Source organism: Andreprevotia sp. IGB-42 (assembly GCF_009848685.1).
Classification (GTDB): domain Bacteria; phylum Pseudomonadota; class Gammaproteobacteria; order Burkholderiales; family Chitinibacteraceae; genus Andreprevotia.
In genome coordinates, this window is sequence record NZ_WXTX01000005.1 from 110,590 (window position 1) to 164,639 (window position 54,050).

The 54,050-nt window shown below is 60.4% G+C and carries 64 protein-coding genes and 1 pseudogene (2 of these 65 only partly in view); 41 read left to right on the forward strand and 24 right to left on the reverse strand.

The features are described 5' to 3' along the window. Both IGB42_RS09420 and IGB42_RS09425 read left to right on the forward strand, forming a co-directional pair. Positions 1 to 564, forward strand: partial view of a cation-translocating P-type ATPase gene (locus tag IGB42_RS09420; RefSeq protein WP_159670496.1) — the 3' end only. It extends 1,860 nt beyond the left edge of the window; the window shows 564 of its 2,424 coding nt (coding positions 1,861-2,424); its start codon lies beyond the left edge, outside the window; the stop codon is at positions 562 to 564. 56 nt (positions 565 to 620) lie between these two features. Next, complete coding sequence (locus tag IGB42_RS09425) at positions 621 to 959, forward strand: peptidyl-tRNA hydrolase (protein WP_159670499.1); 339 nt, start codon at positions 621 to 623, stop codon at positions 957 to 959. Positions 960 to 1,036: 77 nt separating this feature from the next. Here IGB42_RS09425 and IGB42_RS09430 read toward each other — a convergent pair whose 3' ends face one another. Further along, positions 1,037 to 3,502: a PAS domain-containing sensor histidine kinase gene (locus IGB42_RS09430; RefSeq protein ID WP_159670502.1), complete on the reverse strand. Its 2,466-nt coding sequence runs from the start codon at positions 3,500 to 3,502 to the stop codon at positions 1,037 to 1,039. A gap of 212 nt (positions 3,503 to 3,714) precedes the next feature. Here IGB42_RS09430 and IGB42_RS09435 point away from each other — a divergent pair, with 212 nt between their 5' ends. Further along, on the forward strand, positions 3,715 to 4,374 hold the full coding sequence (locus IGB42_RS09435) for a hypothetical protein (RefSeq protein ID WP_159670505.1): 660 nt from the start codon (positions 3,715 to 3,717) through the stop codon (positions 4,372 to 4,374). Positions 4,375 to 4,406: 32 nt separating this feature from the next. After that, positions 4,407 to 4,802 carry a hypothetical protein gene (locus IGB42_RS09440; RefSeq protein WP_159670508.1) on the forward strand — a complete coding sequence of 132 codons (396 nt, stop codon included), beginning with the start codon at positions 4,407 to 4,409 and terminating at the stop codon, positions 4,800 to 4,802. A gap of 24 nt (positions 4,803 to 4,826) precedes the next feature. Here IGB42_RS09440 and IGB42_RS09445 read toward each other — a convergent pair whose 3' ends face one another. Then, positions 4,827 to 5,003 (reverse strand): hypothetical protein, encoded by a 177-nt coding sequence (locus IGB42_RS09445; protein WP_159670511.1) that lies wholly within the window; start codon positions 5,001 to 5,003, stop codon positions 4,827 to 4,829. Between IGB42_RS09445 and IGB42_RS09450 the strand changes: the two genes are divergently transcribed. Then, positions 4,986 to 5,186 (forward strand): hypothetical protein, encoded by a 201-nt coding sequence (locus IGB42_RS09450; protein WP_159670514.1) that lies wholly within the window; start codon positions 4,986 to 4,988, stop codon positions 5,184 to 5,186. The genes IGB42_RS09445 and IGB42_RS09450 overlap by 18 nt on opposite strands. Positions 5,187 to 5,356: 170 nt before the next feature. Here IGB42_RS09450 and IGB42_RS09455 read toward each other — a convergent pair whose 3' ends face one another. From IGB42_RS09455 to IGB42_RS09470, 4 genes are all read right to left on the reverse strand, one after another. Then, positions 5,357 to 5,500, reverse strand: coding sequence for a hypothetical protein (locus tag IGB42_RS09455; protein ID WP_159670517.1), 144 nt, complete (start codon positions 5,498 to 5,500; stop codon positions 5,357 to 5,359). A 127-nt stretch (positions 5,501 to 5,627) separates the two neighbouring features. After that, positions 5,628 to 5,891 (reverse strand): hypothetical protein, encoded by a 264-nt coding sequence (locus IGB42_RS09460; RefSeq protein WP_159670520.1) that lies wholly within the window; start codon positions 5,889 to 5,891, stop codon positions 5,628 to 5,630. Positions 5,892 to 5,901: 10 nt separating this feature from the next. Further along, positions 5,902 to 7,212, reverse strand: coding sequence for a hypothetical protein (locus IGB42_RS09465; RefSeq protein ID WP_159670523.1), 1,311 nt, complete (start codon positions 7,210 to 7,212; stop codon positions 5,902 to 5,904). A gap of 123 nt (positions 7,213 to 7,335) precedes the next feature. Then, positions 7,336 to 7,728, reverse strand: a complete 393-nt coding sequence (locus IGB42_RS09470; RefSeq protein WP_159670526.1) for a hypothetical protein — start codon at positions 7,726 to 7,728, stop codon at positions 7,336 to 7,338. 317 nt (positions 7,729 to 8,045) lie between these two features. Here IGB42_RS09470 and IGB42_RS09475 point away from each other — a divergent pair, with 317 nt between their 5' ends. Continuing rightward, positions 8,046 to 8,297, forward strand: a complete 252-nt coding sequence (locus IGB42_RS09475; RefSeq protein ID WP_159670529.1) for a hypothetical protein — start codon at positions 8,046 to 8,048, stop codon at positions 8,295 to 8,297. Here IGB42_RS09475 and IGB42_RS09480 read toward each other — a convergent pair. The 4 genes from IGB42_RS09480 to IGB42_RS09495 all read right to left on the reverse strand — a co-directional run bounded on the left by IGB42_RS09480 (position 8,294) and on the right by IGB42_RS09495 (position 10,470). Then, the gene (locus IGB42_RS09480) at positions 8,294 to 8,854 is read right to left on the reverse strand and encodes a hypothetical protein (protein WP_159670533.1); all 561 of its coding nucleotides are present in this window, start codon (positions 8,852 to 8,854) and stop codon (positions 8,294 to 8,296) included. The two genes, IGB42_RS09475 and IGB42_RS09480, sit on opposite strands and share 4 nt — an antisense overlap. Positions 8,855 to 9,201: 347 nt before the next feature. Further along, positions 9,202 to 9,570, reverse strand: coding sequence for a hypothetical protein (locus IGB42_RS09485; RefSeq protein WP_159670536.1), 369 nt, complete (start codon positions 9,568 to 9,570; stop codon positions 9,202 to 9,204). Between the two features lie 76 nt (positions 9,571 to 9,646). Further along, positions 9,647 to 10,096 carry a hypothetical protein gene (locus IGB42_RS09490; protein ID WP_159670539.1) on the reverse strand — a complete coding sequence of 150 codons (450 nt, stop codon included), beginning with the start codon at positions 10,094 to 10,096 and terminating at the stop codon, positions 9,647 to 9,649. A 26-nt stretch (positions 10,097 to 10,122) separates the two neighbouring features. Then, complete coding sequence (locus IGB42_RS09495) at positions 10,123 to 10,470, reverse strand: hypothetical protein (protein ID WP_159670542.1); 348 nt, start codon at positions 10,468 to 10,470, stop codon at positions 10,123 to 10,125. Between the two features lie 86 nt (positions 10,471 to 10,556). Here IGB42_RS09495 and IGB42_RS09500 point away from each other — a divergent pair, with 86 nt between their 5' ends. Both IGB42_RS09500 and IGB42_RS09505 read left to right on the forward strand, forming a co-directional pair. Beyond that, positions 10,557 to 10,844, forward strand: a complete 288-nt coding sequence (locus tag IGB42_RS09500) for a hypothetical protein (protein WP_159670545.1) — start codon at positions 10,557 to 10,559, stop codon at positions 10,842 to 10,844. A 123-nt stretch (positions 10,845 to 10,967) separates the two neighbouring features. Then, entirely contained in the window at positions 10,968 to 11,519 is a 552-nt protein-coding gene (locus tag IGB42_RS09505) for an SMI1/KNR4 family protein (protein WP_159670548.1), read from the forward strand. Between the two features lie 30 nt (positions 11,520 to 11,549). On the opposite strand, the gene IGB42_RS09510 is transcribed toward IGB42_RS09505, so the two are convergent. After that, positions 11,550 to 12,425, reverse strand: a complete 876-nt coding sequence (locus IGB42_RS09510; RefSeq protein ID WP_201799886.1) for a GyrI-like domain-containing protein — start codon at positions 12,423 to 12,425, stop codon at positions 11,550 to 11,552. Positions 12,426 to 12,737: 312 nt separating this feature from the next. On the opposite strand from IGB42_RS09510, the gene IGB42_RS09515 reads away from it, so the two are divergent. From IGB42_RS09515 to IGB42_RS09525, 3 genes are all read left to right on the forward strand, one after another. Continuing rightward, on the forward strand, positions 12,738 to 13,166 hold the full coding sequence (locus IGB42_RS09515; RefSeq protein WP_159670554.1) for a hypothetical protein: 429 nt from the start codon (positions 12,738 to 12,740) through the stop codon (positions 13,164 to 13,166). Positions 13,167 to 13,224: 58 nt separating this feature from the next. Further along, positions 13,225 to 13,677 (forward strand): DUF4124 domain-containing protein, encoded by a 453-nt coding sequence (locus IGB42_RS09520; protein WP_159670557.1) that lies wholly within the window; start codon positions 13,225 to 13,227, stop codon positions 13,675 to 13,677. A 157-nt stretch (positions 13,678 to 13,834) separates the two neighbouring features. After that, entirely contained in the window at positions 13,835 to 14,173 is a 339-nt protein-coding gene (locus tag IGB42_RS09525) for a hypothetical protein (protein WP_159670560.1), read from the forward strand. An 18-nt stretch (positions 14,174 to 14,191) separates the two neighbouring features. Here IGB42_RS09525 and IGB42_RS09530 read toward each other — a convergent pair whose 3' ends face one another. Continuing rightward, on the reverse strand, positions 14,192 to 14,521 hold the full coding sequence (locus IGB42_RS09530; protein ID WP_159670563.1) for a TfoX/Sxy family protein: 330 nt from the start codon (positions 14,519 to 14,521) through the stop codon (positions 14,192 to 14,194). Between the two features lie 258 nt (positions 14,522 to 14,779). On the opposite strand from IGB42_RS09530, the gene IGB42_RS22545 reads away from it, so the two are divergent. After that, positions 14,780 to 15,874: a DUF2278 family protein gene (locus tag IGB42_RS22545; RefSeq protein WP_159670566.1), complete on the forward strand. Its 1,095-nt coding sequence runs from the start codon at positions 14,780 to 14,782 to the stop codon at positions 15,872 to 15,874. A gap of 57 nt (positions 15,875 to 15,931) precedes the next feature. After that, entirely contained in the window at positions 15,932 to 17,662 is a 1,731-nt protein-coding gene (locus tag IGB42_RS09540; RefSeq protein WP_159670569.1) for a phospholipase D-like domain-containing protein, read from the forward strand. A 106-nt stretch (positions 17,663 to 17,768) separates the two neighbouring features. Here the strand turns inward: IGB42_RS09540 and IGB42_RS09545 are convergent, their stop codons facing one another. Then, positions 17,769 to 17,996, reverse strand: coding sequence for a hypothetical protein (locus IGB42_RS09545; protein ID WP_159670572.1), 228 nt, complete (start codon positions 17,994 to 17,996; stop codon positions 17,769 to 17,771). A gap of 111 nt (positions 17,997 to 18,107) precedes the next feature. Next, positions 18,108 to 19,262, reverse strand: coding sequence for a hypothetical protein (locus IGB42_RS09550; RefSeq protein ID WP_159670575.1), 1,155 nt, complete (start codon positions 19,260 to 19,262; stop codon positions 18,108 to 18,110). Between the two features lie 336 nt (positions 19,263 to 19,598). On the opposite strand from IGB42_RS09550, the gene IGB42_RS09555 reads away from it, so the two are divergent. After that, the gene (locus IGB42_RS09555; RefSeq protein WP_159670578.1) at positions 19,599 to 20,006 is read left to right on the forward strand and encodes a low affinity iron permease family protein; all 408 of its coding nucleotides are present in this window, start codon (positions 19,599 to 19,601) and stop codon (positions 20,004 to 20,006) included. Positions 20,007 to 20,130: 124 nt separating this feature from the next. Continuing rightward, a complete protein-coding gene (locus IGB42_RS09560; RefSeq protein ID WP_159670582.1) occupies positions 20,131 to 20,379 on the forward strand; it encodes a hypothetical protein in 249 nt (82 codons plus the stop codon). 14 nt (positions 20,380 to 20,393) lie between these two features. On the opposite strand, the gene IGB42_RS09565 is transcribed toward IGB42_RS09560, so the two are convergent. Together IGB42_RS09565 and IGB42_RS09570 are read right to left on the reverse strand one after the other, a co-directional pair. Beyond that, positions 20,394 to 20,870 (reverse strand): SMI1/KNR4 family protein, encoded by a 477-nt coding sequence (locus IGB42_RS09565; protein ID WP_159670585.1) that lies wholly within the window; start codon positions 20,868 to 20,870, stop codon positions 20,394 to 20,396. Positions 20,871 to 21,204: 334 nt separating this feature from the next. Beyond that, positions 21,205 to 22,380 carry a formylglycine-generating enzyme family protein gene (locus IGB42_RS09570; protein WP_201799887.1) on the reverse strand — a complete coding sequence of 392 codons (1,176 nt, stop codon included), beginning with the start codon at positions 22,378 to 22,380 and terminating at the stop codon, positions 21,205 to 21,207. A 723-nt stretch (positions 22,381 to 23,103) separates the two neighbouring features. Between IGB42_RS09570 and IGB42_RS09575 the strand changes: the two genes are divergently transcribed. Beyond that, positions 23,104 to 23,661 (forward strand): hypothetical protein, encoded by a 558-nt coding sequence (locus IGB42_RS09575; RefSeq protein ID WP_159670588.1) that lies wholly within the window; start codon positions 23,104 to 23,106, stop codon positions 23,659 to 23,661. A 90-nt stretch (positions 23,662 to 23,751) separates the two neighbouring features. Here IGB42_RS09575 and IGB42_RS09580 read toward each other — a convergent pair whose 3' ends face one another. The 3 genes from IGB42_RS09580 to IGB42_RS09590 all read right to left on the reverse strand — a co-directional run bounded on the left by IGB42_RS09580 (position 23,752) and on the right by IGB42_RS09590 (position 26,079). Continuing rightward, positions 23,752 to 24,252 carry a hypothetical protein gene (locus IGB42_RS09580; RefSeq protein ID WP_159670591.1) on the reverse strand — a complete coding sequence of 167 codons (501 nt, stop codon included), beginning with the start codon at positions 24,250 to 24,252 and terminating at the stop codon, positions 23,752 to 23,754. A gap of 355 nt (positions 24,253 to 24,607) precedes the next feature. Continuing rightward, positions 24,608 to 25,363, reverse strand: coding sequence for a sulfite exporter TauE/SafE family protein (locus tag IGB42_RS09585; protein WP_159670594.1), 756 nt, complete (start codon positions 25,361 to 25,363; stop codon positions 24,608 to 24,610). Between the two features lie 374 nt (positions 25,364 to 25,737). After that, a complete protein-coding gene (locus IGB42_RS09590; RefSeq protein ID WP_159670597.1) occupies positions 25,738 to 26,079 on the reverse strand; it encodes a hypothetical protein in 342 nt (113 codons plus the stop codon). Between the two features lie 125 nt (positions 26,080 to 26,204). On the opposite strand from IGB42_RS09590, the gene IGB42_RS09595 reads away from it, so the two are divergent. From IGB42_RS09595 to IGB42_RS09620, 6 genes are all read left to right on the forward strand, one after another. Then, entirely contained in the window at positions 26,205 to 27,089 is an 885-nt protein-coding gene (locus IGB42_RS09595; protein ID WP_159670600.1) for a helix-turn-helix domain-containing protein, read from the forward strand. Between the two features lie 11 nt (positions 27,090 to 27,100). After that, entirely contained in the window at positions 27,101 to 28,204 is a 1,104-nt protein-coding gene (locus tag IGB42_RS09600; RefSeq protein ID WP_159670603.1) for a PQQ-binding-like beta-propeller repeat protein, read from the forward strand. A 354-nt stretch (positions 28,205 to 28,558) separates the two neighbouring features. Continuing rightward, positions 28,559 to 29,977 carry a HAMP domain-containing sensor histidine kinase gene (locus IGB42_RS09605; protein ID WP_159670606.1) on the forward strand — a complete coding sequence of 473 codons (1,419 nt, stop codon included), beginning with the start codon at positions 28,559 to 28,561 and terminating at the stop codon, positions 29,975 to 29,977. 6 nt (positions 29,978 to 29,983) lie between these two features. Further along, a complete protein-coding gene (locus IGB42_RS09610) occupies positions 29,984 to 30,529 on the forward strand; it encodes a hypothetical protein (RefSeq protein ID WP_159670609.1) in 546 nt (181 codons plus the stop codon). Beyond that, on the forward strand, positions 30,526 to 31,920 hold the full coding sequence (locus IGB42_RS09615; RefSeq protein WP_159670612.1) for a sigma 54-interacting transcriptional regulator: 1,395 nt from the start codon (positions 30,526 to 30,528) through the stop codon (positions 31,918 to 31,920). Before IGB42_RS09610 ends, IGB42_RS09615 begins: the two co-directional genes overlap by 4 nt. A gap of 227 nt (positions 31,921 to 32,147) precedes the next feature. Further along, a complete protein-coding gene (locus IGB42_RS09620) occupies positions 32,148 to 32,480 on the forward strand; it encodes a BON domain-containing protein (protein ID WP_159670615.1) in 333 nt (110 codons plus the stop codon). 221 nt (positions 32,481 to 32,701) lie between these two features. Here IGB42_RS09620 and IGB42_RS09625 read toward each other — a convergent pair whose 3' ends face one another. Beyond that, complete coding sequence (locus IGB42_RS09625) at positions 32,702 to 34,786, reverse strand: tetratricopeptide repeat protein (protein ID WP_159670618.1); 2,085 nt, start codon at positions 34,784 to 34,786, stop codon at positions 32,702 to 32,704. 766 nt (positions 34,787 to 35,552) lie between these two features. Between IGB42_RS09625 and IGB42_RS09630 the strand changes: the two genes are divergently transcribed. The 18 genes from IGB42_RS09630 to IGB42_RS09715 all read left to right on the forward strand — a co-directional run bounded on the left by IGB42_RS09630 (position 35,553) and on the right by IGB42_RS09715 (position 50,980). Beyond that, positions 35,553 to 37,610 carry a hypothetical protein gene (locus tag IGB42_RS09630; protein ID WP_159670621.1) on the forward strand — a complete coding sequence of 686 codons (2,058 nt, stop codon included), beginning with the start codon at positions 35,553 to 35,555 and terminating at the stop codon, positions 37,608 to 37,610. A gap of 267 nt (positions 37,611 to 37,877) precedes the next feature. Further along, a complete protein-coding gene (locus IGB42_RS09635) occupies positions 37,878 to 38,717 on the forward strand; it encodes a hypothetical protein (RefSeq protein WP_159670624.1) in 840 nt (279 codons plus the stop codon). Between the two features lie 24 nt (positions 38,718 to 38,741). After that, positions 38,742 to 39,737 carry a N4-gp56 family major capsid protein gene (locus IGB42_RS09640; RefSeq protein WP_159670628.1) on the forward strand — a complete coding sequence of 332 codons (996 nt, stop codon included), beginning with the start codon at positions 38,742 to 38,744 and terminating at the stop codon, positions 39,735 to 39,737. A gap of 78 nt (positions 39,738 to 39,815) precedes the next feature. Continuing rightward, positions 39,816 to 40,091: a hypothetical protein gene (locus tag IGB42_RS09645; RefSeq protein WP_159670631.1), complete on the forward strand. Its 276-nt coding sequence runs from the start codon at positions 39,816 to 39,818 to the stop codon at positions 40,089 to 40,091. A gap of 113 nt (positions 40,092 to 40,204) precedes the next feature. Next, complete coding sequence (locus tag IGB42_RS09650; RefSeq protein WP_159670634.1) at positions 40,205 to 40,846, forward strand: hypothetical protein; 642 nt, start codon at positions 40,205 to 40,207, stop codon at positions 40,844 to 40,846. After that, positions 40,843 to 42,579: a hypothetical protein gene (locus tag IGB42_RS09655; RefSeq protein WP_159670637.1), complete on the forward strand. Its 1,737-nt coding sequence runs from the start codon at positions 40,843 to 40,845 to the stop codon at positions 42,577 to 42,579. The genes IGB42_RS09650 and IGB42_RS09655 overlap by 4 nt, the downstream gene beginning before the upstream one ends. Continuing rightward, positions 42,576 to 42,923 carry a hypothetical protein gene (locus IGB42_RS09660; protein ID WP_159670640.1) on the forward strand — a complete coding sequence of 116 codons (348 nt, stop codon included), beginning with the start codon at positions 42,576 to 42,578 and terminating at the stop codon, positions 42,921 to 42,923. The genes IGB42_RS09655 and IGB42_RS09660 overlap by 4 nt, the downstream gene beginning before the upstream one ends. A 10-nt stretch (positions 42,924 to 42,933) precedes the next feature. Continuing rightward, the gene (locus tag IGB42_RS09665; RefSeq protein ID WP_159670643.1) at positions 42,934 to 43,617 is read left to right on the forward strand and encodes a hypothetical protein; all 684 of its coding nucleotides are present in this window, start codon (positions 42,934 to 42,936) and stop codon (positions 43,615 to 43,617) included. 9 nt (positions 43,618 to 43,626) lie between these two features. Continuing rightward, entirely contained in the window at positions 43,627 to 44,799 is a 1,173-nt protein-coding gene (locus tag IGB42_RS09670; protein ID WP_159670646.1) for a hypothetical protein, read from the forward strand. Next, positions 44,796 to 45,137 (forward strand): hypothetical protein, encoded by a 342-nt coding sequence (locus tag IGB42_RS09675; protein WP_159670649.1) that lies wholly within the window; start codon positions 44,796 to 44,798, stop codon positions 45,135 to 45,137. Before IGB42_RS09670 ends, IGB42_RS09675 begins: the two co-directional genes overlap by 4 nt. 43 nt (positions 45,138 to 45,180) lie before the next feature. Beyond that, positions 45,181 to 46,212, forward strand: coding sequence for a hypothetical protein (locus tag IGB42_RS09680; protein WP_159670652.1), 1,032 nt, complete (start codon positions 45,181 to 45,183; stop codon positions 46,210 to 46,212). A gap of 260 nt (positions 46,213 to 46,472) precedes the next feature. Continuing rightward, positions 46,473 to 47,273 carry a hypothetical protein gene (locus IGB42_RS09685; RefSeq protein WP_159670654.1) on the forward strand — a complete coding sequence of 267 codons (801 nt, stop codon included), beginning with the start codon at positions 46,473 to 46,475 and terminating at the stop codon, positions 47,271 to 47,273. Between the two features lie 3 nt (positions 47,274 to 47,276). Beyond that, the gene (locus IGB42_RS09690; RefSeq protein ID WP_159670657.1) at positions 47,277 to 47,744 is read left to right on the forward strand and encodes a hypothetical protein; all 468 of its coding nucleotides are present in this window, start codon (positions 47,277 to 47,279) and stop codon (positions 47,742 to 47,744) included. A 1-nt stretch (position 47,745) separates the two neighbouring features. After that, positions 47,746 to 48,255: a hypothetical protein gene (locus IGB42_RS09695; protein WP_159670660.1), complete on the forward strand. Its 510-nt coding sequence runs from the start codon at positions 47,746 to 47,748 to the stop codon at positions 48,253 to 48,255. Further along, positions 48,255 to 48,839: a hypothetical protein gene (locus IGB42_RS09700; RefSeq protein WP_159670663.1), complete on the forward strand. Its 585-nt coding sequence runs from the start codon at positions 48,255 to 48,257 to the stop codon at positions 48,837 to 48,839. Before IGB42_RS09695 ends, IGB42_RS09700 begins: the two co-directional genes overlap by 1 nt. A 361-nt stretch (positions 48,840 to 49,200) precedes the next feature. Continuing rightward, a complete protein-coding gene (locus IGB42_RS09705) occupies positions 49,201 to 49,656 on the forward strand; it encodes a hypothetical protein (RefSeq protein ID WP_159670666.1) in 456 nt (151 codons plus the stop codon). Then, entirely contained in the window at positions 49,653 to 50,381 is a 729-nt protein-coding gene (locus tag IGB42_RS09710) for a lysozyme (protein ID WP_159670669.1), read from the forward strand. Before IGB42_RS09705 ends, IGB42_RS09710 begins: the two co-directional genes overlap by 4 nt. Positions 50,382 to 50,398: 17 nt before the next feature. Next, positions 50,399 to 50,980 carry a hypothetical protein gene (locus IGB42_RS09715; protein ID WP_159670672.1) on the forward strand — a complete coding sequence of 194 codons (582 nt, stop codon included), beginning with the start codon at positions 50,399 to 50,401 and terminating at the stop codon, positions 50,978 to 50,980. Between the two features lie 10 nt (positions 50,981 to 50,990). Here IGB42_RS09715 and IGB42_RS09720 read toward each other — a convergent pair whose 3' ends face one another. Together IGB42_RS09720 and IGB42_RS09725 are read right to left on the reverse strand one after the other, a co-directional pair. Beyond that, entirely contained in the window at positions 50,991 to 51,548 is a 558-nt protein-coding gene (locus tag IGB42_RS09720) for a hypothetical protein (RefSeq protein ID WP_159670675.1), read from the reverse strand. A 119-nt stretch (positions 51,549 to 51,667) separates the two neighbouring features. Then, positions 51,668 to 52,024 carry a YciI family protein gene (locus tag IGB42_RS09725; protein ID WP_159670678.1) on the reverse strand — a complete coding sequence of 119 codons (357 nt, stop codon included), beginning with the start codon at positions 52,022 to 52,024 and terminating at the stop codon, positions 51,668 to 51,670. Between the two features lie 170 nt (positions 52,025 to 52,194). Between IGB42_RS09725 and IGB42_RS09730 the strand changes: the two are divergent. After that, positions 52,195 to 52,953: pseudogene (locus IGB42_RS09730) on the forward strand (IS5 family transposase). Between the two features lie 17 nt (positions 52,954 to 52,970). Here the strand turns inward: IGB42_RS09730 and IGB42_RS09735 are convergent. Together IGB42_RS09735 and IGB42_RS09740 are read right to left on the reverse strand one after the other, a co-directional pair. Continuing rightward, complete coding sequence (locus IGB42_RS09735) at positions 52,971 to 53,498, reverse strand: hypothetical protein (protein WP_159670681.1); 528 nt, start codon at positions 53,496 to 53,498, stop codon at positions 52,971 to 52,973. A 400-nt stretch (positions 53,499 to 53,898) separates the two neighbouring features. Continuing rightward, a protein-coding gene (locus IGB42_RS09740) for an antibiotic biosynthesis monooxygenase (protein ID WP_159670684.1) crosses the window boundary here: on the reverse strand, positions 53,899 to 54,050 show its 3' portion. It continues 187 nt past the right edge of the window; the window shows 152 of its 339 coding nt (coding positions 188-339); its start codon lies off the right edge, out of view; the stop codon is at positions 53,899 to 53,901.

Sequence of the window (54,050 nt, forward strand, 5' to 3'; positions counted from 1 at the left end):
GATGCGCAGCAGGTGCTGGCGCTGTTTGCAGTGGCAGATACCGTGAAAGACAGCAGCCGCGCGGCGCTGGCCGAGCTGCATGCGCTGGGTGTGAAAACCGTGATGCTCACCGGTGATAACCCGCACACCGCGCAAGTGATTGCACAGCAGGTGGGTATTACCGAGGCGCGCGGCGATCAGTTGCCGGACGACAAGCGCCGCGCCATCGAAACGCTGGCTTTTGAGGGCACGGTGGGTATGGTGGGCGATGGTATCAACGATGCCCCGGCGCTGGCGCAGGCCGACATCGGCTTTGCCATGGGCGCGATGGGCACCGATACCGCCATCGAAACCGCCGATGTGGCCCTGATGGACGACGACCTGCGCAAGGTAGCAGGCTTTGTGCGGCTATCCCGCGCCACGCATGCGGTGCTGGTGCAGAACATCGTGCTGGCGCTGGGCATCAAGGCGGTATTCCTGGCGCTGACGCTGATGGGGCTCGGCACCATGTGGATGGCGGTGTTTGCCGATGTGGGCGCCAGCTTGCTGGTGGTGGGGAACGGGCTGCGGCTGTTGCGGAAATGAGCGGCCTGGCAGATGCTGGCTATGTGTAGTGATTCAGGGGTTGGAGCCAACCAAGCATGAAGATGTACATTCTGGTTCGGGATGACGTGCCACTAGGTTTTGCCATGGTGGCCGTTGCCCATGCCTCTCTGGCGGCATACCTGCAATTTCAGGATCGACCTGAAGTAAAAGCGTGGCTTGCCGGCCCGTTCTTCAAGGCAGTATGCGTGGTCAATGCAAAGGAGTTTGCCAATGCCAAGCAAGTGCCCGATCACGTGGTGCTGACGGAATCGGCATTGAATCATCAGGAAGTGGCGATTGCATTCTGCCCGAGAGCAGAATGGCCAAAGATGTTCAGATTTCTGAAACTGTATCGTGAGGCACCGGTATCCAAGAATGTATTGCCTATTGATTGAGCTGGCGGGCACCGCTGCCGCGACTTCTGCCGCTACGCTAGCCGACAAGTCAGAATAATGGGTCTACAGATCAATTCTCAACCCGCCACCAGCTCCTTGATACGTGCCGCCAGCGTTTCCAGCACGAACGGTTTGGTGAGCACCTGCATGCCGGGGGCGAGGCGGCCTTCGCCCAGTACGCTGGCTTCGGCGTAGCCGGTGATGAACAGCACTTTCAGCCCCGGGCGGGAGGTTCTGCCAGCGTCGGCCATCTGGCGGCCGTTCATGCCGCCGGGCAGGCCCACGTCGCTGATCAGCAAGTCGATGCGCACATCCGATTGCAGCACTTTCAGCCCGGCCACGCTGTCTGCGGCTTCGATGGCGGTGTAGCCCAAGTCTTCCAGTACCTCGGTCACCAGCAGGCGCACGCTGGGTTCATCGTCCACCACCAGTACGGTTTCGCCCTGGATGGCCCGGGCTGCCACGGGCCTGAGCAGGTTGATATCGTCATCCTCCAGGTCGCCATCATGGCGCGGCAGGTAGATGCTGACGGTGGTGCCCTGGCCCTCGAACGAATCGATCCTGACTTGTCCGCCAGACTGGCGCGCAAAGCCATAAATCATCGATAGGCCGAGCCCGGTGCCTTCGCCCAGCGGTTTGGTGGTAAAGAAAGGTTCGAAAGCACGGGCCACGGTTTGCGCGGCCATGCCGGTGCCGCTATCGGTCACGGACAGCATCAGATAGTCACCCGTGGCGATGTCCAGCACGCGCGCTGTGCGTTCGTCCAGTTGCCGATTGGCTGTAGCAATCGCGATATTGCCCCCATCCGGCATGGCATCACGGGCATTGATGCACAGGTTGAGCAGCGCATTTTCCAGCTGGTGGGGATCGACCAGTGCATGCCACAGACCGGCCGCAGGAGTAATGGCCAGCGTGATGGCCGGGCCGACGGTGCGCCGGATCAGTTCTTCCATCCCCAGGATCAGCCGGTTGGCATTGGTCGGCATCGGATCCAGCGTTTGCCGACGTGAGAAAGCCAGCAAGCGGTGGGTGAGGGCGGCGGCACGCTTGGTTGCCGTAAAGGCGGTACTGACATAACGATCCAGCTCGTTCACGCGGCCCTGGCTCATGCGGAGCTGCATCAGCTGCAGGCTGCCAGAAATGCCTGCCAGCAGATTGTTGAAGTCGTGCGCCAGGCCACCGGTGAGCTGGCCGACGGCTTCCATTTTCTGGGATTGGCGCAACGCTTCTTCGGCGCGGCGTTGCTCGGTCACTTCAAAGAACAGCACGGCAAACCGCCCCGGCTCCGGACGGAAGATATGCAGGTGATACCAGCGATCCAGCGATTTGACGTGACGGGTAAATGCCGTTGCCTCGCCGGTTTCCACCACGTGCGCATACCGCGCCAGCCATTCTGGCTCTTGGTCGGGCACCACATTATTGCCCAGTTGGCCCAGCGCTTGCTCGCGCGGGATGCCCACCAGTTTTTCCCAAGCCGGGTTGATTTCCAGGTAGCGGAAATCCTTTGCCTTGCCGTTGTGGTCATGCACCAGTTCGGCCAGCACGAACCCTTCCTGCAGTTGCTCGAAAATGCTGCGCCAGTGGGCTTCACTGGCAATCAGTTCGGCGGTGCGGATGTGCACTTGGCTTTCCAGTGACTGATTGAGTTGCTGCAAGCGCTCTTCCGCCACCTTGCGGGCACTGATGTCGAAACTGACCCCGGGAAAATGCAGTGGCGTGCCATCCGCGGCCATGGAGCAGCGGCCTTGCGCAGCCACCCATTGCACGCTGCCATCCGGATGTAGCAGCCGGTATTCCACTGCGAATACATCGCCGGTTGCCAGCGCATTGTCGATGGCCACGCGCAGCATGGGGGCGTCATCCGGGTGCACGGCGGTAAAGAAGTCGGCAATCGGGGCACCTGCCACGGCGCGTTGCGGGTCCACGCCGTACAGGCCGGCAAAGCGCGCATCGGCCTGCACGCGGTCGTTGGCGACGTCCCAATCCCAGGTACCGATGCTGTTGCCGGCGGACAGCGCCATCTGCAGACGTTCGTCATTCTGGCGGCGCGCGCGCTCGGCTTCCACCAGCCGCGTTGTTTCCGTGCACAGCACCAGTACGCCGCCCACGCCATTGGGGGCAGATTCGTCGTCGATGGGACTGTAGCTGTAGGTCCAGTACACGTCTTCGCGCCGGCCATTACGCGTGATGGGGACCAGTTGGTTCTCGTGCCAGGTGGCGCCATCACCACGCATTACCTGCTCGAATTGCGGGCCGATAGCCCCCCAGATTTCTTCCCATACCGCCCGCGCTGGTTGGCCGAGCGAACAGGGATGCCGTTCGGGCCCGATGGACAGGCGGTATGCATCGTTATACAGGCAGGTGCCCTCCGCACCCCAGAAGATATACATGGGGTGGCGGGTATTGAGCATCAGCCGTACCACGGTACGCAGGCTTTGCGGCCATTGGGCGGGCGAACCGAGCGTATTGCCGGCCCAGTCGTGGGCGCGGATCAGTTCGCCCATTTCGCCGCCGTCGCTCAAAAAATCCAGGGTATTGGGCATGCGGGGATCACGGGTTGATTTATCGGCATTGTACTGGCTGCCGCTTTAACTATATCCGCTCCGTTGCGCGTTGCCGCGCGCAGCACAGGTGAATCTTGCCATTTGCATCTGCAATGGGGCGCGCTTGGCGCATGTGGCGCGGCAATACTCAGTGCCACCAATTATGGCTATCATCGCAACGATGTCGCCTTGGGTGCCCCGGGGCCAACTCGATGAGCCAACCCGTGAACAATGACCTGACTGTGCTGTGCGTGCGCTCCCATGATGTGGAAGTGGAACTGATGGAAATCCTGGCGGATTGCGATTTCCCGGATGATCCGCGCAGCGCGGTGGTGATGGCGATGAGCAATATCGCACTGGAGCATGCACGCTCGATGCGCGATCTGGTGCCTGCCGGGCGGCCCACATCGGCGCTGGCCTTGTTCCGCTTGCAGTATGAGGCACTGGTGCGTGCAGCCTGGGCGTTGTATGCAGCGCCGGATGCCGCTATTGCCAGGCTGCTGGCGCCGCTGGAGCCGGCAGCGGTGCAGGTTGCCAGTAACGCCCACGCCACCGTGAACGAGATGCTCAAGGACCTGGAAGCCCGCGGGCCGGATGGCCCGTACCGGCATCTGGCCAGCTTCAAGGATTACTCGTGGCGCTCGCTCAATTCCTTTGTGCATAGCGGCCTGCACGCGGTGCGGCGCGTGCAGGAAGGCTACCCCTTGCCCTTGTTGATGCAGGCGATACGGCAATCGAACAACCTCAACAACATGACCGGGCTGGTGCTGGCCGGGCTATGCCACGATGACCGCTTTTCGTTGGCGATTGCCCACCTGCCGGAGCGTTACCCGGATTGCTTCCAGTTTGAACCTGCTCAACAGGGTGGGTGATGCGCAGCGAGGCAACGGGATTGCGAACCGGTATGGACAGGCAAAGCAGGCGCAAGCCATGGTTGTCTGCCATCGCACTGGCGGCGCTGATCGCGTGCTCACCGCAGGTGCCCGATAGCGCGCAGCAGGGCGGTGCATCAGCGGCGGCTGTGGTGGCCAGTGATGTCGCGTTACCGGCCGCCACTGTTGCATCGCCAACCCGGTCTGCGGGTATTCCACTTGCCATCACCAAACTGGTAAACCGCTACACGCAATGCATGCATTTTGCCGGCGAGATCAATGGCGACCAGAGCGAAGCCGATCGCATGGTGAAGGCCACCATGGATGAGCTCGGATGCGGCACGGTAGAGGATGAAATGGCCAGGGCCAAAGCACGCTACCAGGATCAACCGGCGATTTTGCATGTGTTGAAGGCGGTGGAAGAATAGGTTGCGCTTTGCACACGCCGCTGATCAGAAGCCTGTTTGCATGGCCCAATCAAAAGGCGCGGCATCCCGCAATTTGCCTGCAACCAGCTCACGGCGCACCGTTGCGAACAGGCGCTGTGGCTTGTTCGCACCCTCATCGACAAACAGTGTGGTTTTTCCGGCGGCAGATGATGGACTGATCGCATGATTTTTTCTGATCATGGTTCAGAAGGCATTCGCCGAGAAATCGACACCGGTGCAGCAATCAACGAAGGTGGCTCATTGTTCCGGCTCGCCTCGTTACTGCGGCGCATGACGGGGACGGATGGATTTTCCGGTGTGCGCAGCATGGAAAGTCAGCAACAGGCGATTATCTGGTCTGGTAGCGTGATTGATTTCCTGTGATGCAAATCTGCAATGCGATTCCGGGGGGAATGCCATTTTTTGCTTGAGCAACGACGCTGCAGGCTCAAAGGCATTCATCCGGCGTTCGCGATTATTCACGCGTTAACCGCCAGAACGGCGGTGTGATCACGGTGATTCGCGTTTGCAGCCCGATCACCTGCTCCGCTGCATCAGCTTGCGGGCAAGTTGGAAATGTAAGAGTTGATGCCCGCTGTAATCAGCCTTTTCTGCAGCATGAGCAACATCTGGCTGGCCCCCGCTTCGCCCGTCAGCGCAAGCCGGGTTTCTTCGGCTATCAGTTTGTCTTCGCGCATCGCGGTCTGATGTGCGCCCGCATCATAGTGGGCAAAAAACGATCATCACGTTGCCAGATTTGCAGATCGCTGAACTCGAACAGTTTCTTGGTCATGTTGCATCTGATCTGGAAAAGAAGCGCTGCGCTTACGAGGCAACGCCCCTGTCTGCGCCCGGTTCGTGCAGCAGCAGGTCGTCTGCTTCACGCTTGCGGCAACGCTCCACGAATTGCAGTGCCGCCACGGGGTCGCGCAAAAACAGATCATATGAAGCCTGATCGATTGCATAGTATTCCAGATAATCGACCATGCGATTGCTGACCGGGATCGACACGTAGTGCTGCCCGCTACCCGTTTCGGTACCGATCGCAAAGCGCTCTTGCCGGTTTACAAAAACATCTTCGTAGTTCATGACCTGCTTCCTAATCGATGGGTGTTGTTACCCATTTTCCTGCCGGCACGCCACCGAGATCGACAATCGCTTCATTGGCGCCGGTGGGTAATTTGCCACCCGGTATCCAGAACTCGTTGGCGCCTGCTTCATTGCCTGACGGTACCCGCAAATTCAGTTCGCGCGGTTTGGGGATATCCACCCGGACCAGCTTGTCTGTATCGAAGAAGTCTTTCTTGAGCCCCAGCGCCTCGGTCATCACGGTTTTGTCACCGGCCGCTCTTGTCAGCAATGCATCGGCTTCAGCCTTGGGCATGACGAACGACGTACCATCTCTCTGAGCTGGGCCATACTGCTTCAGATTGGCCTCGCTCATGAAACGGGATGCGCCATCGTCGAACTGGGCGAGGTGCTCATCCAGATACTGCTTGGGCAGATAGTCGCTGGGTGGTGGTCGCTTGCCTTTCTCGATTGCGACGATCTCGGCCTTCTTGGTCTGGCTCAGTGCGCCCGCACCCAACTGCGCCGGTGATTTCGCACTGCTGACGGCTTTGGGCGCCCTGGCCAGCGCCGCTGCTGCTTCGGCCTCTGCGGTGGCTGCCGTGCGTGTCACCAAGCGCTGCAAGCGCCCCACCATGGCGAGCATGCGCGGGCTGGATGCGGCCAATTTGGCGATGCCGGTCACGCCGCCGATGATGGACAGGATATCCAGCAGCACGTGGCCAAACATCACGCCAGCCTTGTAATTGCCGCTGAGCGTGCTGCTTTTCATATGGCCGATGAAGGCGTTGTAGTTGGCCACTGCGGCATCGGCAGCTTTGCCGAAGAACTCGCCCGGTGACCTGAATACGGCGGCAACCAGATCGAACAGTGCCTGTCTTTCCCGGTAGGCTTCGGCCGCTTTTTCATCCACGCCCGATAGATGGGCAAATGCGATGGCATTGATGCCCACGATGGGGTTGATCATCAGCAAACTGGAGGACTTGAGGCGCTGCAGGAAAGTCGGGGCGTGGCGGGCTTCATGATATTCGGCCAGCGCCAGCATGTTGATCAGCTTGACGAGCTCGTAGGCGCTGGTCAGCAGGTTTTCCCCAACGCCCTTGGCTACGCCCAAGGTGAAGGACTGTTGCCCCAGCAGAGCGTTGATCATGACTTGGCTATCGGCCCAGCTGGCGGTCTTGCTGAGCACATCGACAGCCTGTGCCGCGTAGCGTTTGAGCTCCGTGGTGCAGGGATTGCTGCCGCAAAGCGGCCCCGGTGCGCGATTGAGCTTGAGCAGCGATGTGCCGCTATCGATCAAACCCCGGTTGGTGCTGAATCCCAGCGGATTAAGGTTGCCCATGTTGCCGATTCTTGAAAGCAGGATGCGCGATTATGCCGGGTAAAGGCAAACAAAAGAAGACAGCAAGCGCACAGTTTGGCTGCGCACTACAGATCACCTTGGGTGGCGCGGTTGATCGGCGTTTCAGCCGATCTGATCCCGGTACCATTGCAGTTGTTCGCGCGTGAGGTAATCGCCACCATCAGGGTAGGTCACGACGATTTCGATGCCGGCCGGCAGGCGCTTGAGCAACTCGGCGCCGCTGACCGGAATTTTGGGCCAGCTGATCTGTTGCAGGCTTTCCAATTGCTCGGCCACGGTGACGCAGAATCGTTCCTTGTTGGGTGATTTGACCAGAAAGTAGTCATCGCCTGTTTCGGCGCCCGCAGTCACTATATACAGCTTTGCCGCCAGCAATACCGGCAGAACCAGATCGATGTTGCCTTGCGCGCGGGACTGCACGAATGCCGCCTTGAGCGCGGAGGGCGGGTTGCCCTGCGGCGCAGTGGGCGGTGTGTTTTGATTGTGGTTGTGCATGCAGATCCTGAAAGGGAGGGGCGGGCCGTGATGGCGTGGCCGACAGGTTTGTGCTGATTGCGCGCTAGTGTAAAGCAGGTCATGGATTTTTTCCCCCTGCGGTTGCCGGCGTACCGTTGTGGCAGGCTTGCTGGCGGGCATTTGCCGACCGCCGGTCTTGAGCCCGGGAGGCGGTATCAGTGCAGGACGCAGGCAGATAGCACGCGTTGTTGCCTGGCTTCAGTTCCGTGCGCGTTGCACGGGTTGCAAACCCGCTTGCCGGTTCAGGCGTGTGCTTGCAGCCGCCAGCGGGCCATGGGAATGAATACTTCCTCAGCATGATCATCGAAGCCGATCCAGCCGCCGCAGGCATCACTGAGCTGCTGCAATTGCAGGATATGCGACTGCGTGATCTGCAGCCGACCGTACTGGCACGGGCCATGCATGATGGCATGCCAAAGTGCATGCTCCAGGTCCTTCATCCAGCCCGCGAAATAGGCTTGCCCGGATCATTCCGACATGTAGCTGGCCAGTTGCTGCTGGGCAGCGGTGAGGTTTTCAACATCAGCCATTTGGCCCTTCAGGGTTAATGTAGCGTGATGGAGGCCACCATCTTTTCGAATTCGGCCTGGTTCTCGTCATAGACAGCCAGATTGCCGGAGATGATGACAACGCTCATGCCCCCGGGCCGTTTGATGAAGACCCAGAAACCTTTGACCTTGCCGGCATCGCGGGTCGAGGACATCCTGAATCGCTGAATTTCAGCGTTGTTTTCTTCCTGATCACTGATGGGCTCCAGCACATTGGTTTTGTTGCCGCTTAGCCAGACGTCACGTGTGGTGCGCGCTGCTGTCCTGAAATCCTTTGCGCCCGGCACAAAGGATGCCGCGACACCCGGTGTGGCTATGCCATCCAGATCCTTCACCGCTACGAATTCAAACTGGCCCGGTAGTTGCGACGCGTAGGTATATCCGGCCGGAATCCATATCTGGTAGTTGTGGGCAGATTTGTAAATGAACGCTTGCTGTGCCAGACGACCGTTTTTGTCGAGCAACTGCAACAAATCATTGCGTACCTGCTTTTCTGCAAAACAAGCTGGTGCCATGGCGAGAAGGAGAATGAGCAGGTAGTTTTTCAGCGAATACATACGTGATCCTGTACCCCGAATGGTTGAAAACAGCTGTTGAATCAGCTGATCTTAACCATATACCGCGAAATGCCATTCCGGATCATCAAGTCCATGCTGCATGGCGTTGCCCGGTTGGTGTAGACGGGCATCTGGTGATGGTCCAGCAAGGCCTGGCACCGCTGCATGTGCCGCAGATCATGACATGGGATGGTCCGTTGGCAGCTAGTCCCGCAGGTCACCATCGAAGTATTTTTTACTGACCGCTGCTGTTGTGTGATCAGCGTGCTTCGTGTTGCTCCAGATCGCGACGACCCTGTTTGCAGGCATCAAGCCCGCCCAACATGATTTCGCTGCCGGTTCACCACTCACCACTCGCGCCATTCACTGGCAATGCCATCGCCATCACCATACTGATCCGGATCGAGCCCGGCGGCTTCGGCGATGTTGTCGAATAGCGCGCACAGGTCTTCGCGCTCGCCGGTTTCGATCAAGCCGGAGATGCTGTCATCCAGGTCGTTCAATACTTCGACGGCGCTCTGGAACAGGGCGACTTTTTCGGCTTCTTCCGCATCCGGGCCCAGCGTGATCAGTTGCTCGATCAGCTCATCGAGCACATCGCGCGCAGCGGCGACGTTTTCCTCGCTGTACTGTTCCATGCCCGCTTCAAAAGCATCCGTCCATTTGTCGAACGGATAACCGTTTTTGGTCTGGTTCAGTGTGTCTGCGTAGCTCATGGTTTGCCTCCTGACGGGCTTGGCGATAGGGCAAGGATGCCTATGGTGCGATACGGGGTTCCGGCTGCTGCGGCTTTCAGGTGCGTTGATAGCCCCAGCTGTTGTTCGGGTTATGCAGGTACACCCATACGTCTTCACTCTTGCTGCGGGCGACGCCGATATTGCCCCAGGCAAAGTGCCCTGCCGTGCCGATCTGTTTGCCCAGCCAGCGTTGGTGCCAGGCATAGCGCTCATCTGTGCTGCGGTAGAACGCATCGCTGTCCAGGTTCTGGTGCTCTGGCGGTTCCAGCGCGATGAAGACGCTGACAAGGACGCCCGCTTCGAAGCGCAGCGAGAATTCGATAGCCACGCCCTTGTTTTGCCAGTGGCGCTTGGCAAAGACGAGTTGCTGGCCAGGCTGCGCGATCGGCTCCCGTGCAAAGTCTGGCGGCAGCTCGCTCAATTGCGTGGCCGGGGTGATCAGGCAATCATGCAGGCGCACATGGCCGCTTGCTGGGTCGATCGCCGGGGCGGGATAGTCGCTCAAAAGGCACCTTGTGTGCGTTGCGTTGATCAGTCCGCCGGACAGGGGGCGGGAAACCTGTTGAGCTGGATGCTTTCGTCGTTGCCATCATCGTGCTGGGTGGCGCCCGCATCAAACGCAAAATAGATGGCCCAGCCTGGTTCTGGCAAGAGGGCGGTTTCAAAGTCGAAGACCTTGCGCTGGTTCAATCTGCCGAACGGGTTCATGGCGTGACCACCTTGTTCATTGTCGCTCGCTGTTTGAAGGCTTTTTTGAAGATGCTGCGACAGGTATAAAACGGTAGCGTTACAGAATGGCGGCAGTGCGGTGGCGTTTTTGTTGCAGGTGCAGATGACCGGCGGGGTGGCAGTCTGCGCCCGGCGGAAATCCGGCAGCAAAACTTGTTTCTGCCCGCGCTTGCACCTAAGGTGCATGCACTGCTGCGATGCAGCATGTCCGTCTGCCCTGATTGCAGGAAGCACTGATGACCGCAGCAAACTCCGATCCGGCCGAGCCCCTGTGCGTGGTGTTCATTCCTGCGCTGGTGGCGTTGCTGGCCAGGGCTGAGGCGTTGAAAGGCGATGCGCTGACCGAGCAGGAGGTGCTGGTCATCCGCGACGCTGCGCATTGCATGACCTTGCCGGCCAGCGCGCTGGCCGTGCTGGAAGAAAGCCGGGGTTATGCGGACATCGATGCTGGCGATTGCTGGGCCGAGTGGCAGGCAGTACGCGAGCAGATCATGGCAGAGGACGGCGACAGTGGTGCTGCATAGAGGCAGCTGCGCTGCCGTTGCCGCCCGCCCCTGGCTTGGGTAGGCCGCGCGATGCCGCTTCAGCCCCACCTGCGCCGCCCGATTGCCGGCCATGCGCTGGTTTTACATTCAACGAGGTATCCCATGACATTCCAGGATTACATCACCCAGCTTGCCGCACTGTACCGCGACCATGATTTTGCGCTCGATCTGAACCCGCCGGCCAGCGCCTCCCAACTGGTGCAACTGGAAGCCGAGCTCGGTCATGCGCTCAAGGATGATCTGCGTGCTGCCTGGTTGCATGCCAACGGCGGGCAGGAATGGGAGACGGTGTTCTCCCGCCCCGGCAGCCTGGGCGGGTACTGGTTCCTGTCGGCGCAGGATGCACTGCTGGAGCGTGCGCACATGGCACAGCGCAGCCCCCAATACCTGGGTTATGCCGAGGACCGCGAACGCGATCACCGCATCCAGGATGGCTGGTACCACGATGGCTGGCTGCCTTTTGCCAATTTCAGTGGCGCCACCTTGCTGCTGATCCAGGATTATTCGCCCGCGCCTGGCGGGCAGGCGGGGCAGATCATCGCCTTCACCCACGATCCGGACACCATCGAATATGTGGCGCCCAGCCTGTCTGCATTGCTGGGCAGCTCGCTGGAAAACATCCGCCATTACACCGGCGAGTTCGTGGGCAGCTAGCCGGGCCGCGCCGGCCTTGGTTGGCCTTGGCTATGCCAGTGGCAGGAATACATCGGTCACCGCTTCGTGCTCGGGCACGTCCGGGAAGAAGCGCACACGCTGGAAGTAAAGCGGGAAGTCACGCAGCGCCTCGCCGCTTTGCGGCAGCCAATCGTTGTACAGCACCATGACGGTATCGCGCAGCGTATCGTCCGGGCCGGTGTGGCGCAGTACCGCGCAGCGCCCGGTAGGAATGATGGCGGCCACCACGCCTTGGGGGTTGGGGGCGATTTCCATCTCGGTTGCCGCACACAGATCCATGCGGTAATCAGCGGAGGGCGTGCTGACCGGATCGTGGTAGGCGATGTTGAAGGTGGCGCTCACGCCGGGCGGCAGCCGGTTGGCTTTGCGCCACGCAATGAACAGGCGGATGGTATTGCCGATCTGCGCCGGGTTGCCGTGGTGCGCAAGGCTGGCCACGCGCGTGGCGGGAAACTGGATGATGCGTACTTCCGTGCTGCGGTCTGCGGGCATGGCGATGCTCCTGGCCGGGTTGGGTGGTTGATCCGTGGTCCAGCATGCCCACTCTGGCTGCTGTCTGAACGCCGATGGTGATTGCCCGCAGTGCTTTTTGAAGGCCCGCGAAAAAGCTTCCGGCGCGCTGAACCCGCTATCGAGTGCGATATCGGTAACGGACATTTCCGTGCGGAAAGCCAGTTGGTACGCCGCACGTTTCAGGCGCTTGTGCTGCATGTGCGCATGCACGCTGATGCCGAACAGCAGCGTGAATTGCCGGTGGAAATGGCAGGGTGAAAAAGCCGCCGCGCTGGCGATCTGTCCGACGGACAACGCTTCATCAAGATGCGCATCGATATACGCCAGTGCCTGGCGAAAACGTGCGAAATGCTGGTCTGTGGCTGCTTGCAATGCCATCTCCTCGCTGATGACTGCAGATTGACATGGGCCAGCAGGCGGTGCATGACCGATCTTGCGCAATGGTGAAATGTGCCTGTGCTGCAGGTGTAGGGGCGAATGCCTTTCCGCCAGTAAACAAGCTTTGGTTTCGCCCCCTTGGCCTGCATCTTTCCCGTTCCATTCTGTACGTGATTTGAGCACTGATGATGATCGTCAGGCGGCGGCTGGAAAATAGGCCAAATCAGAACTACGCTGCCTCTACCCATGAATCGGGCCAGCGCGGCAAGACGACCGGCCGCTGGTTTTTTCCATATAGAGGACAAGATGGCAGAGCTCTACATACACGAAGATGAACTGGATATTGGCGAGCGCACCGATACGCTTGTGCACGTTGGGGTAACCAGTTGTTTTACCGTCAGCGCGGTGCTGCAGCACAGCCTGATTGGCCTGCATATCGTGCAGTTTGCCGCAGACAACAGCACCTATATCCAGCGCCTGCCCAATCTGCTGGCGCAGTTCAACATGCTGGTGGGCGGTGCGCAGATCAACCGGCTGATCCTGGTGGCGCCGCTGATGTTCTACAACCATGGCATCGAGGCGGCCATCCGCCGTGGTATCAATGGGGCGCCGGCACCGTTGGTGATCGATATCAGCCACAGTACCGAGCGTGGCAATAATGTGTGCATCCGTGGTGCCCAGAACGTTGTCGAGGTGGTGCTGGATGGCAATGTGATCGTACGGCAACGCTGGTAAGTTGCCGATTCGGGGTGGCTTGATGCGGCCCCGGCTTTGATGCCGGATGGGGGAGTCCATGCGCTGCCTGTTGCTGCTGATGCTATACCTGCCAGCCTGTGCGCTGGCGCAAGTCTACAAATGGACCGATGCGCAGGGCGTGCTGCATTTTGGTGATGTGCCACCACCAGCCGGAAAGGCGGATGCGCTCAGGATCAAGGGTGCCAGTGGCGCGCAGGGTGTGGCGGCAAGTATTGGCAACGATTTCATGCTGGGCCGTTGGCAGAGCGAGGCATTCGAGGCCTACGACACGCCCATCCCTGTACAGGTCTATGTGTATTACGCCGACCGGCAAGGCGTGGAGGGCAAATCACAAACGCTGCGGATAGACCGCTACGTGATCAATGGCCGGCAAATCCGGGTGCTGGGCAGCATTCCGCAGACCTTTACCGTGGTGGATGCCAATACCGTGACGTATGTGCTGGATGGCGTGAAGGGCGTGCGCACGCTGCGGCGCTTGCCGGCCAGGTAGCCTGGGCGGGCAGCGCAACGCGGCCAGCAGTGGAAGAGGGCGGGTTTCCCGCTTACCGGCAAACCGAATGCCGGTTTGGGGGCTTCGGGTAGCGGGCGTGCTAGAATCCGCCCCCGCTGTGCCAGCCGGCCCGGCCAAACTGACTTGTGGATACCGGATGTCGTCGCTTGTGCTGTTCCTGATCATTGCCGTGGTGCTGACGGTGCCCGTGAAACTGGCTGCCACTTTTCTCGGTGCCGAGCGCGATACTTGGAAGGCATCGATGGGCTGCCTGTTCTTCGGCGCTTTTCTGGTCAACCTGGTTGGCAGCAGCATGTCGTCGAGCACGGCGCTGTTTGTGGCAACCTTCGTGGTGTTCTTCCTGTGCACCTGGCTGATTCTGTGGCTGCAGCCCTTCAAAGCCGCCATCCTGGCCTTGCTGATGACCGTGGTTTACGCGGTGCCTGCACAGCCGGGGCGCGTTGGTGTCGGGATCAATCAGCAAGCGGATGCCTGAGCTGGCCAAGAAAGCGCCTTATGCCTGGCTGGCCGCATTGATGGCCTGCCGGGCCCAGGCCAGCAGCAACTGCTGGTCTTCAAACAGGGCTTCCGGCGCGCTGTAGTATTTTCTGACCTGCACCCTGCCTTTGCGGGTGGCGTAGGAAAACGCGCTGGCGCCGTGTTGCTCGTAGGTGGGCCGGGTGGTGTCGTCCACGCGGAAATACAGCGTGTTGCCCATGATCATGGCGAACTGGTGGCCGTGTTGCTTGAGCGCATGTCCACCGAAGAAGCTGCCGTCACTGCAGTTGCCCAATGGGGCAAGCAGGTCTTTGACATGGCGGACGAACTCGGCGCTGGCACTCATGGGGTATTCCCTGGCTGATTGGTATTTGGGCTGTGGCGTTGCCGGCACGGAGATTGGCCTTTTTTCCCGTGCGCGTGCCATGTCTTGCTGTCTGCAGAAAAAAACGGCCTTTAGCTGCCGCCCATCAGCTTACTTGGCCGCCAGAACCGCAGCAATGCTGGTCCTTGCTGCCGCGTGCTGGCGGGGGCGGATTACCGAAACGCGATTGTCATGAAGCGGTGGTTACCATCAGCTGACCAAATCGTTTCGGAGTATGTCATGCCGTTGAAAAACTATGGGGTCCTCAAGGGCCGGCCTGTCGGGCGTACGCTGGGTTCCGGGCAGAACCCGCATTACCAGATTCATGTGGTGGACAATACGACAGACTACCGGCTGGCCGTGAACGTGGCTTCCGCATTGACGCCGTCCGAGCTCGAGTATTTCATCGATGCCAATTTCCAGCATCCGTTCCTGGAACAGATTGCGGCGCTGGAAACCGGCTGGCATGCACTGGCAGCCAAGCCGGGCGGACCAGCGCTCGACTTCATCCGTACCAACCTGTTCGACCCGCGCAAGCTGGTGCCGCTGCCGTTCAATGTGCCGGGGCCGGACAATGATCTGAACGAGAAGATCGATCATTACGTGCAACGCGCACTGAGCGACGAGGAGGCTGAAATCTATGCCTTTGGCGAGCGCTGGGGGCCGGAAGCGGGTGTGAAGGACAAGATTTTCGGTTTCCTGCCGGGTAATGGCGTGCATGACCTGCATATGAACCAGGCCAATGTGGGCCGCTTCAAGCAGGACGACGGCGTGTACCAGGATGGTGCCTTGCTGCTGCATTTTCCGCACCAGAACCAGTGGGTGGGGATATTCCTGAAGTTCCAGTCGCAAACCTGGCATACCGATGACCATACCGGCCATCAAACCCAGCCCGATACCAGCGGGCCGCCATCGGATCACCCTGCACCGGCGCCGGCACCCGTGCCTGGCCCGGCGCCTGTGCCCGCCCCGGTGCCGTCGTTCCCCACCGGTACCATCCCCACGCCGGAAGCACCGGATGGTGCGATCCGCATCGTGGCTGCGCTGGCCAATGCGCTGCAATCGCCAGAGCATGAAACGGTGACCTTGCTCAATGTGACCAGCGCAGCCATTAATCTGGCAGGCTGGAAGCTGCTGGACCGCGACAAGAACGCGCAGGCGCTGAGCGGCACGATCGGTGCAGGTGAAACGCTGCGCGTATCGCTGGTGCCACCGGTGATCCTGCCAAACAAGGGCGGGTTGATCACGGTGCTGAACCCGGATGGCCTGCGCGTGGATGGCGTGAGCTACACCAAGGCTGCGGCATCGCTGCCGGGTTTCTCCATCAAGTTCTGATCAATGCACCAGCCGGCCCTTGGGGCTGGCTGCCCTGCACCCGAAGCGGGAGGCGATATGTCCGGCGATTTTCAGGTAACGGCCAGCAATGCTATGGCGCTGTTCACGTTGAAGCTGCACCGCGGCGAGGGCATGGCGCTGCTGGCGATGAACTGGAAAGACGGGCAGCCACCAGCGGATTTTGTCGGCTTCGGCATTGAATACCAGGAACCGGGCGGCGACCGCTTTTTTGCCATCAAGAACCGGCTGGGTTTTACCGGCATTGTTGCTATGGCGGCAGACGGGCAGGCCGATCCGCAACAACTGTCCACGTTGCGGGCGCCGATCCAGAAATTCCGCTGGGTACACTTCCCGCGCAATGCCGATCTGCCGGGTGAGTTCGTGTACCGGGTGACGCCGGTATTCATGAATGGGGCGGATGAGCTGAGCTATGGCGAGGCACAGCTTGCTGCCATTGCGCTGCGCCGGGAAACCTGGCCGGGGCAATTGAATGTGACCTTCACGCGTGGATTCGTGTCGTCGCAGGCCTTCGTCAACCAGTATGCGCCGTACCCGGAAGACATGAAGACACTGCTGCCTGCAAAGGCGGATGAAGGGCTGGATTTCCAGCCTACCCATCCCAAGGCGGCAGAGGCGCTGGCATGGATGGGCTTCGAGGCCCGCAATGCCATCCTGGAAGTGCTGGATCAGGCCATTGCCGATCCGGCCGCACAAGTGCGCGTGGTGGCTTATGACCTGAGCGAGCGCACCGTGGTGGAAAAACTGCAGCAACTGGGCAGCCGCCTGAAAATCATCATCGACAACAGCGGCACGCATGGCCCCGAGCATGCCGCCGAATCGCAGGCGGCGGCTCTATTGCGCGCCAGTGCCGGTGCCGCGCAAGTGAAACGCCAGCATATGGGCTGCCTGCAGCACAACAAGACCATCCTGGTGAACGGCCCCACGGTGCAGGCAGTGGTGTGCGGATCGACCAATTTCAGCTGGCGCGGCTTTTACGTGCAGGCCAACAATGCGGTGGTACTGCGCGGCAGCCAAGCGCTGCAACCGTTTGCGGCTGCCTTCGATGCCTACTGGGCGCACGATGCCGCTGCCGATTTCGGCGCCACTACCTCTGCCAGCTGGGTGGCGCTGGGGCTGGACGGCATCGATGCCGAGGTGACGTTCTCGCCGCATGGCAACGATAATGCGGTGTTGGGCAAGGTGGCGGACGATATCGATCAGGCGGGTTCCAGCCTGTTTTACTCGATGGCGTTCCTGTACCAGACCCAGGGGCCGATCCGGCGTGCCATCGAAGCGGTGACCGCACGCGATCATGTGTTGGTCTACGGCATGTCTGACCGCGAGGTGGACGGGCTGGATCTGCAAAAACCGGATGGCAACGTGAGGCCGGTATCGCCAACCGCACTGGGCGCGCATGCGCCGCTACCGTTCAAGCCGGAGCCCACCGGCGGCAGCGGTATCCGCATGCACCACAAGTTTGCGGTGATCGATTTCGATCAACCCACGGCACGGGTGTATCTGGGCTCGTACAACTTTTCTGGCCCGGCCGACCGCAGCAATGGCGAGAACCTGCTGCTGATCCGCGACCGGCGCGTGGCGGTGGCGTACATGATCGAGGCGCTGCGGCTGTTCGATCATTACCACTTCCGGCTGGCGCAGACCGAGGCCAGCACCGCGCAGAAGGCGTTCAACCTGAAAAAACCGCCGCGCACGCCGGATGAGCAAACGTGGTGGGCGGCGCATTACACGGATGCGGTAAAGATCAGGGATCGCTTGCTGTTTGCCTGAGGCAATTCGGGTGAAGCAGGTCTGATCTGATCGGGTGCCACCCGGACGCATGCCGGTATGGCGTTGCGTTGATCAGCAATGGTCTTACGATATTGCTGGTCAGCCGTCATTCCGATGCATCTTTTCCGTCTGAACCGATCTCATCGTCTTGCAGCACGGGTTTCTCCAGCGCAGCGCTGAACCATTCGAGCTGCTCTTTCAGTTGCTCGACAGTATCACCATAGAAATGGCTGGGGTTTGCGCTGCGCCCGACGGGCTCACCCGCAGTATTGTAATAAACGTCGTAAAGGTGCAGCTCACCTTCTACATTTACCACCCGATAATTCCACGCCATCGTGTTCCTTCATTAATAACGGGCAGCTTCATACGCCAGCTCATGCCAATGAATGGGGTATCTGTGATATGCCTGACAAAGCCCGCGCTTGATTGCTGAGGGTAGTAGCCGTCAATCAATACTCAGCGTGAAATAGCCCTGTTCAAGACTGCTGTCGTCCGGCTGGGCAGTGACGATGGCAGCGGGGTTCTGGGTTACGACGGGATCGGTAGTGACGCCGTTGATTACCGCGTAGATCGAATACGTATCACCGCCGATATCCAGTGTTTGATCCAGATAACTGTCGTGGACCACCACTTGCTGCAAGGGTTGGCAGTTCTTGATAACGGTAAATGTGACCGGCCCGATGCAGGTCTTCTGGAAGGTCAGCGTATCGGGCGATCTGCTGGGGACTTCGGTCACCACGAATTCGTAGGTCCCTTGCGCAGCGACTTGCACCACCTGTGCCAGAAAGCCCATGGCGCCAGTCACATCCAGCGGTGCGGATGTATAGGTGTTGCCGTCGATGACGGTGCTGGCAACCACTTCATACACGTTTCCGGTGGGTATCGATGCCTGTGCATCGGGTGCCAGCGGCGGCAGGCGGGCGACCACTTGCTCGCCTTTGTTGACGACAAATTGGGACGGGTAGGCGGTTTTGTTGCGGAGGGTGATTTGGCTGCTGCCGGATTCCGGGCTGGGTGTCGGGACGGTGGGCGGTTGCGTGGGCTGGTCGGTGGTCAGCCGGTAATAGCCGGGCTGGATGCTGTCGTCGACTGTTGCGGTTACTGTTACCGCGGCAGCGTCGCTGCGGACCGTGGTGGTGACGGGCGCGGTGGTGATGCCATCAATGATGGCGTAGATCGAATAGGTATCGCCCAGCGCAATGGTGGTCTGGTGGAAGGAGTCGGTGACCACCACGGTTTGCAGCTTGATGTCGTCCTTGCGGATGGCAAAGTACACCGGATTCAGGGTGGTGCTCTCGAACTGCAGTTGCTCGGGCTCGGTGGCGGGTGAACTCAGCAGCTGGAAATCGTAACCGCCATCGAGCGCATTTTGCTGCATCTGCGCCAGGAAATGCGTCGGTGTGGAAAACACCTGTGGCGCACTGGTGTAGGGCTTTTCATCCCGCTGGGTGAGGGCGGTGATTTCGTAGCTGTCGCTGACGGGTACGACCATTTGTGCCCCGGGTGCCAGCGCGGGCAAGCGGGCAATGATGAGGCCGCCGTGTGCAACGACGAATTGGGCCGGAAAGCGGGTGGCGTTGCTCAACGTGATCTGGGTCATGAGGTCCTCGATGGCAGGCTTGCGAAGCAGGGCCGGCAGCAGGGTAACACTGCCTTTGCCATGCTTTTGGCATGAGCAAGCAAGTTACCGAGAAGGAAACACGCTGCCAACTGTTATCTGCAGCATTGTTGCCTGCTGGCAGGTAGCTGCCCAGCAGTACCTGGCACTTGTCCGACGCTGCCGCCATTTGTTGCAGGCATGGTCTGATTCCGGTGGGTGGCGCTGTACGCAGCCGCAAACACGGGTATAGATGGTGCTGTTGAGCGCCAGTCATCCATGGCGCCCATGTTGCACGCAACCGCGTGTGGCGGCGATGGGCTATCAAGGAGGAAGATCATGTCTGCCACCGGTATCTGGTTTACGCAGTTTTCCCGCGGAACATCCGCATTGATGGGCCGGCCGGTCACCTTTGCGCTGGCAGTCACGACCATCGTGGTGTGGGCAATCAGCGGGCCGCTGTTCCATTTCAGCGATACCTGGCAACTGGTGATCAATACCGGCACCACCATCATTACCTTTCTGATGGTGTTCCTGATCCAGAATACGCAGAACCGCGAATCAGCTGCGGTGCAGCTCAAGCTCGATGAGCTGATCAATGCGGTGAAGGCGGGCAACAACGCGCTGATCGATCTGGAAGAGCTGGATGATGATGCGCTGGCGCTATTGCGGGAGAAGTACCTGAACCTGGCGCGCGAGGCGCGCAACCAGCAAGCGGATAACAGCGGACAAGTGGCGGGAGCATGATGACCCGCAGCCGTTGATCACGCCTGATACATATTGATGCTGCAATCCTTGCCGGGGTTGCCGATAAACAGACTGCAGCCAGCGTTGCTGCCCATGACGATTTCAACCCGAGGAGGGCATGGCCATGCAGGGCACGATCAGCCATATCAATCCGCAAAGCAATCTGATCGCGGTATTGACCGACGAGCGCGAGTATTCGATTTTCGAGCTGGTAAACGGCGACGAGATCGAAACCGGTGACGAAGTCAGCTGGAATGGTGATGCGCCCATGGGCAGCGAGATCGTTACCAACCATACGCAAAGCGCGCTGATCGAAGTGTATTTTTGTGATCACCATTTGCAGGCCAGCCAGTTGCGTTCGCAATTGTTCTGAGTCGCCCCCGGGAATCAGATCGTGTTGGCAAGCGGCAGTGACAGACTGGGGGTGCAGCTGTCTTTGAGTGCCTGCAGCAGCAGGCCGGAGAAGGCACCGGCGGCAACCGGTTCGGCCATGTCGTCGTTCATGAAGTAGCAATACGGATCCGGTGCAGGCGCAGCGGCGTCGAACCAGGCGGCGCGACAGCCATGATCGCTGTAGAACACCACTGCGCTGGCAGGTAGCTGGTAACTGGCGCCGGCGTCTTCCAGCAATACCTGCAGGAAGGTCTGGTTGGCTGGCAAATCATGCAGGCACCAGTTGGCGTAGCTGAGGACGCCTGCGGTGTCGTTGCCCATCCAGCGCAGGAACTCCAGGTAGGCAGCGGGAAAGCGCAGGCCAAGCCGGTCGCTGACTTTTTCGATCACCAGCGGCGCCGATCCGGATGGATCGCCGCGCTGCGGTGCAATGCATTGCTGGTAAAAATCCTTGCTGCTTATCAAGTACATGCGGGCTGGAGGTTGGTTGCCGCAGGTATTGCCTGCGGCAGCGGAAAGTCGTCGGAGCCTGCCGTGCAATGGGTTCCGCTGGCAACGGCACTTAAATATCAGAAAACACTGATTTATAGTCGAATCGTGTCAATGCGCCAGTGTGACAAATGGTTTACAAGCGGCCAGCATGGTATAGCGCATTTTTTGCACCGCAGCAAAACAGCGCTGGGGCCGGAGTGATGGAAGGGCGTTCACCCGGAGGCGCTTGGCACCCGGATGAGTTGAGCAGCGCGTGAACTACATGATATTGGCGCGGCAGTGGCTTGCAGTGGCTTGCAGTGGCTTGCAGCGGCTAGCGCTGGCTGACCTTCTTGGAGCGCGCTTCCCATTCCGCCTGCGTCATGGCCAGGCGAAACCCCAGGTGGGACATGGGGTTATAGGGATCGGTACCGCGCCGTGCGCTGGGGCGGTAACTCAGGCAGTAATCCTGGTTGCAGAGGAAGGAGCCGCCGCGCGTGACGCGCTTGGGGGCATTGGCGGGTGTGGCGCGGTCTTCCGGATCGAAGCTGTCTTGCGGGCCGGTGGGGTTGCTGACGGTGCCCAGCCTGGCCTGGGTTTTGAAGTAATCGAAGCGATACCAGTCTGCCACCCATTGCCAGGCGTTGCCGGTCATGTCGTACAGGCCATAGCCATTGCGCGGGAAGGTGCGCACGGCGGAGGTACCGGTGGCACCACCCGCTTTGGGGCTGACCACCATTTTCACGACCGGAAACGGTTGCTCCTTGTCTTCCCAGATATTGGCCATGGGCTTGCCACCGGGTGTGAGCTCGTCGCCCCATGAGTAAGTGGCTTGCTCCAGCCCGCCGCGTGCGGCGTATTCCCATTCGGCCTCGGTCGGCAGGCGTTTGCCGGCCCATCTGGCGTAGGCACGCGCATCTTCATACGATACCTGCACCACCGGGTGGTCTTCCTTGCCGGTGATATTGCTGTCGGGGCCGTTGGGATGGCGCCAGTCGGCACCGGGCACATAGGCCCACCAGCGGCTCCAGTCGTTGAGCGGCACGCGGGTATCGGTGCCGATGAAGACCATGCCGCCGGGTACCAGTGCGCTGTCGTCCGGCTTGGGCGTGCCGGGGGCAACCTGGTTTTTGATGGTGTCCCAATCCGGCTTGCGTTCTGCGGTGGTGACATAGCCGGTGGCTTTGACGAAGCGGGCAAACTGCGCGTTGGTGACGTGGGTCTGGTCCATCCAGAAGCCGCCAACTTTCACCTTGTGCTTCGGGCGCTCGCTGGACTGTGCATATCGGCTGTCGCTGCCCATCATGAATTCACCGGCCGGTATCCATGCCATGTCTTTCGGGCCCTTGATGCCGTCACCGTAAACCACAAGCGGGGGCTTGAGGGCCGGCTTGGCGGCAAGTGCGGTCTGGTGCAGCGCGGCGGTGCCGGCTGCCATGGCCAAGGCAAACAGCGCTGCCTGCATGCGGGAGTGGCGCGGAAGGGCTGTGGCGGAATGAGCGTGGCGCATTGATGCTTCCTGATTGGGGGCTGTAAACCGCTGGACGCACGTCGGCAGCGGCTGGTGGGTGCGTATGGCGTACGCAACGCGCATATCGTAACCGCTGCGTGTTGCCGCAGGGGATTGGCGCTTTTGGCAGGCATGCATGTTTTGAACGAGACATGCTGTCTTGTCGCGACAATCAGCACGTTTGTTTGCGCTGGGCAGGCGGGGCTTCAGGTTTGCTCATTGCGCCGGTAATCACACGACCCAAGGGCCACAGCGCCCAGATGGGTACACCGATGAGCGCAAGCCAGAGCAGGCGATGAGCGATTTGCTTCCTCCCCCGTAGGGAATAGCAGAAAACAGCGCGGCCACACCCAGCACCATAGCAACGACGGCGCCACCAATCAGCCGCAAAAACAGTCAGGCCAATGCTGAGCCAATGGTCGGCTGATCGCTACGGTCCAACGCATGCCGGGTAATCCATGCGCTGTCGGGAGTCAATACCGGTTGGTATACGGCACCGGGTTTGTCGAAGCGGGTTTTGCAGTGAGGGCATTTCGTTGTATGGCCGCCTTGTGGCAAGTGTGCTGCACATCTGGAGCAATGCCATTGCTGATCCATGCCATCCTCTTCGGAACAATATTGGGTTGCGGTCTGGCGCGCCAATGGAAATCATGGCGGCGTCATGTGGCGAATCCAGTATGATTTTGGTTCAGGCAAGCCATGCCGTCTACTTTGTGAATCCGTATGATGAAATCTGCTTTTGTTTTCTCGCTGCTGGTGAGTGCGGCCACTGCCGGTGCTGCTGGTACGACTGCCCCCGTGGCCCCCAAGCTGGCACCCGCCGATGTGGTGACACGTCTGTTCGCGGAAGCCTGTCTTGGCAATCTGGGTAAAAACGATGCTGCATCGGCATGGGCGAAAAAGAATCGCTTGCAACCGGTTGAAGGTGATTTTTCCAAGGTTGTGCTGGACGGTGAAGCGGGTGAGGTGTGGGGAGTGGGGGGCGAGTTTCTGCTGGTGTTGCGTGGCCAATACCAGTGTGCTGCCTGGGCCAGGACAGCGGATGCCAAACAGGTGGAAAAGAACCTGACCCAATTGGTGAAAGGGACTGCCAAGCCGGGTCTGGTCGTGAAGCAGATTTTGGACAAGTCGGCAGACAAAGACGGTAGCAAGTATCACCAACTGGGCTTTTCTGTTGCCAAGGAGGGGGCCAGCAGCGGTTTTGTGGTGCTGGCTACAACCTCGTCGTCGCCCAAGGCCGAGGCGCAGGCTCGTCTCAGCGTGAGCCCGGCCAAGTTCTGACACCGTGATGCCGGGGTAAACAGGCCCGTGTGGCGTGATTGTGGCGGCAATGCATGAGCGTGCACGCAAACCGTGCCGGGGCATGATGGGTCAGAAGGTGACGTAGATACCGTGCCCTGACTGGCGTGCAGCACGTAGCAATGCCCGGAATGAATCGGTGGCCGGGTGGCTCTGTTGTGCCAGTTGGTGGATGGAGCGGATGACCTCGTCCGGGGTCTGGAAGTAAGCGCCTTGCCGCCCGGGATCGAACCCCGGCAATGCGTTGCCCAGCAGTGCCGCTTGCGCTGCTTCCGGCAGGTGGGCTGCAGTGGATTGCCATGCACCGCCCAGTCCGTGATTTCCGGCTGGATCGTAATGGCGGGTGAGGGCGAAATCGGCCAGTTCCTGGATATCATGGGCCGTTAGCTGCGTTTCCCATCCGCTATCGAGCGGCTCGCCATCATGGGGGCTGCTGCAATGGTTGAGGTTGGCCTGGATGAAGCCACGCAGGGCATCGGCATTGTCATTGGTCAGCGCATTCTGCAACAAGGGTAATAGCGAGGCAGAAAAGGCATTCCAGTCAAACTGGTAGGCTTTGTGATCAAGGCTCATCGGGGTGCTCCTGCTGTATGCCAGCTCCGGGAGCCGTGGCATGCTGATGATCGGGGCTGCCTGTCGCCATTGTAGACACCCGCACGGAAAATTTTTTGCCAGGCTGTCGCGGCGGCAGGTGATTTTGGCCGGTCTGCAGGGCTTGCTACCCTCAGTTGAAATTCAACAACGCGATATGGCCACTGATGCAGTATGGCTTGTGGGGTGGCAAATTGTGGTGTGGCGATGTCTTCGCGCACGGAATGTGCAGGCCGGTCAATCAGGCTGTGTGATCACCTGATGCGGGCTTGCATTGATCCATCGATCACAATGGATGCATTACGCTTGCGGATTGAAGCACACTGAAGCCAATCGATCAGTGCCCGTGCCAAAGCGGGGGAAGCGCGGCAGCCAGCATGGCGATGCCTGATGCGGTCAGCAAGGACAGCACCACGCGCCGGAATGCCAGGTCAGACAAACCGGTATAGAGCCGGCTTCCCAGCAGCGTCGGGATCAACAGGGCAGGCACCATGATGGCAAACAGCGGCAGCATGCTGCTGGTGACTGCGCCGGTACCGACATAGATGGCCATGGTGACGGTGAGCGCAGCCAGGTTGAAGTTCTGGATGACGGCGCGTTGCAGTTGCTTGTCGTAGCCGCGCAGCGTGCACCACAGGGTGGGCGCCACTCCGCAAAAACCACCCAGCGCCCCCATCAGGCCACCGACCATGCCGACCGCCCCGTCGGCCAGCCGCCCGCCGGATTCGATACGCGGTATGCGGTTGGCAAACAGCATCAGCGGGCACCAGCACGCCAGCATCAGCCCCAGTCCGACCTTGAACCACAAGGGGTTGAGATGCGGCAGCAACGCCACTCCGAGTGGAATGCCGGTGATGCCGCCGGCAAGGAAGGGGAGCAGCGTAGCCAGGTTGAGTTTGCGCCCCCCGGTGGTGAACGCGGCCATCAACTGGCCGGTGAGCCCGCCGAATACCGCCAACACCATGGCTACGCCAGGCTCCAGTCCCCATGCCCAGAACGACATGGACACCATGGAAAAGGCAAACCCGGACAGTCCCTGGACGAAGCCGGCGACAACGGCGCCGGTGAGCAGCAATGCGAGATCAACGTGCATGAGGAGAGTGTGCGGGTGGTGGATGGGAGGACGAGGCATGGGCATGGCGCAGCGGCTGCTGGTGCAGCATAGCGCGATTCGGTCTATTTGATTGCTTTCTTAGCTTTTGTTCTGCGTTTTGATGCTGTTACTGGCTGACTGGGCGTGGATCGGAAACTTGCCACGACTGCTACCCAGCAAGGAATGGATTACGCCTTGTGGACTGGGTAGCGTGTTGGCAAGCCCGCCAATTGGTCGGTACTGGCGGACACCGGAGGAGCGAGCGGCCGATGTTGCTGTTGCTGGCCGCACAGCGACCGCTTTGAGGCGGCGGCAATCGAGTGTGTTCGGTCACGCCGGTACGAGGTGATGATTGCCCGGTTTACTGCGGATTATCATCGGGTATCCAACAATTCGGCTGGCGTGTTATAGGTCAGCCATTCGCTTGAGCTGGTGCGGCCGGTCCGTTTGTTGACGTGGATGATCATCGGCGAGCGCTCGTAACCGACGTGGGCGGTGACTTCCCGGTTTTTGTCGGCATCTTCCACTTCAGCAACGCCTGTTCCATAAATCGAGTAGCCGAGTACATCCCAACTGGCGAGCGCTTTTGCCTGCTCGCTGGTGATGCCCGCTTTCAGATCGAGGCTGGCAAGAAGGTGTCGCTTGAAATCATCAAACGTCGGCTTTGCTTCCTCTGCGGCAATGGCCTGTACGCCGCAGAACAGCAGGCAGGTCATCAGGTGGCGGTATCGGTGCATTGGTGGGGGGTGAATCGGTTGCAGAGCCGCCAATCTACCCGGAGTGAAAGCAAAACCGCAACCGCGGACAATTGCCCGGGAACGCTTTTGGGCATGATGACGCCATGACACAACTGCCAGCCAGTTCCCGTCAGATCCGCATCGAACGTGCTGTTGACTGCATCAATCACGGCTATGCGCAGGCTTTGAGCCTGGATGCGCTTGCCGCTGCGGCGTGCTATTCCAGCTATCACTTCGTGCGGGCCTTCGAGGCCGAAGTGGGCGAGACGCCGTTTGATGTGCTGCGCAAGCGCCGGCTCTATGCGGGAGCATATCGTTTGCTGACCGCGCCGGGCACTACCGTGGCTGCGCTGGCGGAGGAGTGTGGGTTTGCGTACGCCAGCTCGTTTGCCAAGGGATTCCGCCAGCATTTCGGCATGAGCGCCAGCGACTGGCGCCACGGTGGTTGGCGAGCATGGGCGGGGCAGCTTGCGCCCGCTGCGCAGACGCCTTTGGAAGTGGCCGCAGCAGGGCCGGCAGCGGAATACATGGATGAGGAAGTGCCTGGCGCGGATGAGATGGGCGTGCTGCAACTGCCGGCGCAGAGCTTGGCCTACCGGCGTTTTCGTGGTGTATGGGGTGATGCGCTGATCAGCGCTGCGCTGGCGACGCTGGATAGAGCGGGCATGGTGCGGCGTTTTTACGGGGTTCGGCACGATTTGCTACATCTGCGTGGCGCGCGCGAATCCTGCTTTGATGTGTGCCTGCCGCTGGCTGGCGACGCTGCGCCTCCGGCCGGCTTGGGGCGGATGGCGCTGTCTGGTGGCCTGTATGCGGTACGTACGCTGGCTGCAGGTGCACCTTACGTGAGCTGGCGCAGTCTGCTGGCAGCATGGCCGGCACGAAGTGCCTGCCTGCCGGACCTGCGCCGTCCGATGATCGAGGTGTATGAGCAGGCAGTGCCGCTGCGTTGCCATACGTTATATCTGCCTGTTTTGTTCCGTACTTGATGAGGCGTTTCATGTTGCGTGTCCGTTCTGTTTCGATAGTGGGTTCGCTGTTGCTGGGCTTGGGCCAGACCTTGCTGGTGCCGGGTGTGCTGGCTGCGCCCGGCGATGTGCGCTGGCAACTGGCAACGGGGGCGCCGATCCGCAGCGCGCCGGTGGTGGCGGGTGATGTGCTGGTGGTGGGCAATTTTGCCGGTGAACTGCAGGGCATCAACTGGCCCAGCCGTACGCCGCGCTGGAAGGTGGCATTGAAGGGCTCGCTCAGCAGCCAGCCCACGCTGGATGGCGATCGTGTGTACGTACAGACCAGCCGGCAACTGTATGCGATCGCGGCTGCGGATGGGCGTATCCAGTGGCAGCGCGAACTGGGTGACCAGGGCGACTGGCGTGGTTTCCATATCTGGGATAGCTACCAGGGCAGCCCGCGTGTTGCCGGTGAGTTGCTGCTGGTAGGCATGGGCCGCACGCTGCATGCACTGAACCGCCGCGATGGCACGCAGCGCTGGCAGTTTCAGAGCAGCGACCGGCTGATGGCTACGCCAACCGTGCATGACGGCCGGGTGCTGATTGCCGATACCGCTGGCCAGATCAGTGCGCTGGCGCTGGCAACCGGCACGCCGGTCTGGCGGCAGACCCCGAGCCGGGATGCGATCCAGTCGCAGATTGCGGTGTGGCAGCAATCGGGTATCTATGGCAGCCGTGATGCAGCCGTACACGCGTTCGATCTGGCTACCGGCACCCCGCGCTGGCAACGCAGCCACGATACGTCGTGGGTGGTGGGGTCACCGCTGGTAAAAAGGGATACGGTATATATCGGTTCTTCCGACGGCCTGTTCTTCCAGGCGCTGGATGCGGCGAGTGGCCGCGAACTGTGGCGGGTGGATACCGGACAGAACGCCTTCACCGCACCGGTGCTGGCAGGAGAAACCCTGTTGCTGGCGACGGGGGATGCCTATCAACCCGGCCGGCCGGGCAAAGTGAGCGCGGTGGGGCTGGATGGCAAGCTGCGCTGGCAAAAATCGCTGTCTGCCGGTTTGTTCGGCCAGCCATTGCTGGCGGGTGATACGCTGATCGTGGGCGGCGAGGATGGCAAGCTGTACGGGTTGGCATTGCAGTAAGGCAGCGATGCCCTTGCCGGCGCAGACCGATATTCACCGGGTATCGATCTGCAACTACGCCGGTCTGCGGGTGCGGACCATGCGGCAAGCAGATGCAGCACCTGCCGTTTTTGCGTTCACCGGTGGCATGCTGCAATGGCATGCCATCCGCAATGCCGTTGGCGATGCAGTGCTTTCCTGCTGATTGCAAAGCAATTTTTCCCTCCCCGCATTGTGCATGACACGGCTGTCGCCGCGTTAGCATGGCGTGCCATGCCGCGTTGGCATGGTCATGCGCCAGCCCAGGATCCCGGCCAGACCATCTGCTGATGGCTTGGTGGCCGGGGCTGCTGCGCCATCTGCCGGGGTTATGCATTGTTCAGATTGTCATTCCGCCAACTGCTGTTTGCCGCCTTCATCGTGATTGCCGGAGTGCTGACCGCGACCTCACTGCAGGCGCTATGGACGCTGGAACGACTGACCCGGCTGGGGCGGGAAGGTGCGGCGCAGGCGGTGATGCTGACCGAGCAATCGCAGCGGCTGGCAGCGCGCACGCAGGGGATGGAGCGTAGCGCCCGGCAATTTCTGGTGCTGGATGATGCATTGTTCCGCGACCGTTACGTGACAGAGTGGCGTGATGCCGAGGCGGCGCTTGCCGAGCTGGTGGCTGCCTTGCCTGATCTGCCGCCGGAGGTGCCTGCCGAATGGGCGATGCAGAGCAAGGCTGCGTGGACAGTACTCCGGGGTAGCCAGAAGCAGAACCGTGCCGGCCGGCCGGTGCTGGCGACGGTGTTTGCGCGGCTGCCAGTGCTGAACGAGCAGGTACTGCGACTGGGCAAGGCGGAAATCACCCGCCGCAACGATGCGTTGCTGGTGGCACTGGAGCATCAGCGCAGCGTGCTGACCGGCCTGCTGGCCGCTGCGGTGGTGCTGGTGGCGGTGTTTGCAATCAGCTTTGGCATGTGGTTGTCCCGCCCCTTGAACCGGATCAAGGCGGCCATTGCGCGGCTGGGTGACAACCGGCTGGATCAGCCGGTGGCGGTAGGCGGGCCGGCCGACATGCAGCGGCTGGGCCAGCAACTGGATTGGCTGCGCGTGCGGCTGGCCGATCTGGATGCGGACAAGGCGCGGTTTGTCCGGCATATCTCGCACGAGCTGAAAACGCCGCTGGCGGCGATGCGCGAGGGTGTGGCGCTGCTGGAGGACGAGGTAGCCGGCAGCCTGACCAGCGGCCAGCGCGAGATTGCCGGCATCTTGCGGCAAAACGCGGTGGCGCTGCAGGCGCAGATCGAAGACCTGCTGCGTTACAACACCGCGAGCTTCGATGCCCAGCACCTGCAGCGTGCACGGGTGGAGATCACGGCACTGTTGCAGCGGGTGATCAGCGAACAACGCTTGCAGTGGCAGCGCCGCAATGTACTGGTGACCGTGAGCGGCGATCCGGTGCAAGTGGTGGCGGACGCTGACAGACTGGCGGTGGCATTTGCCAATATCCTCTCCAACGCGGTGCGCTTCAGCCCGGATGGCGGCGTGATCCGTTTTGACGTAACCGGCGGCGCGCAGGGCGTGACGATACGCTGTGCCGATCAAGGGCCGGGCGTGGCTGCCGCCGATGCGGCGCGTATCTTCGAGCCGTTTTACCAAGGGGCAAACCAAGTGGCCGGGGCGCGTAATGGCAACGGCATCGGCCTGTCCATCGTGCGTGAATACATTGCCGCGCACCACGGCACGGTATCGCTGCTGCCGAGTGACGCAGGCGCCCATTTCCAGATTGAACTGCCTTATGAAGCTTGAGTGCTTATGAAACTGCTCGTGACTTTTTGCTGCATTGCGCTGCTGGCTGGCTGCGCAACACCGCCGCCCCCGCCCGAGATACCGGCAGTGGTCTGCCCGGAGCCTGAACCGGTGATCGCGCATGACAGTGCCGAGCGGCACGCGCTCAACGCGCTGCTGACGTTTCAGGCAGGCTTGCGAGCGCTGCCCGTGGCAGAGTTGAACCGGCAGCTGACCGAGCTGGGCCGCCAGGACGGCAGCGCGCCGGTACTGCTGCGCCGGGCGATGTTGCTGGCGGCGATCCGTGGCAGCGGCGATCTGGCGCGCGCGCAGGCGTTGCTTGATGGCGCACTGCAATCCACGCTGGACGAGGAGCAGATGTTCAAGCCGCTGGCCCATGGGTTGAAGCTGGCGTATGGCGATTTGCGCCGCCAGGACGATGCGATGGACAAACTGGCCACGCAACTGCGCGAGCAGCAACGCCGCAACGAGCAGCTGACCGAGAAACTGGAGGCGCTGAAGACCATCGAACGCTCGCTGTCGGAGCGGCCTGCTGCGCCGGCCAACAAATGAGTACGCAAGCCCATGTGTTGCTGGTGGATGATGACCCGGATCTGTTGCGGCTGCTGACCATAAGGCTGCAGGCCGGCAATTACCGCGTGACGGCGGTTGCCAGCATGGAGGCGGCACTGGCGCAGCTGGCTGTGGCCTTGCCGGCGCTGGTGATCACCGATGTCTGCCTGCCCGATGGCGACGGGCTGGCGTTGTTCGACGAGATACGCCGCCAGCATGCGGCGTTGCCGGTGATCCTGCTGACCGCGCACGGCAGTATCCCCGATGCGGTGGAGGCCACCACGCGTGGCGCGTTTGCATACCTGACCAAACCGTTTGATGGCAGGCAGTTGCTGGAGAAAGTGGCGCATGCGGTGAGCCTGAGCCACGTGGTATCGTCAGCCGCCGCTACTGCGCCCGGTGATGAAGCGTGGCGTGAAGCGCTGATCAGCCGCAGCGCACAGATGGCCGAATTGCTGGCAGAAGCGCGGCTGGTGGCAAGTACGGATGCCAGCATCCTGATCCGCGGTGCCAGCGGTAGTGGCAAGGAACTGCTGGCGCGCGCCATCCATCGTGCCAGCCCGCGCGCCAAGGCACCGTTCATTGCGATCAATTGTGGGGCGATTCCGGAGCAATTGCTCGAATCCGAGCTGTTCGGCCACGTGAAGGGGGCATTTACCGGGGCGGTGAGCCACCGCGATGGCCTGTTCCAGGCGGCCGAAGGCGGCACGCTGTTTCTGGATGAGATTGGCGATATGCCGCTGCCGCTGCAGGTGAAACTGCTGCGTGTGCTGCAGGAGCATGCAGTGCGCCCGGTGGGAGCCACGCAGGTGAAGGCGACGGATGTACGCATCCTGTCTGCCACGCACCGCGATCTGGATGTGGCGATGCAGGACGGGCTGTTCCGCGAAGACCTGTATTACCGGCTGAACGTGGTGACCTTGTCATTGCCGCCACTGGCCGCGCGGCGCGAGGATATTGCCTTGCTGGCCAATCACTTCCTGCAGAAGCTGGCCAGCAAATACCACAAGCCGCTGAACGGCTTTGCCGCCGATGCGCTGGCTGCGCTGGCCGCTGCACCCTGGCCTGGCAATGTGCGCCAGTTGTACAACGTGGTGGAACAGGTCAGCGCGCTGGCAACCGCGCCATTGATACCGCTATCGCTGGTGCAGCGCGCGTTGCGGGTGCCGTCGCTGGAGGTGTTGAGTTACAACGAGGCCAAGAAACGCTTTGAACGCGATTACCTGATCCAGCTGCTGCGCCTGACCGATGGCAATGTGGCAGATGCGGCGCGGCTGGCCGAGCGCAACCGTACCGAGTTCTATCGCCTGTTGCAGAAATACGCACTGACGCCGAGCCTGTTCCGGGCGGATGCCGAAGTTGTCGCTGAGGCACGACAGAACGAAGGCTAGCAAAATCAAGCGCTTGGGCGGTAATACAGGTGATGGCGTGGAAAGTTGTCGCGCTCTGGCGACAGGATAAGCCCGCTAAGCCGGCTGGATATGGTGATTTCCCCGGCTCTTGATTCTAGTTGTTTGATTTTTATAGATATTTTTTTACTGGCACGGGCCTTGCTGTAGTGGGGATGTAACGCTGCGAGAGTGTTGCTTTTGAACCGCAAACAGAGAGAGGAACTACCATGCAAAATTCGAAACTGATGGGCGCTTTGCTGGCTACCGTGCTGACGACTGGCGTTGCGATGTCCTACGCTGCTGACCAGGCAGAGCCGGCCAAGGTGGCTGCCAACGCTACGTCTGGCGATGCAGCGATTGCTGCTTCGGCCAAGGCTGCGCTGCGTGCTGATGCGCAACTGGCCACGCTGCCGATTGACGTGACTTCACAAAACGGTGTGCTGGCCGTATCCGGCGAAGTGCCCAGTGCTGCGGAAGGCGAGCGCGTACTGCAGATACTGGCTTCGGTCGATGGCGTGCGCGAAGTGAAGAACGGCTTGAAGGTGAAAGCTGTCAACTAAGCAGTGGTGCCGCCTGTGTTGTGCCGGTGCTGGAAATCCACCGGGCAACGCTGACCAGGTGACAGGAGAAGGCCAACTTTGTGCAGTTGGCCTTTTTCTTTGTGCCAGCTATGGCCGCCAGGAGAGCAAGCCAGGAGCCGCTGACAAAAACCCGGTGGAACGATGCTGGCCAAGTGTGGCTGGTGAGGCCCCCAAGCAACGCTATCTGGCGGCGCCAAAAGTTACTGCTTTGCCAGCATCTGCAGATAGGCGTCTTCCAGCTTGCGGGTGAAATGCAGGCTGTCGAACAGCGGCGCATTGCTGCGTGCGGCTGCAATGCGATCTCGCAAGGCGCTGCGCTGCTGCGGGTGCTGCGCCAGTTGCAAGGCCAGATCGCGATAGCCATCCAGCGTATCTGCTACGAGATCGGGCAAACCCGAGGTATGCAGCAGGCTACCAGCTACGCGTGCGGCAAAGCCTTGTTGGGCGCAGGTAACGACCGGTAGCCCCATCCAGAGTGCATCGCTGGCGGTGGTATGGGCATTGACCGGCAGGGTGTCGAGGAACAGATCGGCGCATTGCAGCCGCGCAAGATGGTCGGCATGCGCCAGTTTGGGTGCCGCAATCAGGCGCTCCGCTGCAATGCCGTGCCCGCTGGCGGCCTGCCGCAGATTGGTCATGGCGGCATCGTTGCTTTGCAATAGCCATAGCACGCTGCCGGGAACCGCTTGCAGCAAGCTGCACCAGATGGCGAAGATCTCTGGCGTGATCTTGTAGCTGTGATTGAAGCAGCAGAACACCACGGCCTCATCCGGCAGGCCGCATGCAGCGCGGGTTGGCGCAGGTGGGCGCAACCGTTGGCGGTCATTGGGCTGGTAGCAACCCGGCAGGCGGATCACTTGTTCGCTGTACAGCGCATCTTGCCCTACAGGGATGATGAAATCATCGGCCAGCAGGTAGTCGATGAAAGGGGCACCCATGGTGCCGGGGTAACCCAGGTAATTGACCTGGATGGGCGCGGGGCGGTGGGCGAGGATGGCGCTGCGGCTATGCTCGGTATATCCCTTGAGATCGATCAGGATATCAATGCCATGCGCGCGGATTTTTTCTGCCGCTGCCGCATGCGCGTCCGCCTGCAGGTCGACAAAGTGATCAAATGCCAGCCTGAGGCGTGCGCGCATCGTATCGCCGGTTTCCGGCCCGTATGAAAACGCGCTGACTTCGAAACGGCTGCGGTCGTGCAGTTCGAAGATTTCTGCCATCAACTGGGCGGTGGCATGGTCGTGGAAATCTGCCGACAGGTAGCCGATGCGGATTTTCCGGCTGCTTTGCTGATCAGGGTGCTGACCATTTGCTGCAGGTGCGGCTGTCTTGATTATGTTGGGCTGGATCGCCGCATAACGGCTATGCGCCCATCGCTCGGCGCAGCGTTTGTGTTCGGCGGGCGTGGTATCGGGCAATACCAGTAGCGAGAACGGCGAGATCAGCGTGCGTTCTTCCAGCGGTGCGCTCAGTGCTTGCCGCAACAGTGGAATATGGGCTGCCAGTTCGTCCCATTGGCAGCGTTGTTGCAGCAAATGCGCCAGTGCCATGCGTGCGGTGGCGTAGCCGGAGTCCAGTTGCAGTGCCTGGCGCAAGCAGTTCAATGCTTCTTCTGCTTGACCGAGTTGCTGCTGTACGCCCCCCAGGCTGTACCAGATCACCGCTTGATTCAGCCCCAACTGCAGCGCTTGCCGGTAGGCGGTTTCTGCTTCCTGCAACAGGCCGGCTTCCCAGCAGCTGTTGGCCAGGTTGAAGTGGAAGACTGCCTCCGTGGGCTCGTGCTGTACCGCGAGGCGGCAGCAGGCCAGTGCCGCTGGCAGGTCTCCGTGTTCCTTGTACAAGCTGCCGAGATTGTTTTGCACCGCGGCAAGTTGCGGTTGCAACGCGAGGATTTGCCGGTACACGCTCATCGTCTCTACGTCTTGCCGACCGCTGTGCAGCAAGTTGCCCAGATCCAGCAAGGCGTCGAGCAGATCCGGCTTGAGAGCGAGCGCTTGCCTGTAGGCGGTGATGGCCGCATCGGTATGGCCCTGCTGCTGCTCGGCATCTGCCAGCAGCCACGGCAGCAAGGGATGCAGCGGGTTGCTTGCCATGGCACGCTGCGCCAACTGAACAGCTTGGGCTGGCTGGCCGCATTGCAGTGCAAGCCGGCCCAGCAGGTAATTGGCATCCGGGTGATGGGGTGCTGCAGCGAGGATTTGCCGATAGATCGCCTCGGCTGTGGCCAATTGCCCGTTTTGATGATGATGCAGCGCGCGTTGCAGCGGATCGCTGATGGGCATCATGGGCGAGGCTGTCTGCAGCTATGAAAGGCAGAGGGGATTTTGGACGCGTTATTTCCATGCTCTGGATGGGCATTCATGCTCGGCCTGTGCGGATTCATTCGGTGATCCTGATGGAGGTGGTTGCATGAAGCCATGAGAAACCTGATGTAAGCGGCAGCGGCCCTTTGAGTGCCTGCTCAACCAGGAGGCTGATGATGCTGTCATTTTTGTTGGATCAGCGCTATCGTTTTTTCTTGAATGCTGTCGTTGATATTAAGAAATTGATGGTTTTGCTACCATGACGCCTTTCGGTGCCCGGCTATCCGCAAGATATTCCCATGGGAATCAACTGCAATCGCGGGCCGGCTAGTGTTGATTTGGCGAGATGATCAGGATGACGTGTTTACGGAATGCTTTTGCATTGCTGGCAATGGTGTTGTTCATTGCTGCGTGTGGCGGTGGTGATAGTGGCGGTAATGGGCCGGCCAGAACCAGCACGGGGCAGACTGCGGCCGGCTTTGTGCCGGGCGCATTTTCGGCCAATGGCTGGTATTGGGACCCGGAGCAGGCTGGCACCGGATATATGTTCGAGGCACAGGCCGGGAAAGGTTTTCTTGGCGTTTTTTCGTATGACGAGCAGGGTCGGCCTGTGTGGTACGTGGCAAACGGTACCATCAGCCAGAGCACGGAAGGTTATACCTTCAGCGGTGTATTGCAGAGTTACCGGAATGGTCAGCCGGCCGATTCCGCGATTTACAGCAGCCCGGTAGCGACGGATGTCGGACCGGTGAGCGTTCTCTTCACGGCTGTGACCGGCCACACTGCGAAAGCGCGGATTACGCTGCCGGGCGGCAGGGTGGTGAGTGCGGAGCGCTTCCCGATTGTTCCTGGTGGTTTGGCGCAGGCGCCGACAGTGGATAACAACCTGCCGGAAACCGGCTGGTTCTGGAACCCGAGCCAGGGGGGACGTGGCTGGGCGATTGAAGTGCAGGGCAATACTGTATTCATGGCGATGTTCCACTACAACCCGGATGGATCGCCGACCTGGAATATCGTGACTGGCGATATGTCCGGTGGGCAGATCACCGCTGATTTTCTGCATTACACGGGAGGCCAGTCGCTGACCGGGGTTTACAAGGCACCACAGAACCCGACCAGTAGCTATGAATATGCACTCAATTTTGCCAATGCCTGCAGTGGCGGCGCCGCACCGCAGGGGGTGGCCGGTGAGCAGTTGCAGCGCTTCCTGTTTGGTTTCAAATCGCCGTTATGTGGTCAAGGCGTGACTTACAACCAGCCCATGGCAACACTGCAAAGCCCGGGTGACGGCAAGCTGCCATGGAATGTGGCCATTGCAACTAGGGTGGATTTGCGGGATGCCACCGGGCAGCTTGTATCGGCTCCCCTCATTTGCACGGCGCTCGACGAGATGATCACGGTAGCGAGTGATTGCAGCAACATGACTGCAAAACGCCTGGGGGCATTGCGGGTTCGTGTGGAAGGTGTATTGCCGGGTAGCGGCGCCAAGTTGCTTGCCACCTTGCAGATACAGGGCACGGTGCCGCGTTCGTGGAGCGGCGTACGCGGCATGGCGGGCGCTACCGGCAATGGAGGATTCAATTTGCTGGCACTGCCTGATGGCGCTACCGCTGCATGGGGTAGCAATGAATCCGGCTTGCTGGCGCAGAACAGGAGTTATGCGGGCCTGGCAGCGCTGAACGCCCCGCAACCCGTGCTGAATACTGCGGGTGATGCCGCATTGCGTGGCGTAGCGCAACTGGGAACAGGGGAAAGCACTGCCTTTGCATTGGCTGAAAGTGGCAGCCTGTGGGCGTGGGGCAGGAACAACGGTACGCTGGGACGTGATGATGTGCTGGATAACACCTTTACGCCACGGAGCGTAAGAAATCCGGCCAATGACAATGATCTGGGCGGGGTGGTGCAGGCCGAAATGGGCGGTGGCAATGCTGTGGCATTGTTGCATGATGGCACCGTGCTGAGCTGGGGAAGCTGGACGGGATCGGGCAGCACCGGTGCCAAAGTGTTTCCGGTCCAGGTGAAGAACCCGGCTGGTAATGACATCTTGCGCAATATCGTGGCGGTATCTGCCGGCAACACGTTCGCATTGGCGCTCGGTGGCGATGGCCGGGTGTATGCATGGGGCAGTGATGGCAATGCCGGGCGACTGGGAGCAGGTGCCCGGCTTGGCGTGCCAAGTGCCTTGCCGAATACGGTGAAGAAGGCCGATGGTTCCGAACTGGGCAGGATCGTGGCCATTTCGTCTGGCTGGGGCTATTCGCTGGCGCTGGCTGATGATGGCATCGTGTGGGGTTGGGGCGACAATAGCGTGGGGCAATTGGCACAGGGAAAATATGATGCCAACGGTGTTCCTTATGCGGTGCAGCTCAAGGCGGTGAATGGCCAGGGTACATTGAACGATATTGCCATGGTGGCTGCGGGTGGGAGCCATGCATTGGCATTGAGCCGGCAGGGCACGGTATATGCGTGGGGCTCTGCTACCAAAGGACAGTTGGGAGATGGCATACGCCGCCCTGCGGGCAATTCCGCAGCCTTTCCACTTGCTGTGGTCAGCGAGGTGGGGAGCGGGCAACTGGCCGATGTGGTTTCTGTTGCCGCAGGATACGGCCATAGCCTGGCGTTGAAGCGCAATGGGACGGTGCTCGCATGGGGTAACAACCTGGCTGGTGAGCTGGGGCAGGGTGGCGTGAAAAAAATAGACTATCTGACGGTGCCCACGCCCGTGATAGGCAGGGACGGGCCGACACAAAGCCTCATTCTGGCACCGCTTTCCGCGTACCCGAATTTGCTCAGGCGCGCGCGATGAAGAGGATTGCTCGATGGTTGATTCCGCTGGATAGGACAGGTGCGCTTGTTGCCATTCCATATCCATTGATGATGCTGCGCATAGCCCGTTGATTGGCAGGAGCCTACGCCCGCAATGATTTGACAAGCCCCGCAATGCGGGGCTTTTTCATTGGGTTTGCCAGATGTTACACCCGCGTCGGTCAAGCCCGGGTTTTGCGATAGTGCTGTCAGCGCCGCCCGATTCCGGGCCGCACTTTTCCAAGCCGTAATCACCGCAAGGATTGCCATGACAGAAGAAATATCCACCCCCAGTCTTGAAGAGGCGTTTGACGCCGCCGTAGCCAGTGATGCTGGCGACGACGATGCGCAACTGGCCGCATTTGCCGCCGATGAGGCCGCAATGCCGGCTGGTGCCATGGATGCCAGCGATGATCCCGCCTTGCAGGTGGCTGCCGGTGCCGCAGATGCGGTGCTGCAAACCCCGGAGCAGCGCCGGATTGCCGAACTGAAGCATCAGGTGGATTCGCAGAATGGGCGTGTGGCTGCACTGAACCGGGAGCGGCAGAAGCTGGCGCAACAGCTGCAACGCATTCCGGCCACGCCGGGGGATTTCAGGCTCGACACTTCCGCAGTAGCCGAAGTGGCCGAGGTGTTCCCCGGTGTTGCCAGGACGATGACAGCGATGGCGCAGCAGCTGCAGGCTTTGCAGGCGCTGACCCACCAGCAGGCGCAGGCACTGCAGGGTGTCGGCCAGATGCACGCGTTGGAGTCGCAGCAGGCCCAGCAGGAGGTCGTCGAGCGCAGCTATGCCGCCCTTGACCAGGGCTTGCCGGGCTGGCGCGCCGATGTGGCATCGCCGCAGTTTTCCGGCTGGTTGCAGCAGCAGCCAGCCGGTCTGCGGCAACTGGCTGCCAGCAATGACCCGGCCGATGCCGCTTTTCTGGTCACCCAGTTTCGTGGCGTACGTGGCCCGGGCAATCAGCAGGTGCAGCAATTGCGTGCACAACGCCAGCAGGTGTTGCGCCAATCTGCTGCACCGCGTACCGCACCCGCGCCTTCGCGCCAATCCGATGATTTTGATTCGCTCGATGCCGCCTTCAATTTTCATGTCCAGAACCGGACTTGAACCGGCACGGGCCAGGAGTAATAAATGGCAACAACAACGTATGGTTCGATTGGCACCAGCACCGCTGGCTGGATGCTGAAAACAGCGCTGGAACACGCAGCGCCGTATTTGGTGATCCAGAACTACACCAAATCGCTGGCGCTGGCGAAGAACAGTACCAAGACCATGAACTGCCGCCGGCCGAATCTGTTTCCGCTGGTGACCACGCCGCTGACCGAGGGCGTGGCGCCGTCGGCCGAGGCTTTTTCGTACACGCCGGTGGATATCCCGCTGGTGCAGTTTGGCCGCGTGGCTGAACTGACCGACGTGGTACAGGACATGGCCAAGGAGCCGGCGCTGAAGGAAATGTCCGAGATCCTTGGCGAGGCGATGGCCAATACCTACGAAGCGGTGACTTACAACACCGCCAAGGGGGGCACATCCGTGTTCTACGCCAATGGCGGTGCGCGCAACGTGGTGAATACGCAGATTACCGCCACGCTGTTGCGTAATGCCACGCGCTTGCTGCGCCGGAACAAGGCACGCTTTATCGGCCAGCGCCTGGCGGCTTCTCCCAACTATGCAACGCAGCCGGTGGGCGAGGCATTCTTTGCCTTTGGCCATACCGATATCGATGCCGATCTGCGTGCGGTACTGGGTAGTGCATTCCTGCCGGTGGAGGCCTATGGCGCCAGCATGAAGGCCGAGCCATATGAAGTAGGCAAGTTCGAGAACATCCGCTTCATCCTGTCGCCGGAATTCACGCCTTGGACCGACGCGGGTGGCGCCAAGGGCAGCATGAAATCCACCGGCGGCACCAGCGCCGATGTGTATCCGCTGGTGATCCTGGGCAAGGATGCGCTGGCAACGGTGGCGCTCAAGGGTGCAAATGCGATGACGCCCTATGTGCTGCAACCGGGTGAAGCGCGTGGTGGTGACCCGATTGGCCAGAAAGGCACGGTGGGCTTCAAGAGCTACTTTGCTGCGGCCATCCTGAACGATGCGTGGCTGACCCGGATCGAACTGGCGGTATCGGCCTGATTTGGCTGATACATTGTTTTTGAGTCTTTTCCGATAAACCTTGATGGGGCCGGCGTACGCCGGCCCTGCGGAGCAAACATGGCTGAAAGTGTGAACGAGGCGAAGCCGCGCGCGGCAAAAAGTGGCAAGGCGACTGCCATCATCAATATCCAGAGCAGTGGCGATGACAGCACGGCTGTGTATTTGTCCCGTGATGGTGAAACGCTGCTGATCCAGCGCGATCAGGAAGTGGAAGTACCGGCGTGGGTGCCGGACGTGCTGCGCGATGCCACGCGCCCGGTGAAGAATGCCAAGGAGGCGACAGATGACAAGCTGGGCCTGGCGCCACGCTACAGTTTTTCCGTGATCGCCTGATGCTGGTGCGGCATTGCCGCGCCATCGGCAACTGATTGAAGGCCGCGTTACACACGCGGCCTTTTTGCATCCGGCGCGCCAAGATCGTTGCATCAACCAGGAGGGAGGATGCAATGAATTATCTGCAATTGGTGCAGCAGACATGGCGCGAGGCCGGGCTGTCCGGCGAAGGACCACCCGATGTAGTGAGCGCCACCGATATGGCACGCAAGGTGTGCAGTTGGGTGAACCAGGCGTGGCAGGAAATCCAGTCGCTGCGCGCGTGGCCGTTTCTGCAGCGGCGCGTTTCGGCGCAATTGATCCCTAGCCAGTACCAATACACCCTGGCCGAACTGGGACTTGCCGATGTACGCAGTTTTGACGTGCGTTATCTGCAGATCGGTGCCCAGCCAGCCCGCTGGCTGGACTGGCCTGCTGCGCGCGGAGTCTGGGACAAAACGCCGGATGCTGGCAAGCCGGCCGGGGTGAGCCTGCATCCATCCGGTGCGTTGTGGTTTGACCGCGTGCCGGATCAGCCCTACGGCGTACAGCTCGATTACACCGCTACGGCACAAAACCTGCAGGACAATCTGGATGTGCCTGCCTTGCAGGAGCAAGACCAGATGGTGATTGTGTGGCTGGCAGTCTCGCGCTACGCCGGGTATGACGTTGCGCCGGAGTTGCTGGCTGCGGCCACGCAGAACTACCGCAATGCAATGATGCGCCTGCTGCAGCACAGCTTTGCCACCGGCGTGTGCGAGGCGCCGCTGGCATGAGCTGGCAGGCGATGTCCTATCCGCTGGGAGGCGGACTGAATGTGGCGGACCCTGCGGTGGCAGTGTTGCCGGGCCAAGCCTTGTTCGTGGAGAACTTCGAGGCGGCGCGCGAAGGCGGTTATCGCCGTATTGACGGATACAGTGGCTACGACGGTAGTGCCTCGCCATTGCCGGCTGCAGTGCCCGGATCGGGGCCGATACGCGGGGTGATGTATCTGGCTGGCACGCTGTACGCGGTACGCGACAATCTGGCCGGGACCGCAGCCATTATCCACAAGGCCAGTGCGATCGGTTGGCAGCCTGTGACGATGTCGCCTGCCATGGGCTTCAACAATGGCATCAGCAAGGTCGCCGTTGGCGTGACAGTAACCGGTGGCACATCCGGGGCGACAGCACTGGTGGCGCGAGTGCTGGTGAACGGTGGCGACTGGTCTGGCACGCCCGGCAAGGCCGTTGGCTCTTTGGTATTGGGCAATGTGACGGGCACCTGGCAGGTGGGCGAGGCGATCAAGATCGGTGCCACCGCATGCGCCAATGTGACCAGCCTGCCTGTTGCACCGGTGCTGCAAGCCGGCGGTACGTATCGCACCACCAATTACAACTTCGGCGGTGCTGCCGGCAATGTGCGCATCTATGGCTGTGATGGCATCAACCCGGCGTTCGAGTTCGATGGTGTGGTGTTTGCCCAGATACGTACCGGCATGCCGGCCGACCGGCCGTATCTGATCGCTGCACATCGCAACTATCTGTTTCTGGGTTTTGCCGGTGGTTCGGTGCAGTACAGCGGCCTGGGTGACCCGTTGACGTTTCTTGCGAAAGTGGGGGCAGGCGAGCTGGCGCTGGGCGATGAAGTGACCAACCTGGTGAGCTACCGCGGCGAGGTGATGGTGATGACCTGCCGGGATCGCGTGGCCTTGCTGTATGGCAGCAGCCCGCAGGATTTTGCCATCAAGCTGGCCAGCCAGGCAGCTGGCGCCACGGTGCAGAGCGCGCGCGAGGTGTCTGGCCAGCTGTATTACCTGAGTGGCGACGGGCTGACCACCTTGCAGGCCACGCAGGATTACGGCGACTTCAACAGCGCGCTACTCAGCCGCAAGGTGCAACCGATGCTGGATGCCAGCGCGGCACGCTATGCATTTGTGTGCCGCGAGAAAGGCCAACTGCGGCTGGTGATGGCTGATGGCGTGATCTGGTCTTTTACCGTGATGCCTGATGGCACGCTGGCGGCCATGCGCGGCCGTTACCCGCAGATGCTCAATTGCGCCGATAGCTGGCGTGACCCCGCCGGGCGCGAGGTGATTTACGGCGGTTTTGCGGACGGCAAGGTGTGTCGGCTGGACAGCGGTAGCAGCTTTGACGGTGGGGGCATCACAGCGGTGTTGCGACTGGGCTTTGCCATCCCGCAGGTAGGCCGGCGCTTCCGCCTGCATCGGCTGGTGCTGCAGATGCTGCGCGGCAGCCCTGCCAGCTTCATTGCGCGCATGGATTTCGATCTGGCGCGCGGCACGCCATCCGATTACCTGATGAGCGCATTGGGGGCCGGCGGCGTTTACGACCAGGCCCAGTTTGACAACGTGCGCTACGACGGCGGTTTTTATGCCGAGGTCGCCACCAACCTGACCGGCGTTGGCGAATCGTGCGATCTGATCATCGTGCAGCAATCTGCCGTCTCGCCATCGTGGGGCGTGGCGGCCATCAACCTGTTCGTTACACCGAGGGGATTTATCCGATGAGTGGCCCATATTTCACCTGGACCTACAACTACCTGCCCGGCGCCATTGTTGGCAGTAGCGAAGCGTCGCAATTGCTGGGAGCGGTGCGTGCCGGTTTTGACGCGGTTGCTGCCGACTACACCACTACACAGGCGGCTTTTGCATTGAAGGCCAATCTGGCATCGCCGCAACTGAGTGGTGTGCCACAGGCGCCCACTGCGCTGGCTGGCGACAACACGCAGCAGATTGCAACGACTGCCTATGTGCTGTCAGCACTGAACCTGGCCGGTATTTCCGGCAGCAATCTGCTGCAGTGGGAACGGCAGATGCGCAGGGCCAAGCAGGCTTACTGGAACATGAATTAAGGACAAGATCATGGCTATTGAAGGAACACTCCCCGCTGTTTTCAGGCATTTGCCGCCGGTGACATTCATTGCCGCCAACGGTATCGCTGCCAAGGTATTGGCAGAACCAACGCCAGCGGCGCCGGGCAACACGCCTGCGCTATATGGGGGCAGTACACTGATTGATATCACTGCCAGCAGCAGTGATACGGTCAACCGTGACCTGCAACTGTATGTGGCTAACCAGACAACCACCGTTGGCACGGCTACCGGCATGGCAAGCGTGACGCTGCAAACCGTGGTGCGTGCCAACGGAGACTTCATCGCGGATGGATGGCGCGTTGGTGACCTGTTGATGCTGTTTGCACCGGCAGGTGCTGCAGCGCAAGCCAGTGAAGGTGTGCTGGGGATTGTGACTGCTGCAGCGAGTAGCACTTTGACGGTGAATGGCACACCATTTACAGCGGTGGGCTCGCTTACGGCGGGCACGCGTATTTGCCGGGTAAAGCCCCATTTGCGCGTTACGCTCCCTGCCAATGCCGGCAGCGACGGCATCACGCCGACGGTGGGCTTGTTGAATCACGGCAAGGATGGGGCTGCTGTGCGTTCCGAGCTGAAACTCGATGCCGCAAGTCTGCTGGTGGCAGCGTTGCCTGTAGCAATATCTGCGTTACCGGCATTTGCATCCCTCAGTGCCGTTGTGGCGTTGTACTAAGGGGGCGCTATGGGAAATCCATTGAATACCGGTTTGCCGCCACCGCAGGCGGCACGTAGCGGTGATGCGATTGGAGATGCACGATTTTTTCCTGAATCTGCCAACGGCGTGACCACCAGCGAAGGTGCTGAATGGTTGCGCACAGGGTTGGCAGTGCCGGCGGCCAACTACCCGGTTGCGGCAAATCTTGAACATTTGAAGGTGATCGGGGTGCCCGTCACCAACGCTACTACGGTGGTAGTTACCCAAGTCGCGGATAACGGTGCTGGCACGATTGTCGCTGCATATGGCGATCCCAACAATGTGCTGGTCTCCACAGATTACGGTGCATCGTGGAACACGGTTGCTCACAATTGCAGTGGTAATAACGCGACTGCGGTTGTCTGGACTGGTAACCGTTTTATCGTTGGAACGATGAGCATGGCAGCGTCACGGCTTGCCTACTCGATGACCGGCACGACATTCATTGCAGGTGGTAATGGCCCCGCTGGCACCCACACCGGTTTCACCATGCGTGCCGCCTGGAATGGTGCGGTGGCCTTGTTCGTACTGCAGTCCAGTGCTCCCACAAGCTGCGCCTGCACCACTGTGGACGGCATCACCGTGACCATCCGGAACCTGCCTGCAGCGTTGGGTGCGCAACCGGCGATTGCTTGCGGTGGGGGGATGTTCTTCGTCTTGCAGGGGTCTGCGACCGCTTATACGACCCCCGATGGCTTCAATTTTACCGGCCGCATCCTACCCGGCCCTGCATACCAGATTGCCTATTTGAACGGGCTCTGGCTGATTTTGTCGGGTAGTGTTTATTACACCACCTTGGATGCAGTGGCTTATGTGCCACGTTCTTTTCCGGTGGTGGGGGCTTATACGGGAGGGTCCAGTGGACGCCTATCTTTTGATGCCAACCGCATTTATCTTGGGGTGCTTAATCACGCGGTGGTCCTCTGGACAATCGATGGTGTTTTCTGGCGCTTGCGCTGGGTCTCGCAAAAGCCGGCGAATAATGCTGTCTGGCATGTGCACTCGGGTCGCTGGTTGCTGTCATCAGTGGGAGGAGGTGCCACTATTCTGCGAATGCAGGATTTTATGAATGCTGATTACGTCGGTACTGGGCAGACGTGCTACGCGGATGGTGCGGGTAGTGCTGCATCGGCATCACCCATGTATGTGAGGCTCAAATGATCAATGGATTTATTGTCATTGATACGCCTCCCAAGCCGCCGGGCTGGATCGATGCGCCAGCCGAATACGCGTGGATAGAAGTGGGCGCATTCATGGATCGCTTCGGCTCCGCGGCACTTGGGCTGATCTGCTCCGATGATCGCCAGGTGCAGGGGATGCTGGGACTGATCATGCCGCGTCGTTACATCGACCTGAAACGGCGGGATCTGCCCGCGATGCTTGATCTCCTGGCCGCCAAGGGGCTGCTTGGTGAGATGGATCAGTCCGTAATCCTTGATCCTCAAACCACAGAGGCAGAACGCTACATCAGGGGGCTGCCGCAGCCAGTGCCGGATTAGCGGGTAATACAACGACACAAACAATCAACAGCCTGGAGTCATCATGGCAGATACAACTTTCAACCCGGCGCTGCAAGCCAAACCGCTGATCGCAGACCGGGCACGCAATGACTGGAACAACTACTGGAGTACTGCCAAGGCGGGCGATACCCAGAGCTGGGCTGGCGGAATGCTCACGCGCAATGAGGATGGCTCGGCAACCCTGAACAAGAACGGCAATGCACAGACATTCAATGCTGCGACATCCATGGAGGAGCTGGCCGCAGGCAATCAGGATATCGCCAATATGTGGGGCGGACAGTACGGTGTGGTCAAGCCGGTGAATGCGCAACTGAACTTTGATCCGAGTACCGGCTATCAATCTGCGGCCTTGCGCGGGGTCAGCGATAACGAGCTGACCAGTAACCAGATCGGCAAGGTGCTGGATGCCAATAGCCCGTTGATCCAGCAGGCGGTACGCCGCTCGATGGAACAGAGCAATAGCCGCGGGCTGCTCAATAGCTCGATTGCTGTTGGTGCCGGTACAGAGGCGGCAATTTCCCAGGCGTTGCCGATTGCAAGCGCCGATGCAGGTGCTTACCAGCAGGCAGCGCAAGATAACCAGAATGCCAGCAACCAGTTCGGTTTGGCAAAAAACAACGGAATCATCAATTCGCAACTGGCCGGGATCAACGCCGATTACGCACTGCGCAATCAACAGTACGGCAATGATTTTACCGGCAGTGAAAATGAAAAAACACGCAGGCAGGATCAGAGCCAGTTTGAGCAGAAGCAGGCACAGCAGAACGAGCAGTTCCTGGCCGCCCACGCACTGGAAATCCAGAATGCGGGTCTCGATGCACAGAAATTTCAGTGGAGCATGGATCAGGCTGCGGCGACGCTGAATAGCACCAACTTCCAGGCATACAGCACCGCAATTCAAAACATGCTGCTGTCCAACATCGACAACAAGGATGACGCCATCAAGGCGATCAACAAGCTCTATTTCGGCAATGAAGAAGGGGCCGGTGACTTCCAGTTCAGCCTGAAACCCCGCACGGACTGGGCGCAAATCCAGCCGTACCCGAATCCGTAAAGGAGATCGAGATGCCTTATGGAACGGATGGCGGGTATGGGTATGGTGGGGTTGGCACACAGGGCGGTTTCGACAGCGGCAGCCACGGCCAAGGCACACAGGGTGAAGGCGGATATGGCAATGCCGGGCATGACCAAGGCCAAGGTGCAAAGGACCTGGACAATGCCCGCACGCAGGATGCGCTGGGCCAGGCCAACAATTCCAGCCCGCCCGGCTTTACCCAAGCCCTGAGCCAGAGCGATGCGCGCACCCAGCAGGCGGTGGATAACGCCAATGGGAAGTTTGGTCATTACGGGACCGTAACAACTGCGGCAATGGTGTACGGGGACCCAGATGTCCAAAACGACCACGATACCTATACGAACGACGAAAAAAAGGCCGCGATCAGAAACCCGTACCTGGACTTGTCATCGTGGCAGCGCTCGGCATATCTCGGCGATCTTGGCGCTGGGTATGACGAACGCGCTGAAGCCACCAACCGCGTTGCGGCATTGATCGATAGTCGGGCAACTTATGATTCAGCGTCCAAAGCCTATGGAATCGGCAAGTTTGCCTTGATGCTGGCCAATCCCGTACTGGGTACGGTACTGAGCGCAGCAGAGCTTGGCTATGACGCATTGTCCGGCGATCTGGCTAACAACCCATCCAGTGCGATTGACCGGGGTATCGGGCTGATCCCGGGGAATCCATTTGCCAAGACAGCAGCGCGTGTCATTGCCCGTGCTGCAACGGGCGATTCGTCCGGGGCTGCTGGGCTGGCAGGCGGGGCATTGGGTGGCGTCTTTGGCGGCAGCGCATTCGGTCAGCCTGGCGCACTGGCGGGCAGTTGGGCCGGCAGCAATATCGCACGCGGGCTGGCGAGCAGCGAAAGCAGCGGCGAGGGAAATGGTGGGCAGGGCGGGCAACAGGAAGGACGTGGTGGCAATGGGTCGACCGGCCCCGGCATCATCCAGACCGCTATGGCTACCAAACCGGTGACGTCCGTGACAGCCACTCAGCCGATCAGGATCAAGTCGGTAAATTACAACGTGGGTAGCGCCCGCAATTTCATGGTGGGATGAGGTATGGATTGGTTCAACGATGACGCGAGCTGGAAGGATTGGGCAGGCGGTAACGCCAAAGCCACCGATACATCAGGGTGGGACTCGCTTGATCTGAATATCCCGAGCGAGAGTTCGACACCCGCTGGTGGGACTGATTGGTACAGCTGGATGCCGCCAAGTGCTTCGATATTAGCCAGCGGCTTCGGCATGGATAAAGGTGAGGACGACACCGCGAGCCTGTTCGGTGGCGTGGGCAAGGCGCTTGGTGGCGTATATGACTGGTATCAGGGCGCGGGTCCTGGTGTGCAAGGCCTCGTCAATTCCGTGGTGCTGGGCAGCGCACAGGCATATCTCAAAGGGCGAGAGGCCGACAAACAGCGCGATTACGAGCGTACGCTGACCGAAGAGCAGCGCGAATACAACCGCAAGATGCGCGTGGTGCCGAAGAATATTGCGGTTGGCAGTGCTGCCAACTTCCAGGGGAAATGAGATGGCAGGCATCATTCAACAGGCCATGCTGCAACAGGCGTTGCCACAGCAAACAATGCAACCGAAGCAACCGCAGGCACAGCAGATGGCGTTGCTGGCTGCCCGCCTGCTCTATCAGGGGGGTGAGGCAGTCGCACAACGCCTGATGGCGGACGGCAGGGTGGACGAAGACGAGGCTGGCGATCTGGCGGTGAACCTGATGGTCGCAGCCAACAACGATCACCAGAAGGAAACCGGAGAGGAAACCGACCCGCGTACCATCACCTTCATGCTGCCAGCGGTATGCCTGCTGGTGGCGGAGTTTGCCGAACGCATCGGCGGCTTACCCGAAGGACGCGCCGGCGCATTCGCGAGGAAGATGCTGCCATCTGCCATTGCACGTTTCAAAACCAGATTCCTGAATCAGGCGCAGGGTATCGGGCCAGTACAAGCAACGCCGCAGCAAGGCATGTCGCAGCAAGGCGGGCAACAATCCATGCCGCAGATGCAACACGCGATGGGGGGACTGTAATGGCAGGCATTATCGAGGCCGCACTGGGCGGATTGGCTGGTGGCGCAGGCTGGGGGATACAACAAGCGGAAAGGGCACAGAAACAGCTCGATTGGAAAGAGCAGCAAGATTATCTGGCTGCCAAGCAGGAGGCGCATGACCTCCTCACCCGTGGCTGGCAGGTGGAAGATCGTGATCTTGGCAATCAGCGCCAGGATACACGTTATGCGACCGACGACAATTACCGGCAAGCGGAGGTCGAGCGAAGCAACCATCAGTTCGATATATCAACGGCGTTGAAACGGGCGGAAATAGCTAGCCAACGCGCATATCAGCAAGATGCATTGATGAATGATCGTGCAAGGCTGAATCAAGTCAGGCAAGGCGATGAGCTTGAGCAAGCGCGATATAAGGAAAATGCGCCGTTACGAGTTCTGGAAATGCAGCATGCACTGCAAATGGCTCAAGCACGTAATACGTACGCCAATGCTTTGCAAAACGGCACTCCGGACGACAAGCAGGCGCAAGCGGCGTTGCGGTATATCCAGGCGTTTTCCCCGGCAATAGGGACGGATACAAAAAATCCTGGTTACGCTGGTCGTTGATTTCGATAGCGGAAGACGGCTGCAACCGCCCCATGGGGAATATGATCATCGTAGCGAGACACGCACTCGGGTATTGAAGGCCAATATCTCCTGCGCTGGATCAATCTGACCCGGAGTCTGGAACGGTTAACTATCGGCATAAGCACACCACTGTAGGTTGTCCGGATATCACTGTGTATTAAATGACCACCACCACCCGGTGGTCATTTTTTTTGGCGGGCAATACTTGGCAAACATGCAATCGGCCCCCTCATGCGTGCTGCGATCACGCAACCTGAATGCCGATTACACACGGCGTTACAGTGCCGTGCGCAGCAAATAAAGGTGGTCACACTGCAGCATCTACCAGAGAGCTGCAATCATGCCAGACCAGAACCCGCACGAAAGCGCTACAGCCGTTGAGCTGCGCTATATCAAGGACAGCCTGACCCGCGTTGAAGGAGTGCTCGGGCAGGTTGTTGAACTGACCAAACACGTGGCGCTCGTCAATGAGCGTACCGAAAACCACCGCCAGGATACCGAAGCGATGGATCGGCGCCTGACCACGCAGACGCTGCGCATCGAAGACGACCTGCGTGGCGAAAAACAGCTGCGCGAGGACGCAGTGAGCAAAGTGCACAGCCGTGTCGATACGCTCAAACGCTGGGTCTATATGGTGATGGGCGGCGGCATCGTGGTGGGGGGCTTGCTTGCTTATGCCGGCGAATCGGCCAAGGAACTGCTGCGCGAGATCGCCAGGCTGCACGATGAATCCCTCGCTCAAGGGATCGAGATCAAGCGCATCGGCACGCAGCTGGGCAAAGGGGATAAGCCATGAGCGGCATCATCCTGCCCAGCCAGGGCATCAACTGGCCCATTGCCTGGGATGCGGTCAGGCTGATTGCGCTGTCCGAGGGCTGCAAACTGCGTGCCTACCTGTGCCCGGCTGGTGTGTGGACCATAGGCTGGGGCCAGACCGACCACGTGAAGCGTGGCATGGTATGGACGCAAGCGCAGGCGGATGACGACCTGTGCGCGGAGCTGGCGGCGCTTGCTCGTGAAGTACGCAACGCTTGCCACGTTGACACGGGCGCCAACGAACTGGGTGCGCTGTGCTCACTGGCCTACAACATCGGCGTGGGCGCATTCAGGAAATCCACCGTGTTGCGCCAGCATAACGCAGGCAATCCACAGGCGGCCGCGCGTGCATTCGCCTTGTGGAACAAGGCGGCCGGCAAGGTATTGCCCGGCCTGGCCAGCCGCCGTGCGCGTGAGGCGGCGCTTTATCTCACCCCGGATGACGATGCCGATTACTTCGAAACCGCGATGCCGCAACAGGTGGAAGGCGAGCAAACGCTGGCCGGCTCGCCGATTGCGCAATCCGGCGCGGCATCGGTTGCCACGGGGCTTGCCACCGGTGCCGCTGCGCTCACGGGGGATGTCAAAACCACCGCAGATGCGCTGGGCCTCAGCCCCTTGCTGATCATCGCTGCCGTATTGCTGGCAGTTGGCTGCGCGGTGCTGTATCAGCGCTACCGGCAACGTGCGGGGGGCTGGGCATGAGTGTGCTGGAGCGTCGTTTGATCATGCTGTTGCTTGCATTGATATCGCTGTTGCTGATCGGCGCAGCCATTACCGTCGGCTTCTGGTGGGGCAGCCATGGCAAGCCGGTGGTGGAAAATATCAGCAGTGCCCAGGCGCTGCGGCAGCAGGATGGCAGCGTGGTGGCCGAACGTGTACCACAGCAGAAGCCCGGCCCGGCACCACATCGCCTGCCCAAAGGCAGTATCGAAGAAAGGCGCATGCATGTGGTGGTCAAACCCAGCCCGGCGGCGGCAAAACTGGATGCCAGCGGCGCGGCCTATTGCGACTGCGGCCCGGTGGCGGTGGATCTGTCGCTGGTGCGGGTGGGCGATGGACGGCGGGTAGTCGCCAGCTCGCCGGATGGCAACATCATCAGCGCGCTGGATGTGCCCATCGAGCCGGCATTGATCCCGCCCGAGCCCAAGCGCTGGGCCGCAGGCGTGAGTTATGACCCGGCTGCACACACTCCCGGCATCTGGCTTGAGCGTGATCTGGCGCGTATCCGGCTGGGTGTGGAGGTGCAGCAACGGCGTGATGGCAATGCAGCAGCCAGGTTCAGGGTGGGGTGGGTGTTTTGATATACCCGTTTCAATCTGCATTTGCTGCGTGCTGTTGCCTGGGCTTTAGCACCAGCAACAGCACAAGGTAGAACAGCACGCTCGATATTGGCCAGATCAGGAACCAGTGGCCACCCGACTTCAGCATGGGCAGCATCACGCCAACGCAGAGTAGGCCACCCGATCCAAGCAGCGCGATATACCGCCATCTGTGCACAGGCAAAAAACCGCGTGCCAGGTAGGTCCAATGCAAACGCCAGATCGCAGCGAAACCCGCCAAGGTAAAAACGATTACCGGCACCATTATCACCGCCAGATTGCCGATGCCCAGCACGAAAAATAATGAAACCAACAAGAGGGGTATGGCGACGACGCAGCTCGGAACGGTGATCACCCCGAAGATGATGTAAGAAGCCAGCTCAAGAAGCTGCGCATTTTTCTGGCCCACCAGTCGTGGCGCTTCCACTACAGTGTGACCGCTCAAGCGCTGCTGATTTTCTCTGGTCGTCAACAGGATAACGCCGCCTACAATTGCAGCCGGAATGGCGCAAAATGCCAGCAAGAACCCCAATACCCCCAGCCAGAACATCTTGCCCCCGATTGCGTGCAGGCTGGTGCCCACACCGCTAAAGAGCGCTGATTATACCTGTGGCCGCGATGAGGTTGTTCCAGGTTGAGTGGGCTTACTCAGCGCCGGATACGTGCCTGCTATGGTGCCGGCGGCTGGCCCAGCGGCCGTATCTCCACAAAGCCATGCCTTGCCCCCGGGCAGCGCTCGGCCCATTGCAATGCTGCATCCAGATCGTCAGCCTCGATCAGGAAATAGCCCGCCAATTGCTCCCTGGTATCCGCATACGGGCCGTCCAGCACCTGTGTTTTGCCCTCTTGCACCTGCACCGTGGTGGCGATGGTGCTGGATGCCAAGTGGCTACTACCCCGTAGCGCATCAGCGGCAGTCAAAGCATCCGTGAACGCCGCATAAGCGCCCATCCACTCCTTCTGCTCGGCATGGCTCAATCGCGCCCAGCCAGCTTCCTGCGAGTACAACAGCAACATGTATTGCATGGGGTGCCTCCATCGGGTTGTCGGCGGTGCGAAGTGGCCGCCATGACAATGACGCTTACGCCAATGGCATTTCTACAAATGGGGACGAAATTCATGCCGTGTAACGCGGAAATAGCTAGGTCCTGTTAACATTAATTGCACAGTTAGCGATTTCTACGCATACGATGTCCATGGAAATCACGTCCGCGCAATTTGCACAGATCGAACACTGCCTGCCCCGGCAGCGCGGCAACGTCAGCCTCACGAATCTGCAGGTCTTCAATGCCATCCTGTACGTCGCAGAGTACGGCTGTAAGTGGCGAGGCTTGCCCAAACGATTCGGCAACTGGCACACCATCTACACCCGCATGAATCGCTGGGCCAAGGCCGGCGTTCTAGACCGCGCCTTCGAGGAGCTACAACGCACTCAGGTTGTGCGGATCAAGATGGAAGCCGTCTCTTTGGACAGTACCAGCGTCAAGGTCCATCCAGATGGCACCGGAGCACCAAAAAAAACGGTCCGCAGGCTATCGGCAAGTCCCGCGGTGGCTGGAACACCAAAATTTACCTTGTAGCAGCGGATGGCCCGTACCCCCATTGCGTTCTCACGCTCTCCTGGTCAAGCGCATGACGCACCGGAGGGGCGCAAGTTGCTCAAGCGACTTGGCTCGCCGGGTCACCCTGTGCACCTGCTTATGGACCGGGCCTACGAGGGCAATGAAACGCGCCAGCTGGCGCTTGATCCAGGCTTCATCCCGGTTGTGCCGCCACTGCGAACGCGCATCTCGCCCTGGGAATACGACCGGGAGATGTACAAACGACGCAACGAGGTTGAGCGCCTGTTCCGCAGGCTCAAGGGCTATCGCCGCGTCTTCTCCAGATTCGACAAGCTCGATGTGATGTTCATCGCCTTCATCTGCTTTGCTCTGATCTCGGACGGGTTACGTTAGTGTTAACAGGCCATAGTTCAGCGTGCGGCGGACGCAGCATCGGCGGCCGCCGCCTTGATCACGATCTGGCCATGGGTTTCCACCTTGTGGCCGGCTAGGTTCTTCTTTGCCCATTTCCTGTAGGCATCCAGGCGTTCATCCGGCGGGGCGGTTTTCCAGCTGGCCTGGTGCAGGTTGACCCAAGTGTATTCCGGCATGTAACCGGCGGTGATGACCTTGCTCAGGTCATCAAAATAACGGTTGGCCGGCAAGTCTTTGGCGCGCAGTTCGTTATACATTTTGGTGGCGGCAAAGCGGGCCTCCACCTCCTCGACGTATGCAGATGCAATCACGCCGGTCTGCCCCTGATAATCACTGAAATGTGCGCTGATATAGCGGGCGCGTGCCATGGCATAACCCAGCCAGACAGGTGCCATTTCCGATTTTGCCGTTACAGGGTCCATATTGACTTCGATATTGGTCTTGGCTTGTACCAGCGAGCTGGCGCCAAGGGCGGCAACGGCGAGAATCAGCGGTGCAATGAGGCGGGTGATACGACGGTGCATAGAGTATTCCTGTTGCTCATGGAACAGCAGCCAGCGGCTGCCGAGGGGCGCGCAATCGCGTTGATGCCACTTTAACGCAACGAGCGGTGACGCGATGACCCGAGAGCATACAAAAGCTGCAGGGGCAAGACAAACGGATGCAGCCAGTGCATTGCCCGATGCGGTACCGATCCATGCCGGGGCACGGCAAGGCACCGTTCATATGCCGGGTATCGGGGCTTGGATGCAGCCGGGCTGCATTTGTTCCTGCAGGCATCTTGCCCGCAAACATGCGTAGCGCGTATCAGACGGTCCTGCACGGCAATGCTTGCCGGAAGCCAACGTCAGCCCCGGCACGGCCGGCAAGCGCAGCAGCAGCCTGCCGCGTGGGGCCGGAGCGGGTTTCCTTCCCCATGGCGGTTCAGGCTGGACGGAACAAGCCCATGTCGGCGCGTATGCCCAACTGCTGCATATAGGCAGCGGGATCGAAACCTTCCGCTGCATGGCGCTGCTGCACAAATGCCCTGGCTGTTGTGAATGCATCATCGCTGGCCCATTCCGCCAAGGTGACCA

Coding starts and splice junctions, on each gene's coding strand:
- IGB42_RS09425 (WP_159670499.1), top strand. CDS start 621: ATGAAGATGTACATTCTGGTTCGGGATGACGTGCCACTAGGTTTTGCC.
- IGB42_RS09430 (WP_159670502.1), bottom strand. CDS start 3,502: ATGCCCAATACCCTGGATTTTTTGAGCGACGGCGGCGAAATGGGCGAA.
- IGB42_RS09435 (WP_159670505.1), top strand. CDS start 3,715: ATGAGCCAACCCGTGAACAATGACCTGACTGTGCTGTGCGTGCGCTCC.
- IGB42_RS09440 (WP_159670508.1), top strand. CDS start 4,407: ATGGACAGGCAAAGCAGGCGCAAGCCATGGTTGTCTGCCATCGCACTG.
- IGB42_RS09450 (WP_159670514.1), top strand. CDS start 4,986: ATGATTTTTTCTGATCATGGTTCAGAAGGCATTCGCCGAGAAATCGAC.
- IGB42_RS09445 (WP_159670511.1), bottom strand. CDS start 5,003: ATGATCAGAAAAAATCATGCGATCAGTCCATCATCTGCCGCCGGAAAA.
- IGB42_RS09455 (WP_159670517.1), bottom strand. CDS start 5,500: ATGCGCGAAGACAAACTGATAGCCGAAGAAACCCGGCTTGCGCTGACG.
- IGB42_RS09460 (WP_159670520.1), bottom strand. CDS start 5,891: ATGAACTACGAAGATGTTTTTGTAAACCGGCAAGAGCGCTTTGCGATC.
- IGB42_RS09465 (WP_159670523.1), bottom strand. CDS start 7,212: ATGGGCAACCTTAATCCGCTGGGATTCAGCACCAACCGGGGTTTGATC.
- IGB42_RS09470 (WP_159670526.1), bottom strand. CDS start 7,728: ATGCACAACCACAATCAAAACACACCGCCCACTGCGCCGCAGGGCAAC.
- IGB42_RS09475 (WP_159670529.1), top strand. CDS start 8,046: ATGATCATCGAAGCCGATCCAGCCGCCGCAGGCATCACTGAGCTGCTG.
- IGB42_RS09480 (WP_159670533.1), bottom strand. CDS start 8,854: ATGTATTCGCTGAAAAACTACCTGCTCATTCTCCTTCTCGCCATGGCA.
- IGB42_RS09485 (WP_159670536.1), bottom strand. CDS start 9,570: ATGAGCTACGCAGACACACTGAACCAGACCAAAAACGGTTATCCGTTC.
- IGB42_RS09500 (WP_159670545.1), top strand. CDS start 10,557: ATGACCGCAGCAAACTCCGATCCGGCCGAGCCCCTGTGCGTGGTGTTC.
- IGB42_RS09505 (WP_159670548.1), top strand. CDS start 10,968: ATGACATTCCAGGATTACATCACCCAGCTTGCCGCACTGTACCGCGAC.
- IGB42_RS09515 (WP_159670554.1), top strand. CDS start 12,738: ATGGCAGAGCTCTACATACACGAAGATGAACTGGATATTGGCGAGCGC.
- IGB42_RS09520 (WP_159670557.1), top strand. CDS start 13,225: ATGCGCTGCCTGTTGCTGCTGATGCTATACCTGCCAGCCTGTGCGCTG.
- IGB42_RS09525 (WP_159670560.1), top strand. CDS start 13,835: ATGTCGTCGCTTGTGCTGTTCCTGATCATTGCCGTGGTGCTGACGGTG.
- IGB42_RS09530 (WP_159670563.1), bottom strand. CDS start 14,521: ATGAGTGCCAGCGCCGAGTTCGTCCGCCATGTCAAAGACCTGCTTGCC.
- IGB42_RS22545 (WP_159670566.1), top strand. CDS start 14,780: ATGCCGTTGAAAAACTATGGGGTCCTCAAGGGCCGGCCTGTCGGGCGT.
- IGB42_RS09540 (WP_159670569.1), top strand. CDS start 15,932: ATGTCCGGCGATTTTCAGGTAACGGCCAGCAATGCTATGGCGCTGTTC.
- IGB42_RS09545 (WP_159670572.1), bottom strand. CDS start 17,996: ATGGCGTGGAATTATCGGGTGGTAAATGTAGAAGGTGAGCTGCACCTT.
- IGB42_RS09550 (WP_159670575.1), bottom strand. CDS start 19,262: ATGACCCAGATCACGTTGAGCAACGCCACCCGCTTTCCGGCCCAATTC.
- IGB42_RS09555 (WP_159670578.1), top strand. CDS start 19,599: ATGTCTGCCACCGGTATCTGGTTTACGCAGTTTTCCCGCGGAACATCC.
- IGB42_RS09560 (WP_159670582.1), top strand. CDS start 20,131: ATGCAGGGCACGATCAGCCATATCAATCCGCAAAGCAATCTGATCGCG.
- IGB42_RS09565 (WP_159670585.1), bottom strand. CDS start 20,870: ATGTACTTGATAAGCAGCAAGGATTTTTACCAGCAATGCATTGCACCG.
- IGB42_RS09570 (WP_201799887.1), bottom strand. CDS start 22,380: ATGCGCCACGCTCATTCCGCCACAGCCCTTCCGCGCCACTCCCGCATG.
- IGB42_RS09575 (WP_159670588.1), top strand. CDS start 23,104: ATGATGAAATCTGCTTTTGTTTTCTCGCTGCTGGTGAGTGCGGCCACT.
- IGB42_RS09580 (WP_159670591.1), bottom strand. CDS start 24,252: ATGAGCCTTGATCACAAAGCCTACCAGTTTGACTGGAATGCCTTTTCT.
- IGB42_RS09585 (WP_159670594.1), bottom strand. CDS start 25,363: ATGCACGTTGATCTCGCATTGCTGCTCACCGGCGCCGTTGTCGCCGGC.
- IGB42_RS09590 (WP_159670597.1), bottom strand. CDS start 26,079: ATGACCTGCCTGCTGTTCTGCGGCGTACAGGCCATTGCCGCAGAGGAA.
- IGB42_RS09595 (WP_159670600.1), top strand. CDS start 26,205: ATGACACAACTGCCAGCCAGTTCCCGTCAGATCCGCATCGAACGTGCT.
- IGB42_RS09600 (WP_159670603.1), top strand. CDS start 27,101: ATGTTGCGTGTCCGTTCTGTTTCGATAGTGGGTTCGCTGTTGCTGGGC.
- IGB42_RS09610 (WP_159670609.1), top strand. CDS start 29,984: ATGAAACTGCTCGTGACTTTTTGCTGCATTGCGCTGCTGGCTGGCTGC.
- IGB42_RS09615 (WP_159670612.1), top strand. CDS start 30,526: ATGAGTACGCAAGCCCATGTGTTGCTGGTGGATGATGACCCGGATCTG.
- IGB42_RS09620 (WP_159670615.1), top strand. CDS start 32,148: ATGCAAAATTCGAAACTGATGGGCGCTTTGCTGGCTACCGTGCTGACG.
- IGB42_RS09625 (WP_159670618.1), bottom strand. CDS start 34,786: ATGATGCCCATCAGCGATCCGCTGCAACGCGCGCTGCATCATCATCAA.
- IGB42_RS09635 (WP_159670624.1), top strand. CDS start 37,878: ATGACAGAAGAAATATCCACCCCCAGTCTTGAAGAGGCGTTTGACGCC.
- IGB42_RS09640 (WP_159670628.1), top strand. CDS start 38,742: ATGGCAACAACAACGTATGGTTCGATTGGCACCAGCACCGCTGGCTGG.
- IGB42_RS09645 (WP_159670631.1), top strand. CDS start 39,816: ATGGCTGAAAGTGTGAACGAGGCGAAGCCGCGCGCGGCAAAAAGTGGC.
- IGB42_RS09650 (WP_159670634.1), top strand. CDS start 40,205: ATGAATTATCTGCAATTGGTGCAGCAGACATGGCGCGAGGCCGGGCTG.
- IGB42_RS09655 (WP_159670637.1), top strand. CDS start 40,843: ATGAGCTGGCAGGCGATGTCCTATCCGCTGGGAGGCGGACTGAATGTG.
- IGB42_RS09660 (WP_159670640.1), top strand. CDS start 42,576: ATGAGTGGCCCATATTTCACCTGGACCTACAACTACCTGCCCGGCGCC.
- IGB42_RS09665 (WP_159670643.1), top strand. CDS start 42,934: ATGGCTATTGAAGGAACACTCCCCGCTGTTTTCAGGCATTTGCCGCCG.
- IGB42_RS09670 (WP_159670646.1), top strand. CDS start 43,627: ATGGGAAATCCATTGAATACCGGTTTGCCGCCACCGCAGGCGGCACGT.
- IGB42_RS09675 (WP_159670649.1), top strand. CDS start 44,796: ATGATCAATGGATTTATTGTCATTGATACGCCTCCCAAGCCGCCGGGC.
- IGB42_RS09680 (WP_159670652.1), top strand. CDS start 45,181: ATGGCAGATACAACTTTCAACCCGGCGCTGCAAGCCAAACCGCTGATC.
- IGB42_RS09690 (WP_159670657.1), top strand. CDS start 47,277: ATGGATTGGTTCAACGATGACGCGAGCTGGAAGGATTGGGCAGGCGGT.
- IGB42_RS09695 (WP_159670660.1), top strand. CDS start 47,746: ATGGCAGGCATCATTCAACAGGCCATGCTGCAACAGGCGTTGCCACAG.
- IGB42_RS09700 (WP_159670663.1), top strand. CDS start 48,255: ATGGCAGGCATTATCGAGGCCGCACTGGGCGGATTGGCTGGTGGCGCA.
- IGB42_RS09705 (WP_159670666.1), top strand. CDS start 49,201: ATGCCAGACCAGAACCCGCACGAAAGCGCTACAGCCGTTGAGCTGCGC.
- IGB42_RS09710 (WP_159670669.1), top strand. CDS start 49,653: ATGAGCGGCATCATCCTGCCCAGCCAGGGCATCAACTGGCCCATTGCC.
- IGB42_RS09720 (WP_159670675.1), bottom strand. CDS start 51,548: ATGTTCTGGCTGGGGGTATTGGGGTTCTTGCTGGCATTTTGCGCCATT.
- IGB42_RS09725 (WP_159670678.1), bottom strand. CDS start 52,024: ATGCAATACATGTTGCTGTTGTACTCGCAGGAAGCTGGCTGGGCGCGA.
- IGB42_RS09735 (WP_159670681.1), bottom strand. CDS start 53,498: ATGCACCGTCGTATCACCCGCCTCATTGCACCGCTGATTCTCGCCGTT.